This window comes from Brachybacterium sp. AOP43-C2-M15, assembly GCF_052446295.1.
Taxonomy (GTDB): Bacteria; Actinomycetota; Actinomycetes; order Actinomycetales; family Dermabacteraceae; genus Brachybacterium.
In genome coordinates this window covers 1-57,671 of the sequence record NZ_JBQSWB010000018.1, presented here as the reverse complement: position 1 = coordinate 57,671, position 57,671 = coordinate 1, and the positions used below count along the sequence as shown (strand labels likewise).

Sequence of the window (57,671 nt, the reverse complement as noted above, 5' to 3'; positions counted from 1 at the left end):
CCGGGGGGCCACGACCCTCGGCAGGGCGCTGCGCAGCAGGGCACCGGTCAGCAGTTCGGCGTGAGCCCGCAGCAGGGGTCCGCGCAGCACGGCGCAGGCACGCAGCACGGCGCGGGCTCGCAGCACGGCGGGCCGTACGGCACCTCGCCCTACGGTGCAGGCACCGGCGGGTCGCCGTCGGCCCCCGCACGGCCCTCGTACGGACAGCCGGCCACCCCTGCCGCTCCCCCGGCCGCCACCGGTGATCCGGCCCGCTCCGGCCGCCCGAGCTTCGGCCGGCCCGCCGGTGAGGGGGACGGTGAGCAGCCTCGGACCGGGCAGGCCGATCAGGACCGTCCCGCCGACTCGGACCGCGACGCCGGGAGCTGATGCCGCACGACGCCCGGACATCCGGGACCAGCGCGTCGCGGCCCACGGAGAAGCCCCCGCCTCGAGGCCCTGAGCCCGGAGGAGCGGGGGCTTCGTCGTGCCCGGACATGCGGAAGGGCCCCGCACCGGTCTCCCGGTGCGGGGCCCTCGCTGCTCAGCTCTCGCTGGGCGGTCGCCTCACGGCTGCGGGGTCTCCCCCGCGGTGATCACTTGGTGATCTTGGTGACGCGGCCGGAGCCCACGGTGCGGCCACCCTCACGGATGGCGAAGCCGAGGCCCTCCTCCATGGCGATCGGCTGGATCAGCTCGACCGACATCTCGGTGTTGTCGCCGGGCATGACCATCTCGGTGCCCTCGGGCAGCGTGATGACGCCGGTGACGTCGGTGGTCCGGAAGTAGAACTGCGGACGGTAGTTCGAGTAGAACGGGTTGTGACGGCCACCCTCGTCCTTGGACAGGATGTAGACCTGGCCCTCGAAGTTGGTGTGCGGGGTGATGGTGCCGGGCTTGGCCACGACCTGGCCGCGCTCGACGTCCTCGCGCTTGGTGCCGCGGAGCAGCAGACCGCAGTTCTCGCCGGCCCAGGCCTCGTCCATCTGCTTGTGGAACATCTCGATGCCGGTGACGATCGTCTTCTGCGGCTCGCGGATGCCGAGGATCTCGACCTCCGAGTTGATCGCGAGCTTGCCGCGATCGACCTTGCCGGTGACGACGGTGCCACGACCCTGGATCGTGAAGACGTCCTCGATCGGCATGAGGAAGGGCTGGTCGAGGTCGCGGACCGGGTCCGGGATGGACGCGTCGACGGCCTCCATGAGCTCAGCGATCTTCTCGATCCACTTCTCGTCGCCCTCGAGGGCCTTGAGAGCGGAGACCTGGATGACGGGCGCATCCTCGTCGAAGCCCTGGGAGCCCAGCATCTCGCGGACCTCCATCTCGACGAGCTCGAGGATCTCCTCGTCGTCGACCATGTCGGCCTTGTTGAGTGCGGCGAGCAGGTAGGGGACGCCGACCTGCTTGGCGAGCAGCACGTGCTCACGGGTCTGCGCCATCGGGCCGTCGGTGGCGGCGACCACGAGGATCGCGCCGTCCATCTGAGCAGCGCCGGTGATCATGTTCTTCACGTAGTCGGCGTGGCCCGGGGCGTCGACGTGCGCGTAGTGGCGCTTGTCGGTCTCGTACTCGATGTGCGAGACGTTGATCGTGATGCCGCGCTGCTTCTCCTCGGGCGCGTTGTCGATCGTGTCGAAGTCACGCTTCTCGTTGACCTCGGGGAACTTGTCGTACAGAACCTTCGAGATCGCAGCGCTCAGCGTGGTCTTGCCGTGGTCGACGTGACCGATGGTGCCGATGTTGACGTGCGGCTTGGTCCGCTCGAACTTGGCCTTCGCCATGGTGGTGTCCTCCTAGGACTTCGTATCGTGGTACTTCTGGATCGGGATCGGATCCCGCCCCGGGAGGGCGGGCCGATGGGAGAGGCGGGGGACGCAGGAGAAGGAGCCTACCTGCTTCCCCCGACTCCTCACTCGCCCCGGGTCTTCGCGACGATCTCCTCGGCAATGCTGCCGGGAACCTCCGCGTAGCTGTCGAACTGCATGGTGTACATCGCACGACCCTGGGTCTTGGACCGCAGGTCGCCGACGTAGCCGAACATCTCCGACAGCGGGACGAGAGCACGGACGATCTTGACCCCGCTCGCGTCCTCCATCGACTGGACCTGACCTCGCCGGGAGTTCAGGTCGCCGATGACATCTCCCATGTACTCCTCCGGAGTACGGACCTCGACGTCCATGAGGGGCTCGAGGAGGATCGGCTGCGCCTTGCGCAGGGCCTCCTTGGCCGCCATGGAGCCGGCGATCTTGAAGGCCATCTCCGAGGAGTCGACGTCGTGGTAGGCGCCGTCGAGGAGGGAGGCCCTGACGTTCACGACCGGGTAGCCGGCCATGATGCCGGACTGCAGGGCGTCCTGGATGCCCGCGTCCACGCTCGGGATGTACTCGCGCGGGATGCGACCGCCGGTGACCTTGTTCTCGAACTCGTAGAACACGCCGTCCTCGGCGTCCGTCAGCGGGCCGAAGGTCAGCTGGACCTTCGCGAACTGGCCGGAGCCGCCGGTCTGCTTCTTGTGGGTGAAGTCGAACTTCTCCACCGTCCGCTTGATCGTCTCGCGGTAGGCCACCTGCGGCTTGCCGATGTTCGCCTCGACGTTGAACTCGCGGCGCATGCGGTCCACGAGGATGTCGAGGTGCAGCTCGCCCATGCCCTTGATGACGGTCTGGCCGGTCTCCTCGTCGAGCTCCACCTGGAAGGTCGGGTCCTCCTTGGCGAGCTTCTGGATGGCCACACCCAGCTTCTCCTGGTCGCCCTTGGTCTTGGGCTCGATCGCCACCGAGATCACGGGCTCCGGGAAGCTCATGGACTCCAGCTGGATCGGGTTGGACGCATCGGTCAGGGTGTCACCGGTGGTGGTGTCCTTCAGGCCGATGAACGCGTAGATGTGGCCCGCGAAGGCCTCGTCCACCGGGTTCTCCTTGTTGGAGTGCATCTGGAACAGCTTCCCGACGCGCTCCTTCTTGCCGGTGGTGGCGTTCAGGATCTGCTCGCCCTGCTTGACCTGGCCCGAGTAGACGCGGACGTAGGTCAGCGACCCGAAGAACGGGTGCGCGGCGACCTTGAAGGCGAGCGCCGAGAAGGGCGCGTCCCAGTCGGCGGCGCGAGTCAGCTCGGTCTCCTCGTCGCCCGGCTTGTGGCCGACCATGTCGGGCACGTCGAGCGGCGAGGGCAGGTAGTCGATGACACCGTTGAGCATGGGCTGGACGCCCTTGTTCTTGAACGCGGTGCCGCAGAAGACCGGGTAGGCCTCGGAGTTGACGGTCATCGACCGGATGCCGGACTTGAGCTCGTCGACGGTGAGGTCGCCCTCCTCGAGGTACTTGTCCATGAGCTCCTCGGAGCTCTCGGCGACGTCCTCGACCAGCTTGGAGCGGTACTCGTCGACCGTGTCCTGCAGGTCGGCGGGGATCGGGATCTCCCGCTGCCACTGGCCGAGCGAGGGATCGCCCTTCTTCGAGTTGATCGCCTTCATGTCCTCCTCGAGAGTCTCGGGCCAGTCGTAGGCCTTCATCTCGACGAGATCGATGATGCCGGTGAAGTCGTTCTCCGCACCGATCGGGATCTGCATGACCAGGGGCTTCGCGCCGAGGCGCTCCACGATGGTCTTGACGGTGAAGAAGAAGTCGGCGCCCAGCTTGTCCATCTTGTTGACGAAGCAGATGCGGGGCACGTCGTACTTGTCGGCCTGGCGCCAGACGGTCTCCGACTGGGGCTCCACGCCCTCCTTGCCGTCGAACACCGCGACGGCGCCGTCGAGCACGCGCAGCGAGCGCTCCACCTCGACGGTGAAGTCGACGTGGCCCGGGGTGTCGATGATGTTGATCTGGTTGTCGTGCCAGTAGCAGGTCGTCGCGGCCGACGTGATGGTGATGCCGCGCTCCTTCTCCTGCTCCATCCAGTCCATGGTGCCGGCGCCGTCGTGGGTCTCGCCCATCTTGTAGTTCACGCCGGTGTAGAAGAGGATGCGCTCGGTCGTGGTGGTCTTGCCGGCATCGATGTGAGCCATGATGCCGATGTTGCGGACCTTGTTCAGGTCGCTGAGCACTTCGAGTGCCACGGGCTTGTGCCTTTCTGGAGAGCGGATGCTGGTGGAGCTGCCGGAGGGCGGCGGGTGGGGCCCACCCCGAAGGGTGGACCCCACCATGCACTCACCAGCGGTAGTGCGCGAAGGCCCGGTTGGACTCGGCCATCTTGTGGGTGTCCTCGCGACGCTTGACAGCGGCGCCGAGGCCGTTGGAGGCGTCCAGGATCTCGTTCATCAGACGCTCGGTCATCGTGTTCTCGCGGCGGGCGCGGGAGTAGCTGACCAGCCAGCGCAGGGCGAGGGTCGTGGCACGGCCGGGCTTGACCTCGATCGGCACCTGGTAGGTCGCACCGCCGACACGGCGGGAGCGGACCTCGAGGGACGGCCGGATGTTGTCCAGCGCCTTCTTCAGGGTGACGACCGGGTCCTGGCCGTTCTTCTCACGGGCGCCCTCGAGCGCTCCGTAGACGATCCCCTCGGCGACGGTCTTCTTGCCGTCCAGGAGGATCTTGTTGATGAGCTGGGTGACGATCGGCGAGCCGTAGACGGGGTCGACGACCAGCTGGCGCTTGGGAGCGGGGCCCTTACGAGGCATTACTTCTTCTCCTTCTTCGCGCCGTAGCGGGAGCGCGCCTGCTGGCGGCCCTTGACCGACTGGGTGTCCAGCGCGCCGCGGACGATCTTGTAGCGGACGCCGGGGAGGTCCTTCACACGACCGCCGCGGACGAGCACGATGGAGTGCTCCTGGAGGTTGTGGCCCTCGCCGGGGATGTACGCGGTGACCTCGACGCCGGTCGACAGCTTCACGCGCGCGATCTTGCGCAGCGCGGAGTTCGGCTTCTTCGGGGTCTGGGTGTAGACACGGGTGCAGACACCGCGGCGCTGGGGCGAACCCTTGAGCGCGGGCGTCTTCGAGGAGGACGAACGGGCGTCCCTCCCCTTGCGCACCAACTGCTGAATAGTGGGCACAGCTTCTCTTCCTGTTCGGCCGCCGAGGCTGTTCGCCTCGGAGGATCGACAACTTCGACCGCTCGCGCGGTCGGCGACCCGATGCACCGTCCCCCTCTGCCCGGGAACGTCGGCGGATCGACCCGCCCGTCAGGCGATGGCGCCGGACGGGCGTCCTGGAGGACCGTGATCGGTGCCCGCGGTCGGACGGCCGGGCGGGGCCGTCGTTCCCGTATTCGGGCACGCCGCAAGGATCCGCTCCTCGCGGGGGACACCCCCCGCCGGCCCCGAGGGGCGGCGGGTCAGTCCCGGGTCACGACCAGAGGGCACTCCGGACGCACCTGCAGTCTACTGAGATGCGCCGTACGCGGTCAAAGCTTCCCCCGTGTTCCGACGCAGATCACATGACGACGCGCACCGCGCGACGCGCCGGCGCCCCGACGGAGGGGTAGGGACGCGACGAGCGCGCCGCAGGATCTGCGGCGCGCTCGTCGTCACGTGGTGACCGTGCGGTCAGCGGGGCTGAGGTCAGCGGATGCCGAGCTGGGAGGTGCAGGAGGGCCAGGCGCCCCAGCCCTGACCGGCCTGGACCTTCTTGGCGATGTCGATCTGCTGCTCGCGGGTGGCCTGGTGCGCGACCGGGGCGTACTTGCCGCCGCCGAAGCCGAGCCAGGTGGACTTGGTGAACTGCAGCCCGCCGGAGAAGCCGTTGCCGGTGTTGATGGACCAGTCGCCGCCGGACTCGCACTGGGCCAGGCGGTCCCACACGGAGCCGTCGGAGACCGACGGGGCCGAGGCACCGGAGTCGCCCGAGGACTCCTCGGACTCGCTGCGCTCGGAGCTGCGGTTGGACTTGGTGTCGCTCGAACGCTTCTCGCCCGAGGAGGACGAGGAGGACGACTCGCTCGAGGAGCTCGAGGAGGAGGACTCCTCGGCCGAGGAGGTCTCCGGCTCGGGCTCCGGGGCCGGCTTGACCTTGGTGCCCTTGGCGACGACCTCGGTGACCGGCTCGGTCACGACGTCCTCGGAGACCAGCTCGGACTCGGTGACCTCGCCGTCGACGACGGTCTCGGTGAACACCTTCTCCTTCTCGCCGGCCTTGCCCTCGGTGGTGGTCTTCGTGGTGCCCTCGTAGAGCGAGTCGTCCTCGACGGTCTTGGTCTCGAACGGGATCTTCTCGGTCTCGGTGCGCTCCTTCTCGCGGATGCGCTCGACGGTGTGGGTCGCGCCGTCCTCGAGCAGGGTGTCCCGCGGGACGTCGGCCTCGTCGGTGTCCTCGATGTTGCCGAGCACCTTCTCCATCGCCTCGCCGACGGTCAGCGCGGTCACCTCGAAGGTGTCCTCGCCGTACTGGCCCACGAAGGTGACGGTCTTGCGGGTGATGACCTCGACCTCGCCCTCGGCGTCCGCCAGGGTGGTCTCGGGGGCAGGCGTGATCGCGGCGCCGTCGGCCGCGTACTCGGCCTCGTCGAGGGCGTCGGCGACGGTGTCACCGGTGGTGAGCAGCTCCTGCTCCTCGCCGTCGACGGTCACGGTCACCGGGGTGCGCTGGATGACCTGGATGTCCATGCCGTCGGTGACGGTCTCCTCGAGTCCCGGCAGCACGAGGTCGGTGTCCTTGACCTCGATGCCCTCGGCGGCGAGCAGGTCACCGACGGTGGTCTGGGAGAAGGTGCGGACGGAGGACTCCTCGCCGTACCGGGAGATCTGGGCCTCGCTCGACATGGCGAAGGCGGTGCCGCCGCCTCCGACGGCGACGACGCACACGGTCGCGGCCCCGACGATCCACGGAGTCTTCTTCACTGTTCCACCCTGTTCCTGCCGCGCACGCGCGGCGATGACGTGTCGTTCCCTGAGCATGGGATCCCGCTCGGCGGGATCTGCAGCTCCGACACGCGCGCGGCCCCGAGGAGCGGGGCCGCAGGAATGGTCACGAGGGAACTGCCAGGATCCATGGTTTCCCGCATCGGCCGGATCCGTAAGGGGCAGGGGCAGAGTTTGAGGAACCGCCCAGGAGGTCTTTACCCTCTCGTGAACCTCGGCGTCGGGCAGGTCACCCCCGCGGGCCGCGCAGGGGGCCGCGGGGCGACCTGGACCACAGCGGCCACTCCCCCACGACGCTGCGCGTCCGCTCCCCCCCCTGGCGCTCCCACCACGGCGTGCGCTCCCGCCGTCACCGCCCCGGCACGACGCCGCGGGGCGGCCCCACCATGATGGTGGGACCGCCCCGCGGCGGAGGGTCGCGCCGACTCAGCGGAAGTCGGTGCGGAACGGATCAGCGTAGTCGATGTCGTCGAGGTTGACGGCACCGGTCTGGCCGAAGCCGGAGAAGTCCAGCTCGTCGTAGCCGGGCACCTGGTACATCTGCGCCTTGGCCTCCTCGGTGGGCTCGACCGCGATGTGGCGGAACCGCGACAGGCCGGTGCCCGCGGGGATGAGCTTGCCGATGATGACGTTCTCCTTGAGCCCCATGAGCTGGTCGCTCTTGCGGTTCAGGGCGGCCTCGGTGAGCACTCGGGTGGTCTCCTGGAAGGAGGCTGCCGAGAGCCACGACTCGGTCGCGAGCGACGCCTTGGTGATGCCCATCAGCTCCGGACGGCCCGAGGCGGGCTGTCCGCCCTCGGAGAGGACGCGACGGTTCTCCCGCTCGAAGGTGACCCGCTCGGCGAAGTCGCCGGGCAGCAGATCGGTGTCACCGGACTCGATGACGGTCACGCGACGCAGCATCTGCCGCACGATGACCTCGATGTGCTTGGCGTGGATGTCCACACCCTGGCTGATGTACACCTTCTGGACCTCGTCCACCAGGTGCTGCTGCACGGCCCGGGGGCCGAGGATGCGCAGCACCTGCTTCGGATCGACCGAGCCCTGCGTGAGCTGCTGACCGACGTCGATGTGATCGCCGTCGGCGATCAGCAGGGTCACGCGCTTGGAGACGGTGTAGGAGACCGGGTCCGAGCCGTCGTCCGGGGTGACCGTGATCCGACGCTGCTTGTCGTTCTCCTCGATCTCCGCGCGACCGGCGAACTCGGAGATCGGGGCGAAGCCGGCCGGGGTGCGGGCCTCGAAGAGCTCCTGCACACGCGGCAGACCGTGGGTGATGTCGCCGTCGGCGCTGGCCACACCGCCGGAGTGGAAGGTACGCATGGTCAGCTGGGTCCCGGGCTCACCGATGGACTGGGCCGCGACGATGCCGACGGCCTCGCCGATGTCGACCAGCTGGCCGGTCGCGAGCGAGCGGCCGTAGCACTGGGCACAGGTGCCCACCGCCGAGTCGCAGGTGAGCACGGAGCGGATCTTCGCCTCGCGCACGCCGGCCTCGACGAGCTGCTCGATGACCACGTCGCCGAGCTCGGTGCCGGCCGGCGCGGCCTCGGTGCCGTCGGCACCGGTGGCCGCGGTGGCCAGGACACGACCGTAGACCGTGGACTCCGCGTGCTCGTGGGGGCGCAGCACGCCGGCCTCCTCGACCGCGATCGGCAGGACCAGTCCCTTGGTGGTGCCGCAGTCGTCCTCGCGGACGATGACGTCCTGCGAGACGTCGACCAGACGACGGGTCAGGTAGCCGGACTGCGCGGTCTTCAGCGCCGTGTCCGCCAGGCCCTTGCGCGAGCCGTGCGAGGCGATGAAGTACTCCAGGACCGAGAGCCCCTCCTTGTAGTTGGAGAGGATCGGACGCGGGATGATCTCGCCCTTGGGGTTGTTCACCAGGCCGCGCATGCCGGCGATCTGGCGGATCTGCATCCAGTTGCCGCGGGCGCCCGAGTCCACCATCCGGTAGATGGTGTTGGTCGACTCGAAGTTCTCCCGCATCGCCTGGTCGACCTCGTTGGTCGCCTCGGTCCAGATGTCGATCAGCTCCATGTTGCGCTCGGTCTCGGAGACCAGACCGAGGTCACGGTTCTCCTGGACCTGGGCGGCCTTCGCCTCGTACTTGGCGATGATCTCGGGCTTGCTCGGCGGGGTCACCACGTCGGACAGCGCGAAGGACGCACCCGAGCGCGTGGACCAGGCGAAGCCGTAGGCCTTCAGCGCGTCGAGCGACGCGGCGACCTGACCCTTGTCGTAGCGCTCGGCGAGGGCGTTGACGATGCCGCCCAGACGCTTCTTGCCGACCTGGCCCTGCACGAACGGGAAGTCCACCGGCAGCGTCTCGTTGAAGTGCACGGCACCCAGGGTGGTGGTCAGGACGATCGGATCGCCCTCGGTCCAGCCCTCGGGGGCCTCCCAGTCGCTCGGCGGGACGACGTCCGTGAAGCGGATGGAGACCGGCGCGTTCAGGTGCAGGTCACCGCGGTCGAAGGCCATGATCGCCTCCGCCTCGGAGGCGAAGGAGCGACCGGCGCCCGCGACGTCCTCGCGCACCGTGGTGATGTGGTACAGGCCGATGATCATGTCCTGGGCGGGCATGGTCACGGGGCGACCGTCGGAGGGCTTGAGGATGTTGTTGCTGGACAGCATCAGGATGCGCGCCTCGGCCTGCGCCTCTGCCGAGAGCGGCAGGTGCACGGCCATCTGGTCGCCGTCGAAGTCCGCGTTGAACGCGGCGCAGACCAGCGGGTGCAGGTGGATGGCCTTGCCCTCCACCAGCTGCGGCTCGAAGGCCTGGATGCCCAGACGGTGCAGGGTGGGCGCACGGTTCAGCAGCACCGGGTGCTCGGTGATGACCTCTTCGAGGACGTCCCACACCTCGGGACGCGCACGCTCGACCATCCGCTTGGCGGCCTTGACGTTCTGGGCGTGGCTGAGCTCGACCAGGCGCTTCATCACGAAGGGCTTGAACAGCTCGAGCGCCATCCCCTTGGGCAGACCGCACTGGTGCAGCCGGAGCTGCGGGCCGTTGACGATGACGGAGCGGGCGGAGTAGTCCACGCGCTTGCCCAGCAGGTTCTGGCGGAAGCGGCCCTGCTTGCCCTTGAGCATGTCGGAGAGCGACTTCAGCGGGCGGTTGCCCGGGCCGGTGACCGGACGGCCGCGACGGCCGTTGTCGAACAGCGAGTCGACCGACTCCTGCAGCATGCGCTTCTCGTTGTTCACGATGATCTCGGGGGCACCGAGGTCCAGCAGCCGCTTGAGGCGGTTGTTGCGGTTGATCACGCGACGGTACAGGTCGTTGAGGTCGGAGGTCGCGAAGCGGCCGCCGTCCAGCTGCACCATCGGGCGCAGGTCCGGGGGGATCACCGGGACGGCGTCCAGCACCATGCCGACGGGCGAGTTGGTGGTGGACAGGAACGCGGAGACGACCTTGAGGCGCTTGAGGGCGCGGGCCTTCTTCTGGCCCTTGCCGGTGGCGATGATCTCGCGCAGCGAGACCGCCTCGGCCTCGAGGTCGAAGTCCTGGAGCCGACGCTGGATCGCCTCGGCGCCCATGCCGCCCTCGAAGTAGGTGCCGTAGCGCAGCTTCATCGCGCGGTAGAGCTGCTCGTCGCCCTCGAGGTCGGCGACCTTGAGGGACTTGAAGCGCTCCCACACGCGGGTGATGCGGTCGATCTCGGCGTCGTACTTCTTGCGGATCTGCGCCTGCTCGCGCTCGCCGGAGTCGCGGACCTTGCGCTTCGCGTCGGCCTTGGCGCCCTCCTCCTCGAGCTGGGCGAGGTCCTTCTCCGCGGACAGCGCGCGCTGGTTGATCGCGGCGTCGCGCTCGTTCTCGAGCTCCTTGACCTCGAGGTCGAAGCGCGCCTGCAGGTCGGGCATGTCGTCGTGACGGGCCTGCTCGTCCACCGCCGTGATCATGTACGCGGCGAAGTAGATGATCTTCTCGAGATCCTTCGGCGCGAGATCCAGCAGGTAGCCCAGGCGGCTCGGGACGCCCTTGAAGTACCAGATGTGGGTGACGGGGGCGGCGAGCTCCACGTGACCCATGCGCTCACGGCGCACGGAGGACTTGGTGACCTCCACGCCGCAGCGCTCGCAGACGATGCCCTTGAAGCGGACGCGCTTGTACTTGCCGCAGTAGCACTCCCAGTCCCGGGTGGGGCCGAAGATGCGCTCGCAGAACAGGCCGTCCATCTCGGGCTTCAGGGTGCGGTAGTTGATGGTCTCGGGCTTCTTGACCTCGCCGTGGGACCAGCCGCGGATGTCATCGGCAGTGGCGAGACCGATGCGCAGCTCATCGAAGGTGTTGACGTCGAGCACAGGTGTCCTTCTCTCGATCGGAAGTCGTGGTGTCTGAGGGAACGGGGGTCGAGGGCGGGGCCGGGACGGCGATGGTCAGCGCTGCTGCGCGGACGGGCATCGTCCCGGTCCCCCGTCCGTCAGACCTCTTCGATGGAGCCGACGCCCTCGTGGGGCCGGCGGGACAGGTCGATGCCGAGCTCCTCCGCGGCGCGGAAGACCTCCTCGTCGTTCTCCTGGACCTCCTGGGCGGTGCCGTCGCTGGACAGCACCTCCACGTTCAGGCAGAGCGACTGCATCTCCTTGAGCAGCACGCGGAAGGACTCGGGGATCCCGGGCTCGGGGATGTTCTCGCCCTTGACGATCGCCTCGTAGACCTTGACGCGGCCGGCGATGTCGTCGGACTTGATCGTCAGCAGCTCCTGCAGGGCGTACGCGGCGCCGTAGGCCTCGAGCGCCCACACCTCCATCTCGCCGAAGCGCTGGCCGCCGAACTGTGCCTTGCCGCCCAGGGGCTGCTGCGTGATCATCGAGTACGGACCGGTCGAGCGGGCGTGCAGCTTGTCGTCCACCAGGTGGTGGAGCTTCAGCATGTACATGTAGCCCACGGAGATCGGATCCGGGAACGGCTCGCCGGAGCGGCCGTCGAACAGGCGCGCCTTGCCGTTCTCCTTGACCATCCGCTCGCCGTCCCGGTTCGGACGGTGATTGGCGATCAGGCCGGTGACCTCGTCGGCGGTGAGGCCGTCGAAGACGGGGACCGCGACCGGGGTGCCGGGCTCACCGTGCAGGGCCGCCTCGGGCAGGTCCGCGGCCGCCGCGTCCGCGGCGTCCAGGTCCCAGCCGGCCTTGGCCACCCAGCCCAGGTGGGTCTCCATGACCTGGCCGATGTTCATACGACCGGGCACGCCCATCGGGTTCAGGATGATGTCCACCGGGGTGCCGTCCTCGAGGAACGGCATGTCCTCGACCGGCAGGATCTTGGCGATGACGCCCTTGTTGCCGTGACGGCCGGCGAGCTTGTCGCCGTCGGTGATCTTGCGCTTCTGGGCCACGTAGACGCGGACCATCTCGTTGACGCCGGTGGGGAGGATGTCCCCGTCCTCGTCGTCGTTGAAGACCTGCACGCCGATGACGGTGCCGGACTCGCCGTGGGGGACGCGCAGCGAGGTGTCGCGCACCTCGCGGGCCTTCTCGCCGAAGATGGCGCGCAGCAGGCGCTCCTCCGGGGTCAGCTCGGTCTCGCCCTTCGGGGTGACCTTGCCGACCAGGATGTCGCCCGGCTCGACCTCGGCGCCGATGCGGATGATGCCGCGCTCGTCGAGATCGGCCAGCACGTCGTCGCCGACGTTCGGGATGTCCCGCGTGATCTCCTCCTTGCCCAGCTTGGTGTCGCGCGCGTCGACCTCGTGCTCCTCGATGTGGATCGAGGTGAGGACGTCGTCCTGGACCATCCGCGAGGACAGGATGATGCCGTCCTCGTAGTTGTGGCCCTCCCACGACATGAACGCGACCAGAAGGTTCTTGCCGATGGACAGCTCACCCTGATCGGTCGAGGGGCCGTCAGCCAGGATCGACCCCGCCTCGACGCGGTCGCCCTCGTCGAACAGCACGCGCTGGTTGTAGGAGTTGCCCGCGTTGGAGCGCTCGAACTTCCCGATCGGGTAGGTCTGACGGGTGCCGTCGTCGGCCATCACCACGATGAGGTCGGCGGACAGCTCCTCGATGACGCCGCCCTTCTCCGCGACGACCACGTCGCCCGCGTCGACCGCGGCGCGACGCTCCATGCCGGTGCCGACCAGCGGCATCTCGGAGCGCAGCAGCGGGACGGCCTGCCGCTGCATGTTCGAGCCCATGAGCGCACGGTTGGCGTCGTCGTGCTCGAGGAAGGGGATCATCGCGGTGGCCACGGAGACCATCTGACGGGCGGAGACGTCCATGTAGTCGACGTCCTCGACGGCGACCAGGTCCGGCTCGCCGCCGGCCAGACGCACCAGGACCTCCTCCTCGAGGAAGCGGCCCTCCTCGTCGATCTTGGCGTTGGCCTGCGCGATGATGTGCCGGTCCTCGTCATCCGCGGTGAGGTAGACGACCTCGTCGGTGACGTGGCCGTCGACCACCTTGCGGTACGGGGTCTCGACGAATCCGAAGGGGTTGATGCGGGCGAAGGTCGCCAGCGAGCCGATCAGGCCGATGTTCGGACCCTCCGGGGTCTCGATCGGGCACATGCGGCCGTAGTGCGACGGGTGGACGTCACGGACCTCCATGCCGGCGCGGTCGCGGGAGAGTCCGCCCGGGCCGAGCGCCGACAGACGCCGCTTGTGGGTCAGGCCCGACAGCGGGTTGTTCTGGTCCATGAACTGCGAGAGCTGGGAGGTTCCGAAGAACTCCTTGATCGCCGCGGTGACCGGACGGATGTTGATCAGGGTCAGCGGCGTGATCGCCTCGACGTCCTGGGTGGTCATGCGCTCGCGGACGACGCGCTCCATGCGGGACAGGCCCGTGCGCACCTGGTTCTGGATCAGCTCGCCCACCGCGCGGATGCGACGGTTGCCGAAGTGGTCGATGTCATCGGTCTCGACGCGGACGGGACGGCCGTCCTTGCTCGTGTACTCGCTGACGCCGTCGTGCAGGGCGACGATGTACTTGATGGCCGCGACGATGTCCTGCAGGCGCAGGGTCGACTCGGAGAGGCTGCCCTCGAGGCCGAGCTTCTTGCCGATCTTGTAGCGGCCGACCTTGGCGAGGTCGTAGCGCTTGGCGTTGAAGTAGAGGTTGTTCAGCATCGCCTCGCCCGCATCGCGCGTGGGCGGCTCGCCCGGCCGCTGCTTGCGGTAGATGTCGATGAGCGCCTCGTCCGGGGAGGAGATGCGGTCCTTCTCGAGCGTGGAGCGCATCGACTCGAACTCGCCGAACTCCTCGAGGATGTCGCTGTGGGACATGCCCAGGGCCTGCAGCAGCGTGGTGACCGACTGCTTGCGCTTGCGGTCGATGCGCACGCCGACCTGGTCGCGCTTGTCGACCTCGAACTCGAGCCAGGCTCCGCGCGAGGGGATGACCTTCGCGGAGAAGATGTGCTTGTCGCTGGTCTTGTCGATGGACTCCTCGAAGTACACGCCCGGGGAGCGGACCAGCTGCGAGACGACGACACGCTCGGTGCCGTTGATGATGAACGTGCCCTTCTCGGTCATGAGCGGGAACTCGCCCATGAAGACCGTCTGGGTCTTGATCTCACCGGTCTCGTTGTTCATGAACTCCGCGATGACGTACAGCGGAGCGGCGTAGGTGAGGTCCTTCTCCTTGCACTCGTCGACCGTGTACTTCGGGTCGTCGAAGGTGTGATCGCGGAAGGACAGCGACATGTTGCCGGCGAAGTCCTCGATCGGGGAGATCTCCTCGAGGATGTCCGCGAGACCGGAGGTCTGGGGGACGTCCTCGCGACCGGCGGCGGAGGCCTCAGCGGCCCGCTCCTGCCAGCGCTCGTTGCCCAGCAACCAGTCGAACGAGGTGGTCTGCAGACTCAGCAGATCCGGGACCTCGATCGGGTCGCCGAGCTTCGCGAAGGTGACGCGAGGGGAGGCGGTACGAAGTGCGATGTCAGTGGTGCGATCGGTGCTCGAGGCAGCCAAGGGGGGTCCTTCCACAGGCCGATGACGGAATCCCAGGCGCGGCGAACACCCGTCAGGGCGGTGGAGCAGACAATGTGGTGTACAGAGGCAGCAGAACCGACGGGAGACGCACAGCGCAAGGACCGAGCATAGACAAGATCGCGGATGGACGCAAGCGTCGCGACGCGACCGGTCCATCCGCGTCGGCCGCTATATGCCTGGCGCGGGGGTTCTGCCGGTGCTTCCTGCCCGTCTGGCTCGACCGTCCCGGTGGTCTCATCACACCGGGAGCGTGCGGCAGGAACAGCTCCGTACGGGAAAAAGCATGGAGGGAAAATCCTGCGGAGTCAAGCAGCGGCGGGTTCGCCCGGAGTGTCGCCGCTCGTCAGAGGTGCTTTCCAGGGCGACACCCCGCAGAGCGCGCGCTCCGCGGTCGCGCTCGTGCCCTGCGGTCCCCCGGCCGCCGCCCCGTCCTCACGGCGGTGGGCCGTCCCGTGCGGGCCGCCTCCCTGCTCGCCGAGGCGGCCCGCCATGACCTCGCATGATCTCGGTCACCGCGCCGGAGGGCCGACGGATGCGGGACCTCGCCGGGGCGGGCGCTCGCGGTCTCGCTCCCCGTGGGTCCGCACCCCTCGTGCGCGCGACCTCCCTCCCCCGCGGAGCGCGAGGTCCCCTCCGTCGGACGCTCAGTCCCGCCGACGCAGGACCAGCAGCGCGCCGCCGCCCAGCATCAGCGCCGCCGCGACGAGCGGGACCAGCAGCTCGGCGCCGGTGCGGGCGAGGGGCCCGCCGCTCCCGGCCGCGGAGCCGTCGCCGCGGCCGGCATCGCGGCCCGGCGCGGGGCCGGAGTCGCCACCGGGGTCGCTGTCCGGCCCGCCGCCGTCCGTCCCGTCGCCCGCCCCGCCGCCGGCGCCGCCGTCCGTGTCGCCCGAGTCGCCGCCGTCACCGGGGCCGTCACCGCCGTCAGCACTCCCGCTCCCGTCGCCGCCGCCGGCGCCTCCACCACCTGCGCCGTCCTCGCCGCCCTCGTCGTCCTCACCGTCCTCGTCCCCTCCCGGCGCCGCCGCCGGAAGGATCAGGTACGTGCCCCGGGACGGGCCGGAGAAGCTCAGCACCCCGTCGCTCCACGTCGCCCCGACGGGCAGACGGGTGCCGTCCGCGAGCAGCCGCACCACCCTCTCCCCCTCGGCGCCGGGCGCGGTGATCGCGGCGGGGAGCGCGACGTACGCGTTGGCGAGGGTCAGCACCCGGCCCAGGCCGTCGTCGGCCTCCCCGATGCTCGCCGCCAGCGAGTCGTCGCTGCGGAAGGTGGCGGTCGCGGTGACCTCCCCGTCGGTGAGCGTGACCGTCTCGAGGGCGAGGGACACCGTGATCGACAGCTCGACAGCACCGCCCCCGGCGTCCGGCAGCACGTCACCGTCGGCGTCCGTCGCCAGAAGGGTCACCTGCTGCTCGCCCTCGACCAGCATGGACCCCGGCGCGAGGCGCAGGGACAGCCCGGCCTCCGCCGCCGCGGCCGCATCGCCGTCGAGCGTCGGCTCGTACTGCTCGAGCACGGTCCGCGCGAGGCCGTCCTGGTCGGCGAGCTCCTCGCGATGGATGCTGATCCCGACCCCCTCGGGGCCGGAGATGCCGATCTCGGCCGCGGGGGCGGCGACCCGGAAGGCGATCTCCTCGGTCGTGCGATGGCCTGCCAGATCGCTCGTCACCACCGTGAGGGAGTGGGCGCCCTCGGCGAGGTGCGCCGTCGGCACCCGCGCGGAGAGCGAGCCCTGCACGGCGGTGGTCCTCGCGCCGAAGGAGGCGATCTCCTGCTCCGCCGCGGCATCGGCCTCGACGCCGTCGGCTCCGGGTTCGTCGCCCTCGGATCCGAGGTCGCGGAGGTCCTGCAGCGCCTCCTCGAGCGCGTGCTCCTGGGTGGCGAGATCGGTGACCTCGTCGTGGACCACCTCGTCGTCGAGCAGCACCTGCAGGCCCGCCAGGTTCCCGTCGGACGCGATGATCTCGATCTCGCGGCCGTCGTCGACGACCTCGCCCCGGGTCAGGTTCGCGATGTCGACGCGGGGGACCTCCTGGTCGAGGACCACGGGGATCAGTCCCATGAGGACGTTGCCGTTCGAGTCGGCGAACTGGACCAGCAGGGTGTCGCCGTCGGCCACCGAGATCTCGGTGGAGAACTCGCGGAGGTTGGAGCCCTCCCCCGGGCTGCCGAGGTCGAACCGTTCGACGACGGTGGATCCGTTGAGCGCGAAGGTGTATCCCCAGCCGTCATCGGAGGCGGTGCCCGCCACGGTGATCCGCGGGGTGCTCGCGTACAGCGTCCCGCCCACCAGCGTGGGTTCGTCGATCTGCAGGGTCGGGGCGGTGACGTCGAAGTGGAAGCGGACCCCGCGGTCGTAGCGGACCCGCCCCTCGGCGTCCTCGATCACCATCCGGAAGTGGTTCTCCCCGGTGGTCATCGGAAGATCGGCGGTGAAGGCGCCGTCCTCGCCGATCCGTGCCCGGATCGGCGCCGGGTCGCCGTACCGGCCGTCCTCGCCGACCCGGCCGCCCGGGGTGAGGGTGATGCTGCCGCCGGCCGGGTACTCGCCGCGGAGCGTGAACACGCTCCCGGCGGCGTCGACGTCCGGGGTGCCGCCCGGGACGAAGCAGGCCGCGGAATCCAGCACGCAGTCCGCGTTGAGGATCTCGGGCAGGGCCCACACGGGGGACGGCGCGCGCCCGGAGATCGCGAACGTCCGCGCGACGGTGTTCACGCCGTCGGTGGCGCTGAGCGTGAACGCGGCCGCGTCCTCCTCCGGGGTCACGGTGACCTCGAAGGAGCCGTCCGCACCGACGTCGGCCGTCGTCTCCCCCGCGGCGACGGCGAGCTCGGCGCCCTCTCGCTCGTCGGTGACCGTGCCGGTGAGGGTGATGCGGCCGTCCTCCTCGAGCAGGACGCCCCCGTCCTCGCCGGTGGCCGGTTCGTCGACCGCGAGCTCGGGCGGGATCGAGTCGTGGATCAGGGAGATCGCCTCGGAGGCCACGACCTCTCCGGCGCCGTCGAGGCCCTCGACGACGAGCTCCTGGAGCCCTTCGGCGAGCGGGACCCGCAGCGCGAAGCGGCCGTTCTCGATCGTGCCCGACCGATCGCCGACCCGGACCTCGACGATGTCCCCGGAGGCGTAGCCGCCGATGCTCAGCTCGCTGTCCTCGATCAGCGGGAAGTCCGGGCCGATGACCTGCTCGTGCATCTGCGAGGCGCCCGCGACCAGCAGCGACGCGGCTCCGAACACATGGGTCGCCGTGCCGAGGGTGAAGCCGCGGTCCACGGCGGAGACCGTCACGAATCCGGCCCGGTCGCGGTCGACCTGCACCGCGTAGGTGCCGTCCACCTCCGTCACCGCGAGCTCCTCGCCGGAGGCGTCCGCGGCCTGCGGCGGGGCGAACAGGCCGGAGCCCTCCTCGAGGACCGTGAAGGTCAGCAGGCCGTCGTCGTACTCGCCGAACTCGATCACCGGCGCGGTGGCGTCGACGCCGACGGCAAAGTCGAGCCGCTGCCAGTCCTCGTCCTCGCTGAGGCGGGTGCTGACGCGGTAGAGGTACTCGCCGTCGGGCAGCGCGGCGAACTCCGCGGCCTGCGGATCGTAGACCGTGCCGTCGAAGGTGTAGCCGCCCCACAGCAGCTGGGCGGGATCGGGCGCCGCGAGGTAGTCGCTGAGCAGGGTGCGGAAGACGCCCTGCTCCTCGCCGAGGGTGAGGATCTCGGTGCCGTCCTCGGCGAGGATCTGGTAGCGGATGTCGGAGGCGTTGCGCGCCACCAGCAGCTCGGGAGCGACCACGTCCATGTCCCCGTCGCCGTTGGGCGAGAGCCAGAAGCGCCCGTAGTCGTCGCTCTCGAGCGGCAGCACCTGATCACCGAGGAGGGTGATCATGCCGGACTCCGCGTCGACGCCCGGGAGCTGCTCGCCCGCGGGCAGGATGATGCTCTCGGCGTTCCAGTCCCCGACCACGCCGAGGAAGGGCACCGCGAGATCCACCTGCCCGGCCGTGGCGGACTCCAGCTCCACCCAGCCGCCGGTGAAGTGGGGCTCGCCGGTCTCGGGGGTGACCGTGACCTCGACCGCGGCGGTGCCGCCGGCAGGCACGGTCACCGCGGTGGGCGCCGTGACGGAGCCCGCGGAGGCGCGCACCTCGGTGGCGGCGCCGGCCTCGTTGGTCTCGGCGAGCAGCTCGACCTCGGGGAGCGTGAACTCGGCGTCCACGTCCCCGCTGTTGGTCAACGTCACCGTGAACGCGGCGGAGCCGTCGATCTCCCGCAGCGCGGCCGCTCCCTGCCCGCCGACGGTGGCGATGACCTCGGAGGCCACGGCCCGGTCGACCTGGGCGAGCCCGGCACCGATCTGGCGCGGGGACGGGGGCAGCCCGGTGGCCTCGTCCCGCGGGACCAGGGCGGTGTTCATGAGCATGACCGTGGCCAGGTCCACGCGCTCGGCGCCGGAGACGTCGGGGCGGGTCTCGTGCAGGTGCTCGAGCACGAGCGCGGCCATGCCGGCGACGTTGGGCGCCGCCATCGAGGTGCCCGAGCTCATGCCGTAGGTGCCGTCGTTGTAGGTCGAGTACACGTTGCCGCCGATGCCGGCGATCTCGGGCTCGAAGTCCAGCGAGGGGGTCGAGCCCCAGGAGGTGAAGGCGGACGGCGTCATCGCGCTCACGCTCTCGAGCACCTCGACCTGGTCGGTGATCCGGAGAGTGGTCTCCCCGGCCGCGATCCGCTCCGCCAGGGCGACGCCGACGGAGTTCGTCACCGTGATGCCCGGGAGCGTGAACTCCTCGACCCCCGCCATCCCGAAGGGGGCGTCCTCGGTGTTGTACACGACCACGCCGCCCGCGCCGGCCGCGAGCGCGTTCTCGTACTTCTCGGTGAAGGGGATCGTGCCGCGCGCGATGAGGGCGTAGTCACCGTCCAGCGCCCGGCCCTCCGTCTCCTCGACGGTGCCCTCTCCCAGATCGACCAGGCGGTGCGCATCGTCGTCGAGCTCACCGGTGGCCGGCGAGTACGGGATGCCTTCGGGGTCGTCGTCCACGAAGGCCATCAGCTGCGTGACCACGGCGTTGTCGAGCGAGGCGACCGTGAGCGCCGAGCCCAGCGTCCCCGGAGAGCCGACGGTGCCGTCGTCCAGGCGCCCGACCGCGTCGTCGTCGATCGCGCCCTCAGAGAAGTTCTGGCCGTCGTTGCCGGCGGCGATCACGGTGAGCACCCCCGCGTCCCGCGCGGCCTCGATCGCGAGAGAGCTCGCATCGGAGGGGTTCTTCAGACCGTTGGGAGAGCCGAGGGACATGTTGATGACGTCGGCGTCGAGCTTCACCGAGTCCTCGATGGCCGCGACGATGTCCGAGTCGGTGGCGCCCCCTCCGCTGTTCGAGAACACCTTCATCGCGAGCAGCTGGGCGTTGGGGGCCACGCCGTCCAGCTCGCCCGTCTCCGCGAAGTCGCCGGGCTGCTCGCCCTCGGAGCCGTTGGCGGCGGCGATGCCGCCGACGTGCTGGCCGTGCGCGTCGATCACGCCGTCCTTGACCACGAAGTTCTCGTCGGCGTAGTTGTACCCGTCGGGCACCTTGCAGGTGAAGCCGGCATCCGGTGCCGGGTTGATGTCGGCGATCGCGGCGGCGGAGCAGTCGTCCAGACGCAGCGCGGGGTGGCCGGGATCGATGCCGGAGTCGATGATCGAGATGACCATGCCGGTGCCGTCGACGCCGACGTCCGCGAACGCCGCGGGCACGCCCTGCAGGGCGCGGGCGGTGTGCTCGGTGCGCTCGTAGACGCGCTCGCGGCGCACGGACAGCACCTCGGGCTCGAGCGAGAGCGCGGAGAGCCGGTCCCCGGGGACCGTCGCGGAGAAGCCGTTGACCAGGTAGGCGAACTGCCGATCGAGCTCGAGACCGTGCTCCTCCGACCAGCTCTCGATCAGCTGCTGCTGGGCCTGCAGGCGGGAGGACTCCTGCGCCATCGAGAGGCTCGCGGGCTGGTCCTTCAGCAGCACGACCACGTCCACGGGCTCGGAGGAGATCTCGTCGACGATGCCCGGGAGCTCCTCGACGGGGCCGGGCGCCGCCGGTGGCAGGGGCGCCGCCGGCGCGGCGACGGCCGTGGACATGCCGAGACCGAGGGTCCCGAGGAGAAGGGCGCCGGACAGAGCGGCGAGTCGACGAAGCGGCCGTGAAGGCACAGGGAACCCCCGTGTGAGCTATGGCATCGGTGCTCACATCCTAGGCAGTGCCCAGCGGACGTTCAGCTGATCCTCATGACCCGATGGTCACGAACGGATGACGGGTGGGCATGCGGAAGGGCCGCCCCGCTGATGCGGGACGGCCCTTCCGGAGCAGTGCGACTGCCGCCAGGTGAGGCGCTCGCCGCAGCGAGCGCCGGAGATCACTTGACGGTGATGGTCGCGCCGGCCTCCTCGAGCTTCGCCTTGGCGGCCTCGGCGTCGTCCTTCTTGACACCCTCGAGGACAGCCTTGGGGGCCTCGTCGACGAGCGCCTTCGCCTCCTTCAGACCGAGCGAGGTGAGGGCGCGCACCTCCTTGATGACGGCGATCTTCGCGGAGCCGGCGGAGTCGAGGATGACGTCGAACTCATCCTTCTCCTCCTCGGCCTCGGCCTCGCCACCGGCGGCGGCGCCACCGGCGGCGGCGACGGCCACGGGGGCGGCGGCGGTGACGTCGAAGACGTCCTCGAACTGCTTCACGAACTCGGAGAGCTCGATGAGGGACATCTCCTTGAAAGCTTCGATGAGCTCGTCGTTGCTGAGCTTCGCCATGGTGGCGTTCCTTCCTGTTGGTGGGACCTGCGTCCCTGCGGTGTCAGGCGGCGCGTGCGCGCCAGGTCATGCGGTCCGGTCGCTCCACGGGGAGCGGCCGGGGGACAGCGCTGAGGCTGTGGTGCGGAAGCCGCGAGCCGGGAGGGCTCAGGCGGCTTCCTGCTTGGCCCGCAGCGCGTCCACGGTGCGCGCCGTCTTGGACAGCGGCGCCGCAAACACTGCGGCGGCCTTGGACATCGACGCCTTCATGGCGCCGGCGGCCTTGGCCAGCAGGACCTCGCGGGACTCGAGGTCCGCGAGCTTCTGGACGTCCTGTTCCGAGAGCAGCTTGCCCTCGAAGTAGCCGGACTTGACCACGAGGCTCTCGTGGGTCTTGGCGAAGTCACGCAGAGCCTTCGCAGGCTCCACCGGCTCACCCTTGATGAAGGCGATGGCGGTCGGCCCGCTGAGCGTGCCGTCGAACACGTCGATGCCGGCCTCGCGAGCGGCGATCTCCGTGAGCGTGTTCTTCACCACGGCGTAGGTCGTCTCGGAACCCAGCGCGCGACGGAGCTCCCTGAGCTCCCCCACGCTGAGCCCGCGATACTCGGTGATGACGGCGGCGTCGGAAGCGCGGAACAGATCCGCGATCTCGGCGACGGCGTCCACCTTTTCGGGGTTCGCCATGGCCCTCCTTCCAGAGGTCTCTCGCCGCCGGGTGAAGGCGCCCCGCAACGGAGAAGGCCTCGACACGCAAGTGTCGAGGCCTCGATCGCACGAGCACCGCTCCCGGGGAGCGCCGGCCGGGGCCGGACGGGCACGATCGTGCGAGGATCGCTTCTTCACCTGCGCAGGCCACCCCGGAGGGGAGTGCTTCGGTCGTCCTCGGGGTCGAGGGCGACGACCGGCGGTCTTCGGTAGCACCAGAGTAGACCAGCATCGGGCCCTCGCGCCACGCCGGGAGCGGGGGCGTGCATCACATCCCGTCAGCGGCCCGCGTCGCCGAGCGGCAGACCGGGCTGGCATCGTCGCCGAGCGGCGCGCCGGGCAGGCCGTCGAGCGGCGCGCCGGGCAGGCATCGTCGCCGAGCGGCACGCCGGGCTGGCCGTCGCCGAGCGGCGCGCCGGGCAGGCCTTCGCCGAGCGGCGCGCCGGGCAGGCATCGTCGATTCCCCCGATATCGCCCACCAGCGGACGGAAACGGGGGATTCGCGCGGCGTGCCCGACGCACAGGCCGACGGGGCCGCCCCCGAACGTCCCGCCCCCGTGCCCGGGTCCGGCGCGTCCTCGAAGACCGCCCTTGCCCGCTCCAGATTCCGCCCGCTCCAGATTCCGCCCGCTCCAGATTCCGCCCACTCCTGACACGACACGATCCCCGCAGCTCCCTGAGAGTCAGGGTGCTGCGGGGATCGCCAGGACCCGCCACGTGAGGGACGGGGCGTCGCGGACGCGCCCTCGGAGGGGACGCCGACGGGGCTCAGGCCTCGTCGGTGTCCTCGAGGAGGTTGCGCGTGCGGTTCACGTCGATCGGGACGCCCGGGCCCATGGTGGTGGACACGGTGATCTTGGTGATGTAGCGGCCCTTGGAGGAGGACGGCTTCAGACGCAGGATCTCGTCGAGCGCGGCGACGTAGTTCTCGACCAGCTGCTGGTCGGTGAAGGAGACCTTGCCGACGATGTAGTGCAGGTTGGCCGCACGGTCGGTGCGGAACTCGATCTTGCCGCCCTTGATGTCGGACACGGCCTTCGCGGTGTCCATGGTGACGGTGCCGGTCTTGGGGTTCGGCATGAGGCCGCGGGGACCGAGCACGCGGCCCAGCTTGCCGACCTTGCCCATCAGGTTCGGCGTGGCCACGGCCGCGTCGAAGTCGGTCCAGCCGCCGGCGACCTTCTCGATCAGCTCGTCGTCGCCGACCTCGTCGGCGCCGGCCTCGAGGGCGGCCTCGGCCTGCGCACCGGTCGCGAAGACGATGACGCGAGCGGTCTTGCCGGTGCCGTTGGGCAGGTTGACGGTGCCGCGCACCATCTGGTCGGCCTTGCGCGGGTCCACGCCGAGACGCATCGAGACCTCGACAGAGGCGTCGAAGGACGCCGGGGAGGACTTCTGCGCGAGGCGCAGCGCATCCAGCGGGGAGTACGTGCGACCCTCTTCGATCAGCGCCGCACCGTTCTTGTAAGCCTTGCTACGGAATGCCATTGTCGTCAGCCCTCCACCGTGATGCCCATGGAACGAGCGGTGCCCTCGACGATCTTCGCCGCGGCCTCGATGTCGTTCGCGTTCAGATCAGGCATCTTGGTCTCCGCGATCTCGCGGACCTGAGCCTGGGTGATCTTGCCGACCTTGTCCGTGTGCGGAGTGGCCGAGCCCTTCTGCAGACCGGCTGCCTTCTTGATCAGCTCAGCGGCCGGCGGGGTCTTCGTGATGAAGGTGAACGAGCGGTCCTCGTAGACCGTGATCTCGACGGGGATGATGTTGCCACGCTGATCGGCGGTGCGATCGTTGTAGGCCTTCACGAACTCCATCATGTTCACGCCGGCAGCGCCGAGCGCGGGACCCACGGGCGGCGCAGGTGTGGCCTGGCCGGCCTGGATCTGGAGCTTGATGACGCTCGCGATCTTCTTCTTGGGAGCCATTGCTCTTCCTTACTGTGGTGTGGTCCGGGCGGAGCTCATCATGCGCTCCTCCCACTGCGGGACCCGCGACCGCGCGAGGCGGTCCCGGGCCCAGGATGCGACGCTACCTGCGCGTCGCCGCGGCGTCGACCGGGATCGAGGGTGATCCTGGTCGTATCCGCGCGGACGGTGCCGCGCGGCGCCGGTGATCCGCCGAGCGGATCGTGCCGTGGCGACTCAGATCTTGGCGACCTGGTCGAAGGCGAGCTCGACGGGGGTCTCGCGGCCGAAGATCGAGACCAGCACCTGCACCTTCTGCGACTCCGCGTGGATCTCGGAGATGGTGGCGGGCATGGTCTCGAAGGGTCCGTCCATGACGGTGACGGACTCGCCGACGTTGAAGTCGGGCATCTTCTGCGCGGCCGCGGGCTTGCTCGGGGTGCCGCCCGAGGAGCGCTTCTTCTCGGGGAGGCCGACGGACGGGGAGAGCATCGAGTAGATCTCGTCGAAGGTCAGCGGGGTGGGCTCGGTGGCGTTGCCGACGAATCCGGTGACTCCCGGGGTGTCGCGCACGACGCGCCAGGACTCGGTGGTCAGGTCCATGCGGACGAGCACGTAGCCGGGGATGCGCACGCGGCGGACGATCTTCTTCTGGCCGTTCTTGACCTCGGTCGCGTCCTCCATGGGGACCTGGACCTCGAAGATGTAGTCCTCCATGTCCTGGGTCTCGGTGCGCGTGGCGAGCTGCGTCTTCACACGGTTCTCGTGACCGGAGTAGGAGTGGATGACGTACCACTCGCCGAGGGCGGAGCGCAGGTGCATCTTGAGCTGGACCAGCGGGTCCTCCTCGGCGGGCACCTCGCCCTCGGCGGAGTCCTCTGCCCCCTCGGCATCCGCCTCGTCGGCCGGCTCGGTCGCGGCGTCGAGCGCGTCGTCCGCCCCGTCCGCCGACTCGGTCGCGTCGGTATCCGCACCCTCGGAGCCCTCGCCCTCGGAGTCCTCGTCCTCGTCGCCCTCGGCGGCGTCGGCCTCCGGGGCCTCGACGGTCTCGAGCGGATCGACGACGTCCTCGGTCGTCTCCTGGGTGGCCTCCTCGCCCTGGGGCGCGGCGTCGGCCGGGGCGGCGGAGGCGGAGAAGGAGAGGGAGTCGTCGAGGTCCTGGTAGGACTCGTCGGGGGTAGAGGTCTGGTCGCTCATCGGCGGGAACCTGCCTTCCTGGCGGCGTGGAACTGATCGGTCACGGTGCGGTGCGCGGTGCGGGCCGGCCTGCGGCTCACGCGTCGGGGACCGTGAAGGCGATCCTGGAGAGCCAGCTGAACACGGCGTCGAGGCCGAAGATCAGAAGGATCATGAAGACGACGAACAGCAGGACCGTGATCGTGTAGAGGATCAGATCCCGACGGGTCGGGACGACCACCTTCCGGAGTTCCGCGATGACCTGCCGGATGAACAGACCGATGGCCAGGAACGGGTTCTTGGACCCGGAGCCCTGGACGTCGGCGCCCGAGGGCGTCGACGGGGCGTTCTGGCTGGAGTTCACTCTGAGCTGTCCGATCTCGTCGAGGTCATCCGCATCCGACCGGGTGACCCCGGCCGGACCGGCAGGGCAGACAGGGCTCGAACCTGCAACCTGCGGTTTTGGAGACCGCTGCGCTACCAATTGCGCCACTGCCCTTCATGGGGAACCTGCCCCATGAGGTCGTCCCCCGGCCCCCTGGCGGGCGCCGGCGGTTCTGACCAGCGACCAGCATACAAGCCGCGCGGACATGGTGCGAATCGGCAGGCGGCAGATCACATCGCGCAGTTCGACCCGCCCGGCGCCTCCCCGCTCCGCCGAGGTCCGTGCTCGTCCGCGCCCGCCCCTGCGCCGATGCCCCTCCCCCGGTGTCCGAGGAGCATCGGTCCTGGCGGTGCGGGGCGAGCTCTGCCACGATAGGCGGGTGACCACCGATGACGCCAGCACCCCCATGACCAGCCCGCAGACCAGCCCGCACAGCGAGGAGCGCCCGCGCATCTCGCAGCGGGTGGGAGCGATCGAGCCCTCCGCGACCCTCGCCGTCGACGCCACCGCCAAGGCCCTCAAGGCGGCGGGTCGACCGGTGATCGGCTTCGGCGCCGGCGAGCCCGACTTCCCCACGCCGTCGCACATCGTCGACGCGGCGGTGGAGGCGGCGCAGGATCCGCGCAACCACCGCTACTCGGCGACGGCCGGCCTGCCGGAGCTGAAGCAGGCGCTGGCCGCGTCGGTCGCGGCCACCACGGGCCTCGAGATCGATCCGGCCCAGGTGCTCGTCACCAACGGCGGCAAGCAGGCCGTCTTCCAGGCCTTCGCGACCCTGCTGGACCCGGGCGACGAGGTCCTGCTGCCGGCCCCGTACTGGACCACCTACCCCGAGGCGATCCGGCAGGCCGGCGCGACCGAGGTGCCCGTGCTGGCCGGCGTGGACCAGGGCTACGTGCCCACCGTCGAGCAGCTCGAGGCCGCCCGCACCGAGCGCACCCGCGCCCTGGTGCTGTGCTCGCCCTCGAACCCGACCGGGGCGGTCCTGACCCCCGAGCAGGTCGCCGCGATCGGTCGCTGGGCGCTCGAGCACGGGATCTGGGTGGTCACCGACGAGATCTACCAGTCCCTCACCTACGACGGGATGCCCTTCACCTCCGTGCTGAAGGCGGTGCCCGAGCTGGCCGGGACCACCGTGGTGCTGGGCGGTGTGGCGAAGTCCTTCGCGATGACCGGCTGGCGGGTGGGCTGGATGGTCGGCCCGGCCGACGTCATCAAGGCGGCCTCCAACCTGCAGTCGCATCTCACCTCGCACGTGAACAACATCGCGCAGCGAGCGGCGCTGGCCGCGGTGACCGGTCCCACCGGTCCCGTCGAGGAGATGCGCGAGGCCTTCGACCGTCGGCGTCGGCTGATCGTCGAGAAGCTCTCCCAGGTCGAGGGGTTCACGGTCCCCACCCCGACCGGCGCCTTCTACGTCTTCCCCGACGTCTCCGGGGTGCTCGGCCGCGAGATCAGGGGGCGGGCGGTGACGACCTCGACGGACCTGGCCACGGTGATCCTCGAGGAGGCGGAGGTGGCCGCCGTCCCCGGCGAGGCCTTCGGCGCCCCCGGCCACCTGCGCTTCTCCTACGCGCTGAACGACGACGACATCGTCGAGGGCATCGACCGGGTGATCGCGCTGCTCGCCCCGTGACGCGCCCCGCATGACGTCACCGGGCGGTCCCCGCCGCGATCTCGCCGCGCTGCCGAAGGCGCATCTGCACCTGCACTTCACGGGCTCGATGCGTCCCACCACGCTGTGGGAGCTCGCGGCGGAGCGGGGCATCCGCCTGCCCCGCTCCCTCACCGACGACGTCGCCCTGCAGGTCGAGCCCACCCGGCGCGGCTGGTTCCGCTTCCAGCGCCAGTACGACGCCGCCCGCGCGGTGGTCGACTCCGAGGCGGCCATGCGGCGGATCCTGCGCGAGGCGGCGGAGGACGACGCGGCCGAGGGATCCGGTCGGCTCGAGCTGCAGGTGGACCCCACCAGCTACGCCCCCTTCGTCGGCGGCCTGACGCCCGCGATCGAGATCGTGCTCGACGAGGCCGTCCGTGCGGAGCGGGCGACCGGGGTGAGCATCGGGATCGTCGTGGCCGCCTCCCGCACCCGGCATCCGCTGGACGCCCGCACCCTCGCACGGCTCGCGGCCCGCAGCGCCGGGGCGGTGGTGGGGTTCGGACTCTCGAACGACGAGCGCCGCGGCACCACCTCGGACTTCGCTCCCGCCTTCCGGATCGCGCGCGAGGCCGGTCTGATGGCGGTGCCGCACGGCGGGGAGCTGCTGGGGCCGTCCCATGTGCGGGATGTGGTCGATCACCTGCGACCGCATCGGCTGGGTCACGGGGTGCGCGCGGCGGAGGACCCGCATCTGCTCGAGGAGGTCGTCGCGGCGGGCATCGGCCTGGAGGTGTGCCCCGCCTCGAACGCCTCCCTCGGCGTGGTCACGGAGGCGGAGGATGTCCCGCTGCGTCGCCTCGTCGCGGCCGGGGCACAGATCGCGCTGGGGGCCGACGACCCGCTGCTGTTCGGCTCGCGCCTGCTGGACCAGTACGAGATCGCCCGACGGATCGGCTTCGACGACGCGGAGATCGCCGAGCTCGCCGCCTCCTCGATCCGGATCTCCTCCGCCCCCGAGCAGGTCAGGTCACGCCTGCTGGACGGGGTGCGCAGGTGGCTCGAGGCGCCGGCCGGACCGGACGCGGGATGACGTGCCCGCCGCGGAGCACACGGACCGACGCACCGTCCTCGCGCCCCGGGCGCTCCGCCGCTCAGCGATCCTGGCCCGCGCCCTCCGAGGGGAGGGCGAGGAAGAACTCCGGAGCGTCGAAGCCGTGCTCGGCGAAGGCTGCCGCGATCGCCTCGGCGACCCGCTGCGCCTGCTCGGCCTCGACCAGCGCGATGGTCGAGCCGCCGAAGCCGCCGCCGGTCATGCGGGCGCCGTGCGCGCCCGCGGCCCGGGCCGCGTCGACGGCGACGTCCAGCTGCGGGACCGTCACCTCGTAGTCCTCGCGCAGTGAGTCGTGCGACGCGTTCAGCAGCGCGCCGATCTCGGCGACCTGCGAGCGCACGCTGCCCGCGGCCAGCAGGGCGTCGACCTCCTCGACACGGCCGATCTCGGTGATCACGTGATGGGCGCGGCGGCGCACCACCTCGTCGTCGATCCGGGCCAGGAGGGACTCGAGCCGGTCCGGATCCGCGTCCCGCAGCGTGGCCAGGCCGAGCGTCCGGGCGGCGCGCTCGCTGTCGGCACGGCGCGCGGTGTACTCACCGTCCACGTGGGAGTGCTCGGCGCGGGTGTCGGTGATCAGCAGGGCGAGGCCCTGGGAGGCGAGGTCCCACGGCACGGCGCGGGTGGAGAAGTCGCGGCAGTCCAGGAGCAGGGCGTGACCCTCGCGGGCGAGGACCGAGGCCGACTGGTCCAGACCACCGGTGGAGGCGCCGGCGAAGTCGGTCTCGGCCGTGATCGCGGCCCGCACCCGGTCCAGCGGCCCGGTGCCCAGCGTGAGCAGCGCCTCGATGGCCTCGGCGGCCGCGCACTCGAGCGCCGCGGAGCTGGACAGGCCGGCGCCCAGCGGCACCTGGCCGTCGATCATGATGTCCATCCCCCGGGTGGAGGCCCCCGAGATGCGCGGGCCGAGCGCCCACAGCACCCCGGCGACGTACGCGGGCCACCCGCTGACCGTCTCGGGGGTCAGCTCGCGGGCGTCGATGTCCAGCGTCGTCCCGCTCTGGGCGGAGCGCACGCGAAGACGGTCGGTGGGGGTGCGCGCCGCGGCCGCGAAGCAGCGGTGCGAGATCGCCATCGGCAGGCACAGCCCGTCCTGGTAGTCGACGTGCTCGCCGATGATGTTGACCCGGCCGGGCGCGGACCACACGCCGTCGGGCGCGTAGCCGAAGGACTCCACGAAGAGCTGCTCGGCACGCTCCGCGGCCGTCGCACGGTCGGGGGCCGCGGACAGCTCGACGGTGGAGGGCGCGGTGGAGGCGGCAGAGGGTGCGGACGACATGGAGTTCCTTCCGGAGCGGTCAGGGGCCGCGGCGCGGCCCGAGAGGAGACCGGCGCGGCGCGGCGTCCGAGAGTCTAACCGTCACAGCGACAAGAGAGCGGGAACGCACGCTCGACGCCGCGGCGGAGCGCTCAGGGCCGCACGGCGAGGCAGGACGCCGACGGCGCGGGGATGGGCTCCCCGGCGACCTCGAGCGACTCGCCCCGACGCCGCAGCACGTCGATGCGGTCCCCCTCCTGCGCGGCGACGAGCACCAGGTCGTCGAGCTGGGTGAAGTGACGGGGGTGCGCCCCCACCTCGATCTCCGCGACCAGCTGGGGCCGCATCGGCGCGAGCGAGAGCAGGGAGAGGGTGTCCGGTCCGCGGTTGGCGACCAGCAGCACGGACTCGTCGGCCGCGAGCTCGATGTGGGAGAGCGCGTCGGCGCCCTCCCGGTCGCTGGCGGGGATCATCGAGCGCACGCTCCAGCGGTGGGCGGCGCGCTGCATCACCACGGGCGCCGACGGGCTCGTCGGAACCTCCGAGCGCACGGCGGTGGCGACCATCCCCGAGCGCTCGCAGGCGATGTGCAGCTGCTCCGACTCGTGGTCCGGGACGAGATGACGGGGGCCGCTGCCGCGGCCGAGCGGGATCTCGCCCGCCAGGTCGATGGTCCCGTCAGCGCTCTGGCGGTACAGGAACACGCGGTCCAGGCCGAGGTCGGGGACGGCGAGCAGCCCGGCGCCCGGCAGGGCGACCGCCTGGTGCGGGTGCGGGTCCTCGACGTCGCCGAGCTCCCGGTGGTCGTCGAGGTCGAGCTGCTCGGCCGGGATCCCCTCCGCGTCCAGACGCACGGTCGCGACCGAGCCGCTGCCGTACTGCGCGACGACCAGCGTGGAGGGATCGGTCCCGAAGCCCAGGTGGCAGCCTCCGCCGCCCTCGAGCGAGAGGTCCCCCACGACCTCCGCCGTGGTGCCCTGGTCCCCGACCCGCACGGCCACCACGCGCGTGGGGTCCGTCTCGAGCACCGCGTACAGGAGGCGCCCGTCGGGGCTCCACAGCACGAAGGAGGGGTCGGGAAGGTCCACCGACGCCAGTCGCTCGACCTCCGGGGCCTCTGCGCCCTCCGCGCGGCGCAGGCTCAGCAGCTCGAGCCCCGGGGCCCGGCCGGTGCCGCTGAGGGTGTAGCCGCCGACGGCGATCAGTGCGGTCCTGCTCATGGTGCCTCCTCGCGATCGGAGCGCCGCCCCGTGCCGTCCTCGAGATCCGAGGGCGGGTCGAGATCCTCCAGCACGGAGGGATCCTCGAACATCGCGGACGACAGCGCTGTCATCTCTCCGGTCATCGTAGACGGCTCGATCACCGGAGAGCCGTGACGTCGCCGCATGCGGCGCGATCCGAGGGAGAGTCGGCGCCGGCGCAGCGTGGTGAAGGGCGAGGAGATCGCGGGGGTGTACGCGATCCCGCTGCGCCGGAAGTAGGGCATGATCCGCGAGGCGAGCAGCTGGCCGAGCACCACGCCGGCGGCGATCGAGACCGCGATCTCCCCGGCGCCGAGCAGCTCCGCGACCCCGGCGCCCAGATCGTCGCCGAGCCCCAGCAGACCGCGGTAGATCCGGCTGCCGGGCACCAGTGGGATCACGCCGGCCATGACGAAGGCGAGGGAGGGGGCGCGCAGCCGGTCGGCGAGCGCGGTGGCGACCAGCCCGGTGGCGAAGGCTGCGATCGCGACGGCGAAGGTGCGGTCCAGCAGCAGCCCGGAGAGCAGATGCGAGATGATCCCGGAGCCGGCGGCGACCATGGCGCAGGCCAGCAGCAGCCGGGCCGGCACCTGCGTGCCGACGCCGTAGCCCAGACCCATGCCGAGCCCGGAGATCACCACCACCACGGCCGTGGTGAGGGTCAGCGGCATGGAGGCGCTGACGGAGATGTCCGCCCCGATGACGTCCGCCAGCAGCAGGCCCCCGCGCACCCCCGCGACGAGGCCGACGGTGAGCATCAGGGCCTCGAGGATGCGGCCCGCGGCGGTCACGTACCAGCCGGTGACCGCGTCCTGCACCGCGCTGATCGAGGACAGCCCCGCCAGCTGCACGATGATGCAGGAGATGACCACGGTCGAGGGATTCGCGCCGTCGTCGATGAGAGCCACCAGCACGGCGCCGCCGACGGCGACGAAGCCGCCCAGCACCTGGCTGTAGAAGGGCGGGATGTTCCACCGCACCATCAGCTCGCCGATCGCGATGAGCAGACCGGCGGAGAGGGTCGCGATGAGCACGACCAGGCTGCCCGCGCCGAAGAAGAGCGCCGCGGCGCCGCCCATCACGCCGAAGCCGGCGATCACCAGCGGGATGCGGTAGAGCGGCTGGCGCTGCGGGATGGCCGCGGCCCGGCGGCGGGCCTCGTCCAGCGGCAGCTCGCCGGAGAGGTACAGGTGGGAGATGTCCTCGAAGGCGGCGAGCCGGGCGAAGTCCTGCACGCGGTCGCTCGCGGACCTCACCCTGGTGAAGGGGGTCGCGGACTCGTCGGCCAGATAGGAGATCGTGACCTCGTTGAACGTCACCTGGACGGAGACGTTGCGCAGACCTGAGGAGCTGGTCACCCGCAGCACGGTCGCCGTGACCTCCGAGGCCGCGGCACCATTGGTGAGCAGGCCCTCGCCGATCCTCATGGCGAGGTCGAACACGGCATGGAGCCGGACGGAATCGGTGGGCACGGACCGATCGTGCCACACCCCTCGGGGAACGGGACAGCGCCCGGTCGGCCGGACTCGTCACACCGCGCGGGGGCCGTCCGCCCCCTGTCCGCGCCTCCTGCGGGAGGCGGCCGCCGCGCTCAGAGGTTGGGCGACGTGGACAGGACGCCGATGGAGACGGCGAGCAGCAGCAGCACCGCGACGTCGGCTCCTCGGGAGCGGACGGCGAGCGCTCCGATCATGCGCACCGGCAGCACGGCGCGGAGCACGGCGAGCACGCCGAGCAGGCCCGCCAGCAGGACGCCGGCCAGCGGAGCGGAGGACAGCACGCCGACGGCGATGATCGCGCCGAGCGCGCACAGGGCGAGGGTCAGCGCCACCTGCCGGTGGACGGCTGCGGTGGCGGTGAGGGGCGATCGGGGCTCGGACACGGCCCCATCGTACGGGCGGGCGGGCGCGCTGCGGGAGGCGCGGGCCGCCGGGCGGGCAGACGCAGGGGCAGCGGCAGACGCAGGGGCAGGCGCAGCGGCTGGCGCTGGCGCGAGCAGGTGCTGCGAGCGGGTGCTGCGAGCGGGGCCGTACTGCCCGTGCGGGCGCCCGGACCCGGATACCCTGGCCGTGGCCGGCAGCGCCGTCGGCCCACCCCGATCTGGAGGACTCCTCGATGACCAGCCCCGGTTCGACGACCGGCCCCACGCGACGCGAGCACGATCTGCTCGGCGATCGCGACGTCCCCGCCGACGCCTACTACGGCGTCCAGACCCTGAGAGCGCAGGAGAACTTCCACATCACGGACGTTCCCCTGCACCACTTCCCCCGGATGATCGAGGCGCTGGCCCAGGTCAAGCGGGCCGCGGCGCGGGCCAACCACCGCCTCGGCGCCCTCGACGACGAGCGCGCCGCCGCGATCGAGGAGGCCTGCGAGGAGATCGTCGGCGGCGCCCTGCACGAGCACTTCGTGGTCGACATGATCCAGGGCGGCGCGGGCACCAGCACGAACATGAACGCCAACGAGGTGATCGCCAACCGCGCGCTGGAGATCCTGGGCCACGAGCGCGGCCAGTACGACCACCTCCACCCCAACAACCACGTCAACCTCGGCCAGTCCACCAACGACGTGTACCCGACCGCGGTGCGGCTGACCATCATGCTGTCCTTCCCGGCGCTCGCCGAGGCGATGGATCACCTGATCACCACCCTGCGCTCCAAGGGCGACGAGTACGCCTCGGTGCTGAAGATGGGCCGCACCCAGATGCAGGACGCGGTCCCGATGACCGTGGGCCAGGAGTTCCACGCCTGGGCCACCACGATCGAGGAGGACGTCCAGCGCCTCACCCGCACCGCGACCCTGTTCCAGGAGATCAACCTGGGCGCCACGGCGATCGGCACCGGGATCACCTCCGATCCCCGCTACGCGAAGATGGCCACCGACAACCTGACCGAGCTGACCGGGATCCCCTTCGTGGTCGCGACGGATCTGGTCGAGGCCACCAGCGACACCGGCGCCTTCGTGACCTTCTCCGGGATCCTCAAGCGCATCGCGGTGAAGATCTCGAAGATCTGCAACGACCTGCGCCTGCTGTCCTCCGGCCCGCGCGCCGGCTTCCACGAGATCAACCTGCCCTCCGTGCAGCCCGGCAGCTCGATCATGCCCGGGAAGGTCAACCCGGTGATCCCCGAGGTCGTCAACCAGGTCGCCTTCGAGGTCATCGGCAACGACCTCTCGGTGACCTTCGCTGCGGAGGCCGGGCAGCTCCAGCTCAACGCCTTCGAGCCGGTGATCGCCTTCAACATCCTCGAGTCCACGACGATCATGACCCGGGCGATGAACACCCTCGCCGATCGCTGCATCGCCGGGATCACGGTCAACGAGGACGTGCTGGAGGACTACCTGCGCCGCTCCATCGGCATCGTCACCGCGCTCGTGCCGGTGCTGGGCTACTCCGCCTCGACCGACATCGCCCAGGTCGCCCTGGAGACCGGGCGTCCGGTCGCCGAGCTGGTGCTCGAGCGGGGCCTGCTGGACGAGGAGCGCCTGCAGGAGCTGCTCTCCCCCGCCTCGATGACGGCGCCGCACCGCGCCACCCTCACCGGGACCATCCCTGTGCTCGAGGAGGCGGACGACGTCCAGCCCGATTCGGGCGAGGTGGCCCTGCCGCCCTCGACGGAACGGCTCGACTTCTGAGCGCCCGGGCGCTCATTCGTCGGCCTCCTCCATCTTGCCGCGCATCACCAGCTTCGGATCCGGGGTGCCGACGACCTCGTGGTCCTTGTCCTCGTACTCGAACTGGGAGAGGAAGTAGCGCATCGCGTTGAGCCGCGCGCGCTTCTTGTCGTTGGAGCGGATGATGGTCCACGGCGCGTACTTCTTGTCCGTCCGGCGGAACATCTCCTCCTTGGCGAGGGTGTACGCCTCCCAGCGGTCGAGGGATTCGAGGTCCATCGGGGAGAGCTTCCAGCGCCGCACCGGATCCAGCTGGCGGATCGCGAAGCGGGTCCGCTGCTCCTTCTGCGAGACGGAGAACCAGAACTTGGTGACGTGGATGCCGGAGTCGACGAGCATGCGCTCGAAGTGGGGCACCTGGTTCATGAAGGTCTCGTACTGCTCGGGGGTCGCGAAGCCCATCACCCGCTCCACCCCGGCGCGGTTGTACCAGGAGCGGTCGAACAGCACCATCTCGCCGTCGGTGGGCAGGTGCTGGATGTAGCGCTGGAAGTACCACTGGCCGCGCTCGCGGTCGCTGGGCTTGTTCAGCGCGACGACGCGGGCGGTGCGCGGATTGAGATGCTCGGTGAAGCGCTTGATGGTGCCGCCCTTGCCGGCCGCGTCACGCCCCTCGAAGATGATGATCGACTTCTGGTCGTTGTCCTCGAGCCAGTACTGGTACTTCAGCAGCTCGACCTGCAGGCGGTACTTCTCGAGCTCGTACTCGTCCCGGTCCATGCGGGTCTCGTACGGGTAGCCCTCCTGCCAGGTGTAGACGGGGTTGCCCTGCGGGTCGATGAGGTCCGGATCCGGGGTGTGCCCGTCCTGGACCGAGTACCCCTCCTCGCGCAGGTGCTCGATGTACTCGCGCAGGCTCTGGTTGTCAGGGATCTTCACGGCCACTCCTTCGACGCACGCTTCCGTATGCCGTCAACTCTAGAGGCCCCGCATGTCCGCGAGGTGAATGAGGTCCCGCGACGAGACGCCGAGCCCCCGCTCCGCGGAGGCGGGGCGAGGGCGCGGCGCCGGGTGCTCGGCGGGAGATGCCCGCCGGGCGATGCTCAGTGGGCGAAGTGCCGGGTCCCGGTGAGGTACAGGGTGACGCCGGCGGCGCGGCAGGCCTCGACGACCTCCTCGTCGCGGATCGACCCGCCGGGCTGCACGATCGCCCGCACCCCGGCGTCGATGAGGATCTGCGCCCCGTCGGCGAAGGGGAAGAAGGCGTCCGAGGCCGCGACCGCTCCGCGAGCGCGCTCCGGGGCGTGCTCGCCCTCGCCGTGCGCCCCCAGGGTGTTCGCGCGGGAGACGGCCAGTCGGCACGAGTCCAGACGGTTGACCTGGCCCATCCCGATGCCGACGGCGGCGCCGTCGGCGGCGAGGAGGATCGCGTTGGACTTCACCGCGCGCACCGAGCGCCAGGCGAAGGCGAGGTCCGCGAGGGTCGCCTCGTCGGCCGCGTCCCCGGCGGCGAGGGTCCAGCTGCTCGGATCGTCCCCGACCGCGTCGAGCGCGTCGACGTCCTGGACCAGCGTGCCGCCCCAGATCTCGCGGACCTCGACGGTGCGGCCGTACTCGCCCTGCAGCCGCAGGATGCGCAGGTTCTTCTTGGTGCGCAGCAGCTCGAGCGCTTCGTCCTCGTAGCCGGGGGCCAGGATCACCTCCGTGAAGACGGGCTTGACCTGCTTCGCCATCGCGAGGGTGACCGTCCGGTTGGTCGCGATGACGCCGCCGTAGGCGGAGACCGGGTCGGTGCCGTGGGCGCGGGCATGGGCGAGGGCCACGTCCTGCTCCTCGGCGGCCACCGCGATGCCGCAGGGGTTGTTGTGCTTGACCACCGCGACCGTGGGGAGGTCGTGGTCGTGGGCGGCGCGCACTGCGGCGTCGGCGTCGATGTAGTTGTTGTAGCTCATCTCCTTGCCACCGAGCTGCTCGGCGCCGGCCAGGCCCGGGGCGGCGTCGTCGCGGACGGCCAGGCGCGCCCGCTGATGCGGGTTCTCTCCGTAGCGCAGCGTCCGGAACCCGGAGAAGGAGGCGTCCTCGTCGGACATCTCGAGCACGAAGGCGTCCTGCGAGGGATCGACCTCGCCGTGCGCGTCCTCGGCAGGGCCTGCCTCGGCGGGGCCGTCCTCGTAGCTCGCGCTCTGCTCGAGCTGGAGCAGCATCCAGTCGCTGATCGCGTCGTCGTACTCGGCGGTGCGGGTGAAGGCGATGGTCGCGAGCTCCTGGCGCTCGCCGAGGGTGAAGCCGCCCGCGCTCGCGGCCTCGGCGGCGGTCGCGTAGTCCTCGGGGTCCACGACCACGGCGAGGGAGGCGAAGTTCTTGGCGGCGGCGCGCACCATGGTGGGCCCGCCCACGTCGATCTTCTCGATGATCTCGTCGAAGCTGCCGCCGGCGGCGACGGTCTCGCGGAAGGGGTAGAGGTTCACGACCACCAGGTCGAAGGGGACGATGCCGTGCTCGTCCAGCTGCGCGCGGTGGGACTCGAGCCGCTGATCGGCGAGGATCCCGCCGTGGACGCGCGGGTGGAGGGTCTTGACCCGCCCGTCCAGCATCTCGGGGAACCCGGTGACGGTCTCGACGTCGGTGACGGCGATCCCGGCCTCGCGGAGGGTGGCCCCGGTGGAGCCGGTGGAGACGATCTCCACGCCCGTGCTCTCGAGGGTGCGGGCGAGGTCCACGATGCCGTTCTTGTCGAAGACGGAGAGGAGGGCTCGGCGGATCGGGCGGCGTTCTGCGGTGTTCACGTGACGTGCTCCTGTTCGGATCTGCTGCGGCGGGCACCCAGGCGGACGATGCCCACTTCCGTCACTCCCCGGTGGTCACCCACCTTCGCCAGTCGTGTGACCCCCACTGTACCGGGACGCCCCCCGGAGGGCGCCGGGGGTTCCCGGCGCGGCCTCAGCGGCCGGCGGTCAGGCGCCGCACGACGTCCACCAGCAGGGGCTGCTCGACGGCCTTGATCCGCTCGTGGAGGGTGGCCTCGGTGTCCTCCTCGAGGACCTCGACCGCGGCCTGGGCGAGGATCCGCCCGGTGTCCACACCGGCATCGACCTCGATGACGCTGCAGCCGCTGATCCGGACGCCGTGGGCGAGCGCGTCGCGGACGCCGTGGGCGCCGGGGAAGGACGGCAGCAGGGCGGGGTGGGTGTTGATGATGCGGCCGCCGACGGCGTCCAGCAGCTCAGGGCCGACGAGCTTCATGAACCCCGCCAGCACCACGAGCTCCGGGCGGTGGGCGAGGACGGCGGCGGTCAGCGCCCGGTCCCAGGCGTCCCGGTCCTCGTACGAGGACAGGCGCACGACCTCGGTGGGGATGCCCGCGGCGTGCGCGTGCTCGAGGCCTGCGGCCTCCCGGTCGGCGATCACGGCGACCACCTCATAGGTGCAGTCCTCGGCGCGGGAGGCGTCGAGGAGAGCGGCGAGGTTGGAGCCGGTGCCGGAGATCAGGACGACGACGGGGAGGCGGGTCACCTCTCCAGCCTAGTCGCCGCGGGCGGCGCCGCGCACGGCACTGCTCCAGGGCGCCGCTCCGCAGCACCGCTCCACGGCACTGCTCCAGGGCGCTGCTCCAGGGCGCTCCCACGAGCCCTCCGGCGCCGTCCGGCGGGTCCCGGACAGATGACGAGTGGGCAACGAGACCGGCAGGTGGCGGTGCTCGGTGCGCCGAGCGGGCACAATGGAGCTGATGAACAGCGACTCCTCCCCCGAATCGAGCACGGGCCAGGCGACGGCACGACGACGGCGCCGGCTGGTGGGCTCGCTGATGCTCGCGATGCTGGCGTCCTGGCTGTTGATGCTCTCGCCCCTGCCCTTCTCCCTGTTCTCGGGTCTGACGGGCCTGGCCGCGCTGGTGCTGCTGGTGCCGCTGATCGTCCAGTCGATCCGGGAGCGCCGCTACTCGATGGCGGTGATCGCGACGCTGCTCGGGGTGCCGGCCACACTGCTGATCATCGCCGGTGCCGCGCTCAGCGCCGCGTTCTACGGACCGGTCTCGCAGCTGGAGGAGTGCCGGGCGACGGCCCTCACCGAGCAGGCCCGGATCCAGTGCGACACCGAGGCCCAGGGCTCCATGGCCGAATGGGTCAGCGGCCTGTTCGGCGGCTGATCAGGCCCTGTCCGGCGGAGCGTCCTCAGGATCGCCTGAGTCCTCGGCGGACTCGGCGGACGGCACGGACTCGGCGGACGGCACCGCAGCACCATCAGCATCCGCCTCGTCGGCCGATGCCGGCCCCGCTCCTGCGCTCCCGACATCCTCACCGTCCCCGCTGCGCCCACCGTCCCCGCTGCGCCCACCGTCCCCGCTGCGCCCACCGTCCCCGCTGCGCTCGCCGTCCCCGCTGCGCTCTGTGCGCTCCGCGGCCTCGACGCGCTCGCGCAGCGAGTGGAGGGTGGCGCGGGACCACGGCACGAGCGGGGTCGCGAGCACGGCGAGCACGAGGCCGGTGGAGAGCGCCACCACGCCGATCAGCGGCAGCGCGAGCGTGCTCATCTGCGGACCGAGATGCACCAGGCGGCCGTCCCCGATGCCGCCGGTGGACAGACCCGCCAGCAGCAGGCACGCGATCACGACGGTGACCGGGTAGGCGATCCACGCGGTGACCTGCTCGCGCCGCTCGAGGTCGGCCACGTCGCGCACCAGGCGCACCGCTCCGAGCGCGACCGGGACCGCGGGCAGTATCAGCAGCAGCCACATCCAGCCGGGGAAGTCGCCGGGTCCGGGGAGGGCGCCCAGGATCGGCAGGGCGGGCAGCACCCCCGTCTGGGAGCCGTCCAGGGAGATCCCGGTGGAGGCGCCCACCCCGACGGTGCCCCCGAGGACGACGGTCAGCGCCCACAGGGCGAGCAGCGGCAGCAGGGCGAGCTGGATCAGGGTCAGCACGATCCCGCCGACGATCCCTGGGGCCAGCTCGTCGAACAGCGCCGCCTGGGCGGGCACCGAGACGGCGAGCAGCACCACCGTGACCGCCATGCCGAGACCGAGCAGCCCGGTCATCGCCAGCAGCGCCGATCGGGCGACGTCCCCGTAGGGCGCGGGCAGCAGATCCAGCACCCGCACCCCCGGCACGTCCTCCGTCGGCTCCCGCCGCAGCGACCACAGCAGGCCGACGAGCCCGCCGATCACGGCGACCATCGCCCCGGAGACCGCGGCAGAGGTGACCATCGGCGTGACGTCGGAGCTGCGGCCGATGCCCGCGAGGATCCCCAGTCCGACCGCATAGACCAGCGCGTACATCCCCAGGGCGGAGCCGACGTCGCGCAGCGCTCCGAGCCGCAGCACCCCGTCGTCCCGTACCGGGCGCAGGGCGCGCCCGACCCGCCGCATGGACAGCGCGGACAGCATCACCAGCAGCAGGAGGAGTCCGAAGGGCGTGAGGGTGACGGCGCCGTCGATCACGCCGGTGCTCAGCGTGACGCCGCCGCCGTGGCCGAGGACCAGGACGCTCAGCGCGATGATGATGGCGTCCAGCGCGGTCGCGCTCGAGGCGGTCCCGGCGACCTGGGCGGCCAGCGCCGGCACCACGACGACCGCGAGGGCGACGCCCAGGGAGGACAGTGCGGCGAGGACTCCGCGGACCAGAGGCGTCGCGATGCTGTCCACTGTGCTGCTCACGCACTTGCTCCTCGGGAAGGGTCTCGGCGGGAAGGGTCCCGGCGGGATGTGTCTCGGCGGGAGGGGGTCCCGGCGGGAACGAGCCCCGCGGGCGGGTCGCCGGTCCATGGTCGCACCTCCGCCGCCCGCTCCCGCGCATCTGCGGACGGGACGCGGGTCACGGCGCCACCGCCCTCCGGTGTCGCATAATGACTCGGATGCCTGCCCTTCCCCTGCCCCCCGATGCCGCTGCCGCCGCCGACGACTCGGCGACCCTGGTCGTCCGCACCCAGCGCATCGAGGAGACGGTGGACCTGCTCGGGCACGTGCCGGCGGACGTCGGCGGGGCCTGGCTGCGGCATGGACAGGGCGTGGTGACCCTCGGCGCCGCCTGGTCGGTGAGCACGGCGGGACCCCATCGCTTCGCGGCCGCGAGCGCCGCCTTCCGCGCGCTCGCCTCCCGCGCCCGGGTGGACGACGAGGTGCGGGTGCGCACGAGCGGTCTGATCGCGCTGGGCAGCTTCTCCTACGCCGGCTCCTCGACCCGCGCCTCGACCCTGACGGTGCCGCGGGCGCTGCTCGGCGTGCACGACGGCGAGGCCTTCCTCACGGTGGTCGGGGTGGACGAGGAGCCCGTCCTCCCCCCGTCCTGGCGGGACCTGTTCCCCTCCTCCCCGGTCCCTCCCCGCGCGGCCGAGCCGCTCGAGGTCGAGCCCGAGCACACGCCGGACGAGTACCAGGCGCTGGTGCAGGAGGCCGTCGGCGAGATCCGTGCGGGCCGGGCCGCGAAGGTGGTGCTGTCCGAGCGGACGGCGGTGCGGAGCTCCGCCCCGCTGTCCCCGGCCGTGATGCTGACCCGACTGGCCCGCGCCTACCCCTCCACCTGGGTCTACCGCGTCGAGGACGTGGTGGGGGCGAGCCCCGAGATGCTCGCCCAGACCGAGGACGGCCGGGTCTTCTCGCGGGTGCTGGCCGGCTCCCGCCCGGTGGCCGACGACGGGGAGCTCGACGAGATCGACCGTCGCGCGTTCCGTGCCGACGCCAAGGAGCTGTCCGAGCACGCCTTCGCCGTCGACTCCGTGGTGGAGCGCCTGGAGGGTCTGGCCGAGCAGCTCGAGGTCTCGCCCGAGCCGTTCGTGCTGAGGCTCCCCGGCCTGGAGCACCTGGCCTCGGACGTCACCGCGCGTCTGCAGCCGGGGACGACGAGCCTGGACGTCGCCGCCCGCCTGCACCCCTCGGCCGCCGTCTCGGGCACTCCGCGCGCGGAGGCCGACGAGATCATCGCGGCCCTGGAGCCGCACGACCGCGGCGGCTACGCCTCACCGGTGGGGTGGATGGACGCCCGCGGCGACGGGCAGTGGGCGATCGCGCTGCGGATGGCGCACCTGGTCGACGAGCGGACGGCGGTGCTCCAGGCCGGCGGTGGGCTGGTGGCCGCCTCGGACCCGGTCTCCGAGCACGCCGAGGCCCTGGCCAAGTGCCGACCGATGCTGCGCGCGCTGCGCGGGGAGCAGCCTGCCTGAGGACGGCGGCGACGGCCGACGGGGCCCCGTCCCGGTCAGCCCTGTCCCGGTCAGGAGGGGCGCACGCCCAGCGTGACCTCGACGGTCCGCACCGTGCCGTCGCGCACCACCTGGAACTGGTGGGTCGAGCCGATCTCGAGCCCGCGCACCACCCCGGTCAGCGCCGCGGCGCCGCCCACGGGGGCGTCGTCGACGCCGATGACGAGGTCCCCGTCCCGCAGGTCCGCATCGGCCGCGGGGCTGCCCGGCTCGATGCTGACCACCTCGGCGCCGCGGTACGTCCCCCCGCCGTCGGAGGCGGAGCCGTCCTGGCTCGTCACCCCGAGGAAGGCGTGCTGCGCCGCGCCGTCCTCCTCGAGCTGCTCGGCGATCATCATCGCGGTGTTGGAGGGGATCGCGAAGCCGAGCCCGATGCTGCCGGCCTGTCCGGAGGCGTCCGGGATGCCCGCGATCGCGGTGTTGATGCCGATCACCTGGCCGGCGGCGTCCACGAGGGGCCCGCCGGAGTTGCCGGGATTGATCGCCGCATCGGTCTGGATCGCGGAGGAGTAGGTGGTGTCGGAGCCGTCGGCCTCCTCGCCGGAGGCGGTGACCGGGCGGTCGACGGCGGAGACGATGCCGGTGGTGACGGTGTTCTCGAGCCCCAGCGGGGTGCCCAGCGCCATCACCGGCTGCCCCACCTCGACGGTCGAGGAGTCGGCGAAGGTGGCGGGCTGCAGGCCCTCGGGCGGGGAGTCCAGGCGGATCACGGCGAGGTCGCTGGTGGGATCGGAGCCCACGATCGTGGCCGCGTAGCTGAGACCGTCGGCGGTCGTCACCTGCACCGTCTGCCCGCCGTCGACGACGTGGTTGTTGGTCAGGATCGTGCCCTGCTCGTCGAGGACCACCCCGGTGCCCTGGCTGGTCCCCCCGCTGGTGGAGACCTGGATCGCGACGGCGCTCGGCGAGACCTGCTCGGCGATCGCCGCCCAGTCGGCGCCCTGCGAGGAATCGGCCGCCGCGGGTCGCGCCTCCGTGCTGGTGGCCGGGGACTCCTGCGCGGTGGCGGCGGGCTCCGGGCTGAGGAACTGGTCGTAGACCACCACCCCGCCGAGGGTCGCACCGCTGGAGAACAGCATGCCGAGCGCCACCAGGCCGGTGACCCCGATCCAGCCCGGGCCGCGCCGGCCCGTGGTCCGGTCGGCCGCCTGCCCGGGCCCGGGCTCGGGTGGAGGCACGGACCCGGTCACGAACTCGGGCTCGGGCTCGAACCCGGTCGTCGGCGTCCCGGTCGGCGCAGGCTCGCTCCCCGGAGCCGGCGGCGCACCGGCCCAGGGCCCCGGCTCGGTCGCCGGCCGGGCCCAGGGGGCGTCGTAGGAGGGCGTCGGCGCGGACGGCGCGGACGGCTCAGGCCCCGTGCGCTCGTCCCAGGGGGCGGGATGCTGGTCCGGTGCGTGCTCGTCCTTCATGGGGTCCATGTCAGCACCTCTGCCGAAGAGTTCCTCGGGACCGTGCTGGGCGTCTCCTGGACGACCAGCACGCGCAGTCCGCGGGCGGGGCGGGCGAGGGCGGCGGGAAGCTCGTCCGCGCTCAGGCGGTGCGCCGCGGCGCCGAGCGCGGCGGCGGCGCCGGCGATGTCGGCGCCGTGCGGGGTGGTGAAGAAGCGGCGCAGCAGCTCCGGCGGGGCGGCGGCGTGCTCGAGACCGGAGAAGATCCGGCCCCCGCCGTCGTCCACCACCACGACGTCGAGCTCGGGGCGGGGCTCCTCGGGGCCGATCAGCAGTCCGGTGAGGTCGTGCAGGGCGGTGAGGTCTCCGACCAGCAGCCGCACCCGTCCCACGGCGCCGCGGGCCAGCGCGAGGCCCCCGGCCATCGCGGTGGTGCCGTCGATCCCGGCGAGGCCGCGGTCGGCGAGGACCCGGGCCCCGGTGGCCCCCGCGCGCTGCTCGAGGTCGCGGATCAGACTCGAGGAGCCCAGCACCAGCACGTCCTCCGCGCCCGCGGCGTCCCAGACGGCGAGGGCGGCGCGCTGCTGCCAGTCGGGCTCCGGCTGCGCGGCGCGGGCGGCCGTGGCCGCCGCGCGCCAGGCGTCGAGGTGCGCTCCGCGGTGCGCGGGGCCCTCGGACCTCTCCCCCTGCGCGCCGTCGGTGCTCTCCTCCCCCACCGCTGCGGGCACCACGAGGTGGGCGCGCCGGGAGACGTCCGGCCAGTCGAGCTGGGCGTCGACCACGATCACCTCGACGTCCTCCGCGCCGAGCAGGGAGCCGACCACCGACCTCGACAGCGTGGGCCGGCCCAGCACGATCGCCCGCCGAGGGCGCAGGGGATGGCGCGGATCGGCCATCACCTCGGCGAGGAGCGCGGGATAGCCGGGCACGTGGGTCTCTCCGTGCCGGGCGCCCGAACTGGGCTCTGCCAGCAGCGGCAGCCCGTGCCGGGCGGCGAGACGGGCCGCCTCGGGCCCCGCCCCGTCGCCCGCGACCACCACGGTGCGGCCGGAGACCGGGACCGGGTGCGGTGCGGGGGCGGTCGGGGCGGCGCGCCGGGTCAGGACGATCCGCTCCCGCGGTGCCGCCCCGGTCCCGGGGCCGACGGGACGCTCGGCCGCCGGCTGCTCGGCGTGCTCTGCCTGCTGTGCCTTCTCTGCCTTCTCTGCCTTCTCTGCCTGCTGTGCCTTCTCTGCCTGCTCGGGCCGCGGCACCAGCGGGTCGCGGAAGGAGAGGTTCAGGTGCACGGGGCCGGGATGCTCCGCGGTCGCGGCGGCGAGGGCCCGGGCCGCGGTGGAGACGGCCGTGCGCAGCTCGAGCGGGGTGGCCCGGTCGGCGGTGGGGGCGGGCAGATCTACCGCGAAGCGCGTCAGGGAGCGGAACATGCCGGCCTGACGCGTGGTCTGGTTCGCGCCCACCTCCCGCAGCTCCGCGGGCCTGTCCGCGGTGAGCACGAGCAGCGGGATCCGCGCGTGGTGGGCCTCCATCACCGCGGCGTGCAGGTGCGCGGTGGCGGTGCCGGAGGTGGTGACCACGGCCGCGGGATGCGCCGGATCGTGACGGCCGATGCCGAGCGCGGTGAACGCCGCGGCGCGCTCGTCGATGCGCACGTGCGCCCGGATGGCGCCGGCGACCTCAACGGCATCGAGCCCGTACACCAGGGGCGCCGAGCGGGACCCGGGGGCGAGCACCGCCTCGCGCACGCCGAGCGCGGCCAGCGCGCTCCACAGCGCGACGGACTGGTCGACGGCGCCGGACCCGGTGGGTCGCGGCGCGTCGATCCACGTCGGCGCGGCGGCGGGGAGGTCTCGATCATGCACCCCGCCAGGGTAGTGCGGCGGCCGACGGGGTGCGCGCCCGGGTGTCGTCCGCCGCTCAGAGGTGCGCGGCGCAGGCGTCCAGACGCTGCTCCCAGCGCGCGGTGAGCCCGGCATCGGCGGCGTGGCGCTCGAGCAGGTGCGCGGCCGGCGCGGGCCGGTCGACCGGCAGCATGCCTCCCGACGCGTGCAGTGGCGCCTCGACCAGGTCGCCGGTGAGCAGGGTCGCGGTGGCGAGCCCGCAGGCGTGGGGCAGCTCCGGCAGGGCGGCGGCGAGCGCGAGACCGGCGCTGAGGCCGACGCTGCTCTCGAGGGCGGAGGAGACCACCACCGGCAGCCCCGCCTGCTCGGCGAGCTCGAGGCAGCGGCGGACCCCGCCGAGCGGCTGGACCTTCATCACCAGCAGGTCGGCGGCCTCGGCGCGCGCCACCCGCAGCGGGTCCTCGGCCCGGCGCACGGACTCGTCGGCGGCGATCGGCACGTCGAGCCGACGGCGCAGGGCGGCGAGGTCCTCGAGCGCGGCGCAGGGCTGCTCGGCGTACTCGAGGCCGCCGGCGGCACGCTCGAGGACCGGCAGCGCCGTGAGCGCCTCCTCGAGGGTCCAGGCGGCGTTGGCGTCGACGCGCAGGCGGGCGTCCGGGCCGAGGGCGTCGCGCACGGCCTCGAGGCGCTCGGCGTCCTCGGCGAGGGTGGAGCCGGGATCGGCGACCTTGACCTTGGCGGTGCGGGCGCCGCCCACGCGGGCGATGCGGTGGGCGAGGACCGGCGGGACCACGGGGATGGTCGCGTTGACCTCGATCTCCTCCCGCAGCGGGGCGGGACGCTCGACGGCGGCGTCCTCGAGCGCGGCCCCCAGCCACGCCGCCGACTCGTGGGCGTCGTAATCGGCGAAGGGGGAGAACTCCGACCAGCCGGCCGGGCCGTGCAGCAGGACGCCGTCCCGCTCCGTGATCCTGCGGAACCGGGTGGTCATGGGGATGGACCAGGCGAGCGCGCGGTCGATGCCGCGCTCGGCCAGTGCGGTGGGGATGCGCATGTCCCCGAGGGTAATCAGTGGGCCGGCGCGGCACGAAGCGGGCAGGATGGAGCGGTGAGATCCTCCCCTGCTGCCCGTCGCCCCGAGAGCGTCCCGCCCCGCGGCGCCGACCTGCCCCGCGGCGCCGACCGGACGGAGGACCGCTACCACCTGCGTCCCGTCCGCGAGGAGGACGCGCCCTCCGTGCTCGAGGCCCACCGCTCGGCGGCGGACATGGCCCGCCAGGGCCTCGTGACCACGCTCGAGCAGGCCCGGGAGCAGGTCGCCTGGCTGCTCGCGGAGGACCGTCGCGCGGTGGCGATCGCGGACTCCGCGGGCGACCGCGCCGGCCCCGGCACGCTCGTGGGCCTGGTGGCCCTCGACATCGACCCCGGGAACCGTCTGGGCTGGTTCTTCTACTGGCTGCACGCCGCCCACCGTGGTCGCGGACTGGCCTCCCGCGCGGCCGCGACGGTCGCGGACCGTGCGCTGCGCCCCTCGGCCGAGGGCGGCTGGGGCCTCGAGCGGCTCGAGCTCGGGCACCGGGCGAACAATCCGGCCTCCGGGGCGGTGGCCCGTGCGGCCGGCTTCGTGCAGGAGGGGCGGGAGCGGGAGAAGTTCCTCATCGACGGTGAGCGGCACGACGTGCTCACCTGCGGTCGCCTGGTGAACGATCCGCCACCGGCCGCGCCCCCACTACCCTGGAGGCCATGACGACCGCGCCCTCCCCGCTGCCCCCTCGGGTCTCCGACACCTTCGATCCGCGTCGCTGGCGGGAGGTCCCCGCGCGCGAGCACGGCGGACTCGAGCTGACCGACATCACCTACCACCGGGCCGTCGAGCGGATCGAGTCCCCGGACGGCGAGCGCACCGAGCGCGACCTGCCCGCGGTGCGGATCGCCTTCGACCGGCCCGAGGTGCGCAACGCCTTCCGACCCCGCACGGTCGACGAGCTGTTCCGGGCGCTGGACCATGCGCGCCTGGACACCGGGGTGGGCGTCGTCCTGCTGACCGGCAACGGCCCCTCCCCCAAGGACGGCGGCCACTCCTTCTGCTCCGGCGGGGACCAGCGGATCCGCGGGCGCGCCGGCTACGAGTACGCCGAGCAGGAGGAGTACGGCGAGACCGTGCAGGTGCGCACGGGCTCCTCCGGCCGCCTGCACATCCTCGAGGTGCAGCGCCTGATCCGCACCATGGGCAAGGTGGTCATCGCCGTGGTGGGCGGCTGGGCGGCGGGCGGCGGCCACTCCCTGCACGTCGTCTCCGACCTCTCGATCGCCTCCCGCGAGCACGCCCGCTTCAAGCAGACCGATGCCGACGTCGGCTCCTTCGACGGCGGCTACGGCTCCGCCTATCTCGCCAAGCAGGTGGGACAGAAGCGGGCCCGCGAGATCTTCTTCCTCGCCGAGGAGTACTCCGCCCAGGAGGCCCACGACTGGGGCGCCGTGAACCGCGTCGTCGACCACGCCGACCTCGAGGACGAGGCTCTCGCGATGGCCGCGACCATCGCCACCAAGTCCCCGCAGGCGATCCGGATGCTGAAGTTCGCCTTCAACCTCGCCGACGACGGGCTGATGGGCCAGCAGGTCTTCGCCGGGGAGGCCACGCGTCTGGCGTACATGACCGACGAGGCCGCCGAGGGCCGCGACGCCTTCCTCGAGAAGCGCGACGCGGACTGGTCCGCCTTCCCGCACCCGCAGGGCTGAGATGACGCGCTCCGACACGGGCGCCGAGGAGGCCGGGCCGCCCTGGCTGGTGCCTCCGCGCTACGACGCCTCGGCGGCGTCGCTGGCCGCGCACTCGGCCGCGATCGGCGAGATGCTGGCCGGCCGGGCCCGGCTGTGGCTGGGGCCGTTCGCTCCGCCCGCCCGCCTGCCGGCCGGCCTCGAGGACGCCGCCCTGGTGGTGCCGACCTCCGGCTCGACGGGGAACGCCAAGGCGGTCGCGCTCGGCCTCGACGCCCTGCTCGCCTCCCAGGACGCCACCGCCCGGCTCCTCGCCGCCGGTCCCGACCTCGACGGCTCGGTCGCGCCGGGCCCTGCCGGGGACGCCCGCGGCCACGGCTTCTGGCTGCCGCTGCTGCCGCCCACCCACATCGCCGGGGTGCAGGTCCTCGCCCGCGCCCATCGCACCGCCCAGGTCCTCGGCCTGTCCTCCGCCGCGCTGCCGGACCCGCTGGGGGACCTGCGCGGTCACTTCGACGCCGCCGCCTTCGCCCGGCTCGCCGAGCCCGCCCTCGACCAGGCCGCCCGGGCCGGGCTCCCCGCCCTCACCTCGCTCGTGCCCACCCAGCTGACGCGGATCGTCACCGGCTCCACCGGCGCCGACGCCCGCGCCCGCTCGCTGCTGCGGCGCTTCGCGGCCGTGCTCGTGGGCGGCGCGGCCACCGCCCCGGACGTGCTCGCCCGCGCCCGCGCGCAGCGGATCGCCGTGCGCACCACCTACGGCTCCTCGGAGACCGCCGGCGGCTGCGTCTACGACCGCCGCCCGCTGCCCGGGGTGGCTCTGGAGATCGACCGACCGGACCCCGACGGCGCAGGACGGCTGCGGATCCTCTCCCCCACCCTGGCGCTGGGCTATCTCACCGCCGACGGCGACCGGGACGACTCCGGCTTCTCCCCCGGGCCGCCGCGCGCCGTCCTCACCTCGGACCTCGCCGAGCTCTCCGCGGACGGGCACCTGACGGTGCTGGGCCGGGCCGACGACGTCATCACCACCGGGGGCCGCAAGGTCCTCCCCCAGGACGTGGAGCGCGCGATCGACCGCTCGCTCATGCTGCGCGACATGGTGCGCGCCGCCGTGGTGGTGGGGGTGCCCGATCCCGAGTGGGGCCAGCGCATCGAGGCGCTGGTCACCCTCGAGGAGGGGCTGGACCCGGCGGAGGCGACCTCGCTCGTGCGCTCGGCCCTGCGCACCTCCGAGCTGCCCGCCCACATGATCCCCAAGCGGGTCCATGCGGTCCCCGAGCTGCCGCTGCGCGGGATCGGGAAGATCGACCGCGCCGCGGCCCTCCGCCTCGCCGTCGGACGCTGAGGGCCGCTCGCTGACCGCGGCGTATCCTCGAACGGGCCGTCGTCCGGCCCCCGAGTCCGCACGAGCCGAGCCCACGACCGCACAACCGCACAACCGCACAACCGCACAACCGCACAACCGCACAACCGCACAACCGCACAAGGAGCATGATGGCCAGCCTGTCCCAGTGGGTGCAGGGCGCCCGTCCCCGCACCCTGCCGGCCGCGCTGGCGCCGGTCGCCGCGGGCACCGGTGCCGCCGCCTGGCAGCTCGAGGAGCTGCACGGGAGCGTCGACTGGTCGATGGTGGTCCCGCGGGCGCTGCTCGCCCTGGCCGTGTCCTTCTCCCTGCAGATCGGCGTGAACTTCGCCAACGACTACTCCGACGGGATCCGCGGCACCGACGACGACCGCGTCGGCCCCTTCCGCCTCACCGGCTCCGGTGCCGCCCGGCCCGCGACCGTCAAGCGCGCCGCGATCGTCTCCCTCGCCCTCGGCGGCCTGTTCGGACTGGCGCTCATCGCCCTCGCCCAGATCTGGTGGGCGCTGGTGGTCGGCGCCGCCGCCATCGCCGCCGCCTGGTCCTACACCGGCGGGAAGCGCCCCTACGGCTATCTCGGACTCGGCGAGCTGTTCGTCTTCGTGTTCTTCGGTCTGGTCGCCGTCAACGGCACCGCCTATGCGATGACCGCGCAGCCCAGCTGGGTGGCTCTGCTGGCCTCGATCGCGATCGGTCTGCTCGCGGTCGCTCTCATGCTCACCAACAACCTGCGCGACATCCCCACCGACGAGCTCGCCGGCAAGCGCACGCTCGCGGTGCGGCTCGGTCAGCGCGGCACCCGGGGTCTGTACGCCGCGACGCTGCTGGTGCCCTTCGCGCTGATGGTGCCGGTGATGGCGGAGCGGCCGGCGGTCCTGCTGGTGCTGCTGGCGCTGCCGCTCGCCCTGCGTCCGCTGCGCAGCGTGCTGCGCGGCGCCCGCGGGCGGGACCTGATCCCCGTGCTCGGGGCCACCGGGCGGCTCGAGCTGGTCTACTCCCTGCTGCTGCTCATCGGCCTGGTCCTGTGACCTCGTCCGGCCCGGTGAGGGGATCCCGCCCCGCGGCGTCGTCCGTCGGGGGCGTCTCGTCCAGCAGGGAGTCCTCGAACTCGGCGTCCTCGTCGACCACCGGGCCGCGGCGCTCGGCCCGCCGCTCGTCGGCCGCCTTCCACCGCATCGCGGCGGCGTCCCGCAGCCGGTCCAGGAACAGGATCGAGATCAGCATCGCGATCAGCGCCGCGAGCACCCCGGCCAGCATCACCCCGACTCCGGCCAGGGCCAGCAGCCACCAGAGCAGGGCCCACAGGCCCAGTCGGATGACGGCGTAGAGCAGGAAGTGGCGCATGCCCCCAGCGTAGTTCTCCGCCCTGGGTGCCGCCTCGGGGACGCCTCCGCAGCAGCCGTCCACCCCGCGATCAGGTGCGTTGCCTAGACTTCTGCCATGGCCCGCGGCATCATCGCAGTTCTCTCCATCGCCCTGACCGTCTTCGCGCTCGCCGATTGCGTGCAGACGCAGGACGAGAAGGTCCGCGGCCTGCCCAAATGGGCCTGGATCGTGCTGATCGTGCTGATCCCCTGGGTGGGACCGATCACCTGGCTGTTCGTGGGCAAGGAGCGCAAGCTCGGCGGAGGCGGCGGGAAGGACCCGCGGCGCGGACCGCTCGCTCCCGACGAGGACCCCGACTTCCTGCGCAAGCTCGACGAGGACATCCGCCGTGAGCGCCGCGAGCGCCGCGAGCAGGACGGCGGCGAGGAGCCGCCGACGGACCCGGGGCCGCGCGCCGGCTGAGCCGCGCGCCGCTCACCGTCCGCGCCCTCGCGGGGAGAGCCAGAGCCCTCAGAGACCCGAGGACGCAGAGACCCGAGGACGAGCCCTCAGAGTCCCGAGTACGAGTGCAGGCCGTTGATCACCGTGTTGACGATCGTGTAGTTGAAGACCACGGCCACGAAGCCGGCCAGGGCCAGTCCCGCCGCACGGCTGCCGCGGAACCCGCCGGTCGCGCGGGCGTGGAGGTAGGCGGCGTAGATCACCCAGATGATGAAGGTCCACACCTCCTTGGGGTCCCAGCCCCAGAACCGGCCCCAGGCCTCTCGTGCCCAGATCGCCCCGAAGATGAGGGTGAAGGTCCAGCACACGAAGGCCACCGAGTGGATGCGGAAGCTCAGCGACTCGAGCACCGTCGAGGAGGGCAGCCGGTCCAGCACATGGCCGAACCGTCCCCAGTGCTCGGGGTGGTCCTCCCCTGCGGAGACCTTCTCCACCAGAGCCCGCTCGTGGCGGGCCTGCAGCAGCTGCAGCGCGGCGATCACGGCACCGAGGATGGACAGCGCGGTGGCGATGATCGCGACGCCGATGTGGATGTAGATCCAGTGCGAGTTCTGCAGGCTCGGGGTGAGCGCAGCGGCCGGCACGATCCAGAAGGTCTGGGCGAGCAGGAGCACCAGGAGCACGGGGCCGACCACGAAGGTCCCCAGCGCGCGCAGCTCGAGCCGCCGGAGGCTGAAGACGAAGAAGGCGAGCATGACCACCGCGGTGCTGGTGGTCGCGAACTCGTACATGTTCGCCCACGGCACGCGCTCGGTCGCGAGCGCCCGGGTCACCACGCCCAGCACGTGCAGAACGGTCGCCGCTCCCGCGAGCAGGAAGGCGAACCTCTGCGCGGTCATGGTGCCGGTCGCGGTGCCGGCGGCACTGCTCCCCGGCACGGCAGCACTGCTGGAGGACCCGGCAGCACTGCTGTCGGACCCGGCGGCACTGCTCCAGGGCACGGCGGCACTGCTGTCGGGCCCGGCGCTCACCGCGGCCGTCTGCAGGGACCTCGCGGTCCTCCCGCGCTCCCGGGCGGCGAGGCGCTCGTCGCTGCGCCGCTGGGAGGTCGAGGCGAGATCGGCGCCGAAGCCGATCAGGGCGAGCACGTAGAGGACGATCGTCACCACGAGGGCGAGGTTCGAGATCTCCGCCAGCTGCTCATCGATCACTGTGCACTTCCTTCAACGGGGTCGTCCGCGGCCCGTGAGGGCCGCTGCTGCGCGGTCTCCCGCGTCGCGTCATGGGGTCCATCCTGCCCCTCGGCGAGCGCCGAGGCCAGGTTCCGCACGTCCTCCTCCAGGGAGGGGTCGTCGCTGCGGGCGAGTCCGGCCACCTCGAGCACCGCTCCGGAGTCCGTCGCGCGCACCCGCACCCACACGCGCCGTCGGGGCACGAAGAGCGAGAGGATCAGCCCGCCGACGGCGACCAGGGAGCTGATGAGCACCCAGCGTTCGAAGGGATCGTGGGCGATGTCGAAGGCGGCGTAGCGGCGCAGGCCGTCGAAGCTCACCGTGGAGCCGTCCGGCAGCGCGTACTCCTGGCCGGGGTAGAGCCGGATCAGCACCGGGTCGCCGTCCTCCCCCGTGACCGGGGTGAGGGTCGAGATGTCCACCTCGTAGGCGTTCTGCGGGACGCCGGTGTCCAGGCCCAGATCGCCCTGATGGACGGTGACGGCGAGCTGCGGGTCCAGGGCGTCGGGGTAGAGCGAGCGCGGACCCTGCTCATCGATGGTGCCGGTGGGCAGGAAGAAGCCGACCACGGCGGTCTGCTCGGGCTCGGCGTCGGGCGCCTTGATCACCAGCTGGGAGGTGTAGCCGGTGTCCCCCATCGGCACCGTGATCACCGGGCCCTCGGCGACGACGCTCCCCTCGGGGTCGGTCACGGTGACCTCGGGGGCGTAGCCGTTGCCGAGCAGGTACATCGAGGCGCCGTCGACGTGCAGCGGCTTGTTGACCTGCACGGTGCGGGAGAGATCCTCCTCGCCGGGGGCGCTGACCACGACGTCGGCCTCGAAGGAGCGCGGCTCGCCCACGGTGCCGGCCTCGTCGGGCTGGACGTAGGTGGCGCGGAAATCGTCCAGGGTGAGGCGGAAGTCCGGCATGTCGGCCTCGTCGAACCAGGCGCCGGACTCGAAGGAGTCGTACTGGGTCAGCGAGTTCGCGAAGCCGTCCCCCTCGATGACCGTGACCTGCCCGCGATAGCTGGTCAGCGTGCCTCCGGCGATGCTAATCAGCACACCGACCAGGGCGATGTGGAACAGCAGGTTGCCGCTCTCGCGCAGCAGGCCGCGCTCGGCGCTGACGGAGCGCGAGCTCGTCTCCTCGCGCACCTCGGTGCGATAGCGGGAGCGACGCAGGGAGCGGCGGGCACGCTCGAGCAGGGCGACGGCGTCCGCCCCCGGCAGCTCGATCCGGGTGTGGCCCGCGAAGCGGGTCAGGCGCGACGGGGTGCGCGGGGGCCTCGCGCGCAGCTGCTTGAGGTGCACGCCCACCCGCGGCACGATGCAGCCGATCAGCGAGATGAACAGCAGCAGGTAGATCGCGGAGAACCAGGGCGAGGAGAAGACGTCGAAGAAGCCCGCCGCGTCGAGGAACTCCCCCCAGGCGCCGTTCTCCTCGAGGAACTGCTCGGTCAGCGCCGGGTTGACGCCGCGCTGCGGGTACAGCGACCCGGGCACCGCGGCGATGGCCAGCAGCATGAGCAGGATCAGCGCCGTCTGCATGCTGGTCAGCTGGCGCCACAGGAACAGCAGCGTGCCGCGCAGGCCCAGGGAGGGGACGGTCGCGGGCCCGCGGCCGTCCACCTCGGGCTTGCTGCTCCAGGAGCCGCTGTCCCCGGAGGTCCGTGGGGCGGTGCCCCCCTGGTCCTCCTGCGTGCTCGTGCGATCGGGCTCCATCACACCACCGGCTCGAAGGTCGCGATCATTCCCTGCAGCTCACTCATCCAGGTCGACCACACGCCGGTCATCAGCAGCACTCCGATCGCGATCAGCAGGGCCCCGGAGAGCAGTCCGATGGTGCGGCGATGGGCCGCCAGCTTCCGGCTCACGCCCAGGGCCCGCTCGAACAGCAGCGCGAAGAGCACGAAGGGGATGCCCAGGCCCAGGGAGTAGGCCAGGGCGAGGACGCCGCCGCGCAGGGCCGCACCCTCCCCGCCGCCGTCGAGCGAGAGCGCGATGATCGCCGCATAGGTGGGGCCGATGCAGGGGGTCCAGCTCAGGCCGAAGATCAGGCCCATCAGCGGCGCGCCCAGCAGACCGGCGTCGGGGCGCTTGGAGGAGGCCGGGCGGGTGGCCGACAGGCTCGGGAAGACTCCCATGAACAGCAGCCCCATGAGGATCACGACGGCGCCGGCGATGCGGTTGATCCAGACCGCGTGCTCCTGGAGCAGGTAGCCGAGCGCCCCGGCGAAGCCGCCCAGCACCATGAACACCACGGCGAAGCCGGCCACGAACAGGGCGCTGCCGGCGAGCATCCGGCCGGTCCCCGGACGCGAGCGGGCTCCGGCGGGGCGCTTCGCATGCCCGCCGGTCGCGGCGACGGCGCCCTGGCCGGCGAGCCCGGAGACGTATCCGAGATAGCCGGGGACCACCGGCAGCACGCAGGGCGAGAGGAAGGCGACCAGCCCCGCGGCGGCGGCGACCGCGAGCGCCAGCAGCAGCGAGCCGGACAGCGCGGTGGCCTGGAAGGCGGACCCGACCTCGGCGAGGGTCATTCGGCGATCACCGTGTCGATCATGGCGCGCAGCACGGAGGGGTCCGCGGCACCGGAGACGCGGGCCGCGACCCGGCCCTCCCGGTCCATGACCAGGGTGGAGGGCACGGCGTTGGGGGCGACCTGGCCGCGCAGGGAGTACATGATCTCGGCGTCGACGTCCGGCATCGAGGGATAGGTGATGGAGTACTTCTCCTCGAAGGCGCGGGCGGGACCGGCGGCGTCGCGCACGTTGACCCCGATGAGGCTCACGCCCTGGTCCTGGTAGTCCTCGTGGATGGCCTGCAGGTCGGGCGCCTCCTTGCGGCAGGGAGGGCAGGAGGCGTACCAGACGTTGAGGACCAGCACCTCGCCGCGGTGGTCGGCGGCGGCGAAGTCCTCGTCGTCGTAGGTGGTGCCGACGACGTCGAGCGGCTCGCCGCGCTCCTCGGGCGCGATCTCGGTGGCCACGCCGTCCCCGGAGATGTAGCCGGCGTCCCCGGAGTCGTAGCGGTCGCTGGTGTCGGTCCCGCACCCGCCCAGCAGCAGCGCGGCGGGGAGGGCGCCGGCGGCGGCGAGCAGGCTCCGTCGGGTCCGGCGCGGCGCGTGCCGCGGCATCATCGCTCCGCTCACGTCAGCCTGCCCCCGGTCGCGTCCACCGCGCCGGCGTAGAGCGCGGCGGCGGGCTCGGCGTAGCCGACGTCGGCCAGGTGAGGACCGACGAAGCGCAGGCTGGTCACGGAGCACAGCCCGCACTGGCGGCGGCGGGGGTCGTGGACGAGAGGGCGGCCCTCGGCGCTGCGGCGGGTGACCCAGATCGGCAGCTGGTGCAGGACCAGCACGGCCTCGTGGCCCTCGGCCTCGGCGCGCGCGTCGTGGACGGCGGAGACCACGCGGGCGACCTGCTCCCGGTAGGGCTCGCCCCAGGACGGACGGAAGGGGTCGATGAACCAGCGCCAGTTGCGCGGGTCGGTGAGCTTCGCGTCCCCGTGCCCCATCCGCTGGCCCTCGAAGCGGTTGCCGGACTCGATGAGGCGCTGGTCGGTGTCGACCACGAGGTCGTGGGCGGCGGCGATCGGGGCCGCGGTCTGCTGGGCGCGCAGCAGCGGGGAGGAGCGGACCAGGGTGACGTCCGACGCGGCGAGGTGCTCGCCCACCAGCTCGGCCATCTGCTCACCGCGGTCGCTGAGGCGGTACCCCGGCAGGCGCCCGTAGAGGATGCGCTCGGGGTTGTGCACCTCGCCGTGGCGGACGAGGTGGACCGTGGTGGTGCTCATGGGGGCGGCGTCTCCTTCGCTCTCGCGCGGCCGGCTCGAGCTCGGGCTCGGGCGGCCACACGGTACCAACCGAACCTCCGGATCAGCGGGGAGCGGCGGCGCTCCCGTGAGGTGCCGGACACCCGATCGCGATCGGGGCGTCCTCGGCGAGCGTCTTGCCCAGGATCCGGCCGAGCTCGAGAAGGTCCTCGTGCCCGACGACGTCGAGGAGGTGCTCGCGCACGGAGCGGACGTGCGTGGGGGCGGCGCGGTCGAGCATCGCGGCGCCCTCAGCGGTCAGCTGCGCCTGTCGCCCGCGGCCGTCGGCCGAGCAGCGCACCCGCTCCACGAGCCCCCGCTTCTCCATCCGGGTGATGGTGTGGGTCAGGCGCGAGCGGGAGTGGACCACCTTGTCCGCGAGCTCGGACATGCGCAGGAACCTGCCCTCCGCCTCGGACAGACGCACCAGGATCTCGTACTCGCCGAGCGTCAGGTCGATCTCGGGGTCGGACTGCAGGGCGTCGCTGAAGCGATCGTTCAACAGGGTGGTGGCGTACAGGAAGGTGCGCCATGCCGTCTGCTCGCTGGGCGTCAACCAGAGCTCCTCGGAGGCGGAGGGCCGCTCCTGAGCGGAGCGCCCCCCACCGCTTGACTTGGTGTCGTGCATCACGTTTTCCTCTTCCATGGGACGGGCCTGTTGCCATCATCCCCCATTTTAGTTTATGTTTCAAGCATAAGCTTCGTGGTCGAGTCCTTCGATCACCTCTGCCCCGATCCTCTCAAGGAGACCACCACATGACCGACCTCACCCCCGGCACCTGGACCCTCGACCCCGCGCACACGTCCACGGCCTTCACCGTGCGCCATGCCGGCATCTCCAAGGCCCGCGGCCAGTTCACCGACGTCGAGGGATCCCTGGTGGTCGGCGAGGGCGGCGAGAACCTGTCCTTCACCGCCACCCTGAAGACGGCCTCGGTCACCACCTCGAACCAGGATCGCGACAACCACCTGCGCAGCGGCGACTTCTTCGACGCCGAGAGCCATCCGGAGATCACCTTCGTCTCCACCGAGGTCTCGGGCGACACCCTCACCGGTGACCTCACCATCCGCGACACCACCCGGCAGGTCTCCCTCGACTTCTCCTACGAGGGTGCGGCCACCGACCCCTTCGGCACCTACCGCGCGGGCTTCACCGGCGAGACCACGATCTCCCGCAAGGACTTCGGGCTGACCTGGAACGCCGCCCTCGAGGCCGGCGGCGTGCTGGTCGCCGACGACGTCAAGATCCTCATCGAGGCCGAGTTCACCGCGCCGACCGCCGCCTGACCCTCCCCTCCGCGGCGCGCCGTGCGCCGCCGGGCCACGACGGGCCGTCCGCTGCTGCGGGCGGCCCGCCCCCGTCCCCGATAGGGTGCGCTCCATGTCCAGCTCCACCTCACGCGCCCCGCGCGTCCCCCGTCCGTCGGATCCCGACGCCCGCGTCCTGTTCCTCACGCGCGAGGGCTGCCACCTGTGCGAGGAGGCGCTGCCGGTGGTGCGGGCCGAGGCGGATCGCGTCGGCTCGACCGTGGAGGTGCGCGACATCGACGAGGACCCGGCGCTGCAGACCGACTGGGACCACGACGTCCCGGTGATCATCGTCGACGGGAAGGTCCATGCGCGCTACCGGGTCGAGGCCGCAGCACTGCGCGCGGCCCTGAGCCGGCGACCGTGGTGGCGCCGCCTCACCGGACGCGCCTGACCGCCGGGCCCGAGCCGCGGCACCGACACCGACACCGACACCGACACCGACACCGACACAGTGGACGTGCCCCGGACATGCATCGGCCCCCACCTCGTGGTGGGGGCCGATGCATGTCACACTGCGCTCACTTCTTGTTGCGACGCTGGTGGCGGGTCTTGCGAAGCAGCTTGCGGTGCTTCTTCTTGGACATGCGCTTGCGTCGCTTCTTGAC

General features: G+C 71.9%; 46 protein-coding genes, 1 tRNA gene and 1 riboswitch (1 of these 48 running past the window's edge). Of the genes, 13 read left to right on the top strand and 34 right to left on the bottom strand.

The genetic code is table 11. The features are described from left to right. Positions 1–369, top strand: the 3' end of a protein-coding gene (locus tag ACT3SP_RS16260; RefSeq protein WP_444588345.1) for a general stress protein. 567 nt of this gene lie to the left of the window's left edge; the window shows 369 of its 936 coding nt (coding positions 568–936); its start codon lies beyond the left edge, outside the window; its stop codon occupies positions 367–369. 206 nt (positions 370–575) lie between these two features. On the opposite strand, the gene tuf is transcribed toward ACT3SP_RS16260, so the two are convergent. The 15 genes from tuf to ACT3SP_RS16185 form a co-directional block, all read right to left on the bottom strand. Then, positions 576–1,763, bottom strand: a complete 1,188-nt coding sequence (gene tuf, locus ACT3SP_RS16255; protein WP_444588344.1) for an elongation factor Tu — start codon at positions 1,761–1,763, stop codon at positions 576–578. A gap of 128 nt (positions 1,764–1,891) precedes the next feature. Next, a complete protein-coding gene (fusA, locus tag ACT3SP_RS16250) occupies positions 1,892–4,039 on the bottom strand; it encodes an elongation factor G (protein ID WP_444588343.1) in 2,148 nt (715 codons plus the stop codon). Between the two features lie 91 nt (positions 4,040–4,130). Continuing rightward, positions 4,131–4,601, bottom strand: coding sequence for a 30S ribosomal protein S7 (gene rpsG, locus ACT3SP_RS16245; protein WP_114853740.1), 471 nt, complete (start codon positions 4,599–4,601; stop codon positions 4,131–4,133). Next, positions 4,601–4,975, bottom strand: coding sequence for a 30S ribosomal protein S12 (gene rpsL / locus ACT3SP_RS16240; protein WP_087484111.1), 375 nt, complete (start codon positions 4,973–4,975; stop codon positions 4,601–4,603). The genes rpsG and rpsL overlap by 1 nt, the downstream gene beginning before the upstream one ends. A 507-nt stretch (positions 4,976–5,482) precedes the next feature. Beyond that, positions 5,483–6,757: a resuscitation-promoting factor gene (locus ACT3SP_RS16235; protein WP_444588342.1), complete on the bottom strand. Its 1,275-nt coding sequence runs from the start codon at positions 6,755–6,757 to the stop codon at positions 5,483–5,485. Positions 6,758–7,204: 447 nt separating this feature from the next. After that, entirely contained in the window at positions 7,205–11,089 is a 3,885-nt protein-coding gene (locus ACT3SP_RS16230) for a DNA-directed RNA polymerase subunit beta' (protein ID WP_444588341.1), read from the bottom strand. A 119-nt stretch (positions 11,090–11,208) separates the two neighbouring features. Then, a complete protein-coding gene (gene rpoB, locus ACT3SP_RS16225; RefSeq protein WP_444588340.1) occupies positions 11,209–14,697 on the bottom strand; it encodes a DNA-directed RNA polymerase subunit beta in 3,489 nt (1,162 codons plus the stop codon). Positions 14,698–15,362: 665 nt separating this feature from the next. Next, on the bottom strand, positions 15,363–20,813 hold the full coding sequence (locus tag ACT3SP_RS16220) for a S8 family serine peptidase (RefSeq protein ID WP_444588339.1): 5,451 nt from the start codon (positions 20,811–20,813) through the stop codon (positions 15,363–15,365). 275 nt (positions 20,814–21,088) lie between these two features. Beyond that, positions 21,089–21,478, bottom strand: a complete 390-nt coding sequence (gene rplL, locus ACT3SP_RS16215) for a 50S ribosomal protein L7/L12 (protein WP_444588338.1) — start codon at positions 21,476–21,478, stop codon at positions 21,089–21,091. A gap of 147 nt (positions 21,479–21,625) precedes the next feature. Continuing rightward, positions 21,626–22,144, bottom strand: coding sequence for a 50S ribosomal protein L10 (gene rplJ / locus ACT3SP_RS16210; RefSeq protein WP_444588337.1), 519 nt, complete (start codon positions 22,142–22,144; stop codon positions 21,626–21,628). 789 nt (positions 22,145–22,933) lie between these two features. Further along, on the bottom strand, positions 22,934–23,653 hold the full coding sequence (gene rplA, locus ACT3SP_RS16205) for a 50S ribosomal protein L1 (RefSeq protein ID WP_444588336.1): 720 nt from the start codon (positions 23,651–23,653) through the stop codon (positions 22,934–22,936). A 5-nt stretch (positions 23,654–23,658) separates the two neighbouring features. Next, on the bottom strand, positions 23,659–24,090 hold the full coding sequence (gene rplK / locus ACT3SP_RS16200) for a 50S ribosomal protein L11 (protein WP_444588335.1): 432 nt from the start codon (positions 24,088–24,090) through the stop codon (positions 23,659–23,661). A 216-nt stretch (positions 24,091–24,306) separates the two neighbouring features. After that, a complete protein-coding gene (gene nusG, locus ACT3SP_RS16195; RefSeq protein ID WP_444588334.1) occupies positions 24,307–25,266 on the bottom strand; it encodes a transcription termination/antitermination protein NusG in 960 nt (319 codons plus the stop codon). Between the two features lie 76 nt (positions 25,267–25,342). Further along, the gene (secE, locus tag ACT3SP_RS16190) at positions 25,343–25,609 is read right to left on the bottom strand and encodes a preprotein translocase subunit SecE (RefSeq protein ID WP_444588333.1); all 267 of its coding nucleotides are present in this window, start codon (positions 25,607–25,609) and stop codon (positions 25,343–25,345) included. A 62-nt stretch (positions 25,610–25,671) separates the two neighbouring features. Continuing rightward, a tRNA-Trp gene (locus ACT3SP_RS16185) sits at positions 25,672–25,744 on the bottom strand. Between the two features lie 265 nt (positions 25,745–26,009). Between ACT3SP_RS16185 and ACT3SP_RS16180 the strand changes: the two genes are divergently transcribed. Both ACT3SP_RS16180 and ACT3SP_RS16175 read left to right on the top strand, forming a co-directional pair. After that, complete coding sequence (locus ACT3SP_RS16180) at positions 26,010–27,266, top strand: pyridoxal phosphate-dependent aminotransferase (protein WP_444588332.1); 1,257 nt, start codon at positions 26,010–26,012, stop codon at positions 27,264–27,266. 10 nt (positions 27,267–27,276) lie between these two features. Further along, a complete protein-coding gene (locus tag ACT3SP_RS16175; RefSeq protein WP_444588331.1) occupies positions 27,277–28,320 on the top strand; it encodes an adenosine deaminase in 1,044 nt (347 codons plus the stop codon). A gap of 61 nt (positions 28,321–28,381) precedes the next feature. Here the strand turns inward: ACT3SP_RS16175 and galK are convergent, their stop codons facing one another. The 4 genes from galK to ACT3SP_RS16155 form a co-directional block, all read right to left on the bottom strand. Continuing rightward, entirely contained in the window at positions 28,382–29,620 is a 1,239-nt protein-coding gene (gene galK / locus ACT3SP_RS16170; RefSeq protein WP_444588330.1) for a galactokinase, read from the bottom strand. 131 nt (positions 29,621–29,751) lie between these two features. Next, positions 29,752–30,819 carry a lactonase family protein gene (locus tag ACT3SP_RS16165; RefSeq protein ID WP_444588329.1) on the bottom strand — a complete coding sequence of 356 codons (1,068 nt, stop codon included), beginning with the start codon at positions 30,817–30,819 and terminating at the stop codon, positions 29,752–29,754. After that, complete coding sequence (locus tag ACT3SP_RS16160; protein WP_444588328.1) at positions 30,816–32,312, bottom strand: threonine/serine ThrE exporter family protein; 1,497 nt, start codon at positions 32,310–32,312, stop codon at positions 30,816–30,818. The genes ACT3SP_RS16165 and ACT3SP_RS16160 overlap by 4 nt, the downstream gene beginning before the upstream one ends. 119 nt (positions 32,313–32,431) lie before the next feature. After that, the gene (locus ACT3SP_RS16155; RefSeq protein WP_444588327.1) at positions 32,432–32,722 is read right to left on the bottom strand and encodes a DUF3017 domain-containing protein; all 291 of its coding nucleotides are present in this window, start codon (positions 32,720–32,722) and stop codon (positions 32,432–32,434) included. A 233-nt stretch (positions 32,723–32,955) separates the two neighbouring features. Here ACT3SP_RS16155 and aspA point away from each other — a divergent pair, with 233 nt between their 5' ends. After that, positions 32,956–34,476, top strand: coding sequence for an aspartate ammonia-lyase (aspA, locus tag ACT3SP_RS16150; protein WP_444588326.1), 1,521 nt, complete (start codon positions 32,956–32,958; stop codon positions 34,474–34,476). A gap of 12 nt (positions 34,477–34,488) precedes the next feature. On the opposite strand, the gene ppk2 is transcribed toward aspA, so the two are convergent. From ppk2 to purN, 3 genes are all read right to left on the bottom strand, one after another. Continuing rightward, a complete protein-coding gene (ppk2, locus tag ACT3SP_RS16145; RefSeq protein WP_444588325.1) occupies positions 34,489–35,394 on the bottom strand; it encodes a polyphosphate kinase 2 in 906 nt (301 codons plus the stop codon). 164 nt (positions 35,395–35,558) lie between these two features. After that, complete coding sequence (gene purH, locus ACT3SP_RS16140; RefSeq protein WP_444588324.1) at positions 35,559–37,241, bottom strand: bifunctional phosphoribosylaminoimidazolecarboxamide formyltransferase/IMP cyclohydrolase; 1,683 nt, start codon at positions 37,239–37,241, stop codon at positions 35,559–35,561. Positions 37,242–37,269: 28 nt separating this feature from the next. Further along, positions 37,270–37,347, bottom strand: a riboswitch (ZMP/ZTP riboswitch). A gap of 48 nt (positions 37,348–37,395) precedes the next feature. Then, positions 37,396–37,968, bottom strand: coding sequence for a phosphoribosylglycinamide formyltransferase (gene purN, locus ACT3SP_RS16135; protein WP_444588323.1), 573 nt, complete (start codon positions 37,966–37,968; stop codon positions 37,396–37,398). 214 nt (positions 37,969–38,182) lie between these two features. Between purN and ACT3SP_RS16130 the strand changes: the two genes are divergently transcribed. Further along, positions 38,183–38,602: a hypothetical protein gene (locus tag ACT3SP_RS16130; RefSeq protein ID WP_444588322.1), complete on the top strand. Its 420-nt coding sequence runs from the start codon at positions 38,183–38,185 to the stop codon at positions 38,600–38,602. Here ACT3SP_RS16130 and ACT3SP_RS16125 read toward each other — a convergent pair whose 3' ends face one another. Beyond that, positions 38,603–40,108, bottom strand: a complete 1,506-nt coding sequence (locus tag ACT3SP_RS16125) for a cell division protein PerM (protein WP_444588321.1) — start codon at positions 40,106–40,108, stop codon at positions 38,603–38,605. A gap of 197 nt (positions 40,109–40,305) precedes the next feature. Here ACT3SP_RS16125 and ACT3SP_RS16120 point away from each other — a divergent pair, with 197 nt between their 5' ends. Further along, positions 40,306–41,610 (top strand): isochorismate synthase, encoded by a 1,305-nt coding sequence (locus ACT3SP_RS16120; protein WP_444588320.1) that lies wholly within the window; start codon positions 40,306–40,308, stop codon positions 41,608–41,610. A 50-nt stretch (positions 41,611–41,660) separates the two neighbouring features. Here the strand turns inward: ACT3SP_RS16120 and ACT3SP_RS16115 are convergent, their stop codons facing one another. The 3 genes from ACT3SP_RS16115 to ACT3SP_RS16105 are packed head-to-tail and all read right to left on the bottom strand — an operon-like array spanning position 41,661 to position 45,929. Next, positions 41,661–43,067 (bottom strand): trypsin-like peptidase domain-containing protein, encoded by a 1,407-nt coding sequence (locus ACT3SP_RS16115; protein WP_444588319.1) that lies wholly within the window; start codon positions 43,065–43,067, stop codon positions 41,661–41,663. Next, on the bottom strand, positions 43,055–44,896 hold the full coding sequence (gene menD, locus ACT3SP_RS16110; protein WP_444588318.1) for a 2-succinyl-5-enolpyruvyl-6-hydroxy-3-cyclohexene-1-carboxylic-acid synthase: 1,842 nt from the start codon (positions 44,894–44,896) through the stop codon (positions 43,055–43,057). The genes ACT3SP_RS16115 and menD overlap by 13 nt, the downstream gene beginning before the upstream one ends. A 55-nt stretch (positions 44,897–44,951) precedes the next feature. Next, positions 44,952–45,929, bottom strand: coding sequence for an o-succinylbenzoate synthase (locus ACT3SP_RS16105; protein ID WP_444588317.1), 978 nt, complete (start codon positions 45,927–45,929; stop codon positions 44,952–44,954). 54 nt (positions 45,930–45,983) lie between these two features. On the opposite strand from ACT3SP_RS16105, the gene ACT3SP_RS16100 reads away from it, so the two are divergent. From ACT3SP_RS16100 to ACT3SP_RS16085, 4 genes are all read left to right on the top strand, one after another. Next, entirely contained in the window at positions 45,984–46,622 is a 639-nt protein-coding gene (locus ACT3SP_RS16100; protein WP_444588316.1) for a GNAT family N-acetyltransferase, read from the top strand. Next, the gene (locus ACT3SP_RS16095; protein ID WP_444588315.1) at positions 46,619–47,614 is read left to right on the top strand and encodes a 1,4-dihydroxy-2-naphthoyl-CoA synthase; all 996 of its coding nucleotides are present in this window, start codon (positions 46,619–46,621) and stop codon (positions 47,612–47,614) included. Before ACT3SP_RS16100 ends, ACT3SP_RS16095 begins: the two co-directional genes overlap by 4 nt. Position 47,615: 1 nt before the next feature. After that, on the top strand, positions 47,616–48,941 hold the full coding sequence (locus tag ACT3SP_RS16090; protein WP_444588314.1) for an AMP-binding enzyme: 1,326 nt from the start codon (positions 47,616–47,618) through the stop codon (positions 48,939–48,941). A 149-nt stretch (positions 48,942–49,090) separates the two neighbouring features. After that, positions 49,091–49,987 carry a 1,4-dihydroxy-2-naphthoate polyprenyltransferase gene (locus tag ACT3SP_RS16085; protein ID WP_444588313.1) on the top strand — a complete coding sequence of 299 codons (897 nt, stop codon included), beginning with the start codon at positions 49,091–49,093 and terminating at the stop codon, positions 49,985–49,987. On the opposite strand, the gene ACT3SP_RS16080 is transcribed toward ACT3SP_RS16085, so the two are convergent. Further along, a complete protein-coding gene (locus ACT3SP_RS16080) occupies positions 49,968–50,303 on the bottom strand; it encodes a DUF4229 domain-containing protein (protein WP_444588312.1) in 336 nt (111 codons plus the stop codon). The genes ACT3SP_RS16085 and ACT3SP_RS16080 overlap by 20 nt on opposite strands. Before the next feature lie 96 nt (positions 50,304–50,399). Here ACT3SP_RS16080 and ACT3SP_RS16075 point away from each other — a divergent pair, with 96 nt between their 5' ends. After that, the gene (locus ACT3SP_RS16075; protein WP_444588311.1) at positions 50,400–50,747 is read left to right on the top strand and encodes a PLD nuclease N-terminal domain-containing protein; all 348 of its coding nucleotides are present in this window, start codon (positions 50,400–50,402) and stop codon (positions 50,745–50,747) included. Positions 50,748–50,833: 86 nt separating this feature from the next. Here the strand turns inward: ACT3SP_RS16075 and ccsB are convergent, their stop codons facing one another. From ccsB to ACT3SP_RS16045, 6 genes are all read right to left on the bottom strand, one after another. Next, positions 50,834–51,937 carry a c-type cytochrome biogenesis protein CcsB gene (gene ccsB, locus ACT3SP_RS16070; RefSeq protein ID WP_444588310.1) on the bottom strand — a complete coding sequence of 368 codons (1,104 nt, stop codon included), beginning with the start codon at positions 51,935–51,937 and terminating at the stop codon, positions 50,834–50,836. Further along, on the bottom strand, positions 51,934–53,664 hold the full coding sequence (resB, locus tag ACT3SP_RS16065; RefSeq protein ID WP_444588309.1) for a cytochrome c biogenesis protein ResB: 1,731 nt from the start codon (positions 53,662–53,664) through the stop codon (positions 51,934–51,936). The genes ccsB and resB overlap by 4 nt, the downstream gene beginning before the upstream one ends. Next, positions 53,664–54,482, bottom strand: coding sequence for a cytochrome c biogenesis CcdA family protein (locus tag ACT3SP_RS16060; protein WP_444588308.1), 819 nt, complete (start codon positions 54,480–54,482; stop codon positions 53,664–53,666). The genes resB and ACT3SP_RS16060 overlap by 1 nt, the downstream gene beginning before the upstream one ends. Beyond that, positions 54,479–55,081, bottom strand: a complete 603-nt coding sequence (locus ACT3SP_RS16055) for a TlpA family protein disulfide reductase (RefSeq protein ID WP_444588307.1) — start codon at positions 55,079–55,081, stop codon at positions 54,479–54,481. Before ACT3SP_RS16055 ends, ACT3SP_RS16060 begins: the two co-directional genes overlap by 4 nt. An 8-nt stretch (positions 55,082–55,089) precedes the next feature. Beyond that, positions 55,090–55,737 (bottom strand): histidine phosphatase family protein, encoded by a 648-nt coding sequence (locus tag ACT3SP_RS16050; RefSeq protein WP_444588306.1) that lies wholly within the window; start codon positions 55,735–55,737, stop codon positions 55,090–55,092. Positions 55,738–55,819: 82 nt separating this feature from the next. Further along, positions 55,820–56,383: a MarR family winged helix-turn-helix transcriptional regulator gene (locus ACT3SP_RS16045; RefSeq protein ID WP_444588305.1), complete on the bottom strand. Its 564-nt coding sequence runs from the start codon at positions 56,381–56,383 to the stop codon at positions 55,820–55,822. A 128-nt stretch (positions 56,384–56,511) separates the two neighbouring features. Between ACT3SP_RS16045 and ACT3SP_RS16040 the strand changes: the two genes are divergently transcribed. Both ACT3SP_RS16040 and ACT3SP_RS16035 read left to right on the top strand, forming a co-directional pair. Beyond that, positions 56,512–57,042 carry a YceI family protein gene (locus tag ACT3SP_RS16040; protein ID WP_444588304.1) on the top strand — a complete coding sequence of 177 codons (531 nt, stop codon included), beginning with the start codon at positions 56,512–56,514 and terminating at the stop codon, positions 57,040–57,042. 94 nt (positions 57,043–57,136) lie between these two features. Next, positions 57,137–57,457 carry a glutaredoxin family protein gene (locus ACT3SP_RS16035; protein ID WP_444588303.1) on the top strand — a complete coding sequence of 107 codons (321 nt, stop codon included), beginning with the start codon at positions 57,137–57,139 and terminating at the stop codon, positions 57,455–57,457. Between the two features lie 127 nt (positions 57,458–57,584). Here ACT3SP_RS16035 and ACT3SP_RS16030 read toward each other — a convergent pair. Beyond that, positions 57,585–57,671: 30S ribosomal protein bS22 (locus ACT3SP_RS16030; RefSeq protein WP_444588357.1), on the bottom strand; the 87-nt coding region annotated here is incomplete at its 5' end.

Excerpts from the sequence above, each read along its gene's own strand:
- ACT3SP_RS16075 (WP_444588311.1), top strand. The coding sequence starts at position 50,400 with ATGGCCCGCGGCATCATCGCAGTTCTCTCCATCGCCCTGACCGTCTTC.
- ACT3SP_RS16055 (WP_444588307.1), bottom strand. The coding sequence starts at position 55,081 with ATGATGCCGCGGCACGCGCCGCGCCGGACCCGACGGAGCCTGCTCGCC.
- ACT3SP_RS16090 (WP_444588314.1), top strand. The coding sequence starts at position 47,616 with ATGACGCGCTCCGACACGGGCGCCGAGGAGGCCGGGCCGCCCTGGCTG.
- ACT3SP_RS16035 (WP_444588303.1), top strand. The coding sequence starts at position 57,137 with ATGTCCAGCTCCACCTCACGCGCCCCGCGCGTCCCCCGTCCGTCGGAT.
- ACT3SP_RS16220 (WP_444588339.1), bottom strand. The coding sequence starts at position 20,813 with ATGTCCACGGCCGTCGCCGCGCCGGCGGCGCCCCTGCCACCGGCGGCG.
- galK (WP_444588330.1), bottom strand. The coding sequence starts at position 29,620 with ATGTCGTCCGCACCCTCTGCCGCCTCCACCGCGCCCTCCACCGTCGAG.
- ACT3SP_RS16080 (WP_444588312.1), bottom strand. The coding sequence starts at position 50,303 with ATGCGCCACTTCCTGCTCTACGCCGTCATCCGACTGGGCCTGTGGGCC.
- ACT3SP_RS16095 (WP_444588315.1), top strand. The coding sequence starts at position 46,619 with ATGACGACCGCGCCCTCCCCGCTGCCCCCTCGGGTCTCCGACACCTTC.
- ACT3SP_RS16105 (WP_444588317.1), bottom strand. The coding sequence starts at position 45,929 with ATGCGCATCCCCACCGCACTGGCCGAGCGCGGCATCGACCGCGCGCTC.
- ACT3SP_RS16085 (WP_444588313.1), top strand. The coding sequence starts at position 49,091 with ATGGCCAGCCTGTCCCAGTGGGTGCAGGGCGCCCGTCCCCGCACCCTG.
- ACT3SP_RS16050 (WP_444588306.1), bottom strand. The coding sequence starts at position 55,737 with ATGAGCACCACCACGGTCCACCTCGTCCGCCACGGCGAGGTGCACAAC.
- ACT3SP_RS16045 (WP_444588305.1), bottom strand. The coding sequence starts at position 56,383 with ATGCACGACACCAAGTCAAGCGGTGGGGGGCGCTCCGCTCAGGAGCGG.
- rplK (WP_444588335.1), bottom strand. The coding sequence starts at position 24,090 with ATGGCTCCCAAGAAGAAGATCGCGAGCGTCATCAAGCTCCAGATCCAG.
- ACT3SP_RS16120 (WP_444588320.1), top strand. The coding sequence starts at position 40,306 with ATGCCTGCCCTTCCCCTGCCCCCCGATGCCGCTGCCGCCGCCGACGAC.
- tuf (WP_444588344.1), bottom strand. The coding sequence starts at position 1,763 with ATGGCGAAGGCCAAGTTCGAGCGGACCAAGCCGCACGTCAACATCGGC.
- nusG (WP_444588334.1), bottom strand. The coding sequence starts at position 25,266 with ATGAGCGACCAGACCTCTACCCCCGACGAGTCCTACCAGGACCTCGAC.
- ACT3SP_RS16060 (WP_444588308.1), bottom strand. The coding sequence starts at position 54,482 with ATGACCCTCGCCGAGGTCGGGTCCGCCTTCCAGGCCACCGCGCTGTCC.
- resB (WP_444588309.1), bottom strand. The coding sequence starts at position 53,664 with ATGGAGCCCGATCGCACGAGCACGCAGGAGGACCAGGGGGGCACCGCC.
- rplL (WP_444588338.1), bottom strand. The coding sequence starts at position 21,478 with ATGGCGAAGCTCAGCAACGACGAGCTCATCGAAGCTTTCAAGGAGATG.
- ACT3SP_RS16130 (WP_444588322.1), top strand. The coding sequence starts at position 38,183 with ATGAACAGCGACTCCTCCCCCGAATCGAGCACGGGCCAGGCGACGGCA.
- ACT3SP_RS16165 (WP_444588329.1), bottom strand. The coding sequence starts at position 30,819 with ATGAGCAGGACCGCACTGATCGCCGTCGGCGGCTACACCCTCAGCGGC.
- ACT3SP_RS16115 (WP_444588319.1), bottom strand. The coding sequence starts at position 43,067 with ATGGACCCCATGAAGGACGAGCACGCACCGGACCAGCATCCCGCCCCC.
- rplJ (WP_444588337.1), bottom strand. The coding sequence starts at position 22,144 with ATGGCGAACCCCGAAAAGGTGGACGCCGTCGCCGAGATCGCGGATCTG.
- rpsG (WP_114853740.1), bottom strand. The coding sequence starts at position 4,601 with ATGCCTCGTAAGGGCCCCGCTCCCAAGCGCCAGCTGGTCGTCGACCCC.
- ACT3SP_RS16175 (WP_444588331.1), top strand. The coding sequence starts at position 27,277 with ATGACGTCACCGGGCGGTCCCCGCCGCGATCTCGCCGCGCTGCCGAAG.
- ACT3SP_RS16040 (WP_444588304.1), top strand. The coding sequence starts at position 56,512 with ATGACCGACCTCACCCCCGGCACCTGGACCCTCGACCCCGCGCACACG.
- rplA (WP_444588336.1), bottom strand. The coding sequence starts at position 23,653 with ATGGCATTCCGTAGCAAGGCTTACAAGAACGGTGCGGCGCTGATCGAA.
- aspA (WP_444588326.1), top strand. The coding sequence starts at position 32,956 with ATGACCAGCCCCGGTTCGACGACCGGCCCCACGCGACGCGAGCACGAT.